We start from the raw sequence: 56,882 nt of genomic DNA on the forward strand, positions 1-56,882 counted from the left end.
CCGATCGAGAACGGCCACATCACCTCCACCCAGCGCCTGGACGCATCCCTGCCCACCATCAAGGCCGCCCGCGATGCCGGCGCCAAGGTGATGGTGCTGTCGCACCTGGGCCGCCCGAAGGAAGGCCAGTTCGATGCCGAGTCCTCGCTGGCGCCGGTCGCCAAGTGGCTGGGCGACAAGCTGGGTCAGCCGGTGCGACTGGTCGCCGACTACCTCGACGGCGTCGAAGTGGCCGACGGCGAAGTGGTGGTGCTCGAGAACTGCCGCATGAACGTCGGCGAAGGCAAGGACGACGAGGCGTTGTCCAAGAAGTACGCCGCGCTGTGCGACATCTTCGTGATGGATGCCTTCGGCACCGCGCACCGCGCACAGGCCTCCACCCATGGCGTGATCAAGTTCGCCCCGATCGCCGCCGCCGGCCCGCTGCTGTCGGCCGAGCTGGACGCACTGGGCAAGGCGCTGGAGCAGCCCGCTCATCCGCTGCTCGCCATCGTGGCCGGCTCCAAGGTCTCCACCAAGCTCACCCTGCTGGAGAACCTGATCGGCAAGGTGGACCAGCTGATCGTGGGCGGCGGCATCGCGAACACCTTCATCGCCGCCATGGGTTACTCGGTCGGCAACTCGCTGTACGAGCCGGACCTCCTCCCGGCCGCCAAGAAGGTCATCGCCGACGCCAAGCGCCGCAATGCTGACGTGCCGATTCCGGTCGACGTGGTGGTGGCGCCGGAGTTCTCCGCGCACGCACCGGCCACGGTGAAGCCGGTGGACCAGGTGAAGGATGGCGAGATGATCCTGGACATCGGTCCCGAGACCGCCCGCCGCTATGCCGAGATGATCGCCAAGGCTGGCACCGTGGTGTGGAACGGCCCGGTCGGCGTGTTCGAGTTCGACGCCTTCGGCCATGGCACCGAGACGCTGGCCCGTGCGGTCGCCGCGTCGCCGGCCTTCTCCATCGCCGGTGGTGGTGACACGCTGGCGGCCGTGGACAAGTACGGTATTGCCGACGAGGTGTCCTATATCTCCACCGGCGGTGGCGCCTTCCTCGAATTCCTCGAAGGCAAGGAACTCCCGGCCGTAGCGGCCCTCAAGGCACGCGCAGGCAAGTAATGCTCTGTCTGTTTGACCTCGATGGCACGCTGATCGATTCGGAAGTCGGCATCCTGGGCTGCGTCCGCCATGCGCTGACGCAGCTGGGCGTGGAACACCCGTCCGAAATGCGTCACTGGATCGGCCCGCCGCTGCGCCACAGCTTCGCGCCACTGCTGGACCATGACCACGACCGCATCGAGCTCGCGGTGGACTACTACCACGAGCGCTTCCACGCGATCGGCTGGCAGGAGCACACGGTGTATCCCGGCATCGAGACGATGATCGGCCGCCTGCAGTCGGCCGGCCATACGCTAGCGGTGGTCACCAGCAAGCCGGAGCGGCATGCACGGCCGATCATCGAGCACCTGCCGTTCGGCGGTGCATTCAGCCGTCTATACGGGCCCGACCCGTCGAGCCCGCATAGTGAAAAGGCATCGATGATCGCTGCCGCACTCGAGGACTTTGGCGCGAAGCCGGAAGAAACGGCCATGATCGGCGACCGCCACTTCGACATCGATGGCGCGGTGGCCAATCGCGTGCGTGGCCTGGGCGTGTTGTGGGGCTTCGGTAGCAAGGAAGAGCTGGAGAAGGCGGGAGCGCATGCGCTGGCGCGCGATCCCGAGCATCTGGCGGCGTTGCTGGCGGCGTAATGCCCGCCTTGCCACTGTAGGAGCGCACCCAGTGCGCGACCGCAGCGTCACGGCGTTACCGCTCCGTAGGCTTTTCGCGCACTGGGTGCGCTCCTACAGTGGAAACTGAGGCATAAAAAAACGCCGCGATGATCGCGGCGTTTTTTTGGGGCGCGAGGCGAGCACCCACCCCTCAGCCTGCCCTCTCCCCGGAGGGGAGAGGGAAAAAGCGCATCAGCCGATCACGCGCTTCACCGCATCGACCACATGGGCGACGGTGAAACCGAAGTGCTCGAACAGCTGCGGCGCCGGCGCCGAGGCACCGAAGGTGGTCATGCCGATCACGTCGCCGTCCAGGCCGACGTACTTGCGCCAGAAGTCGGACGTCGCCGCTTCCACCGCCACGCGTGCACGGCACCAGCCCGGCAGGATCGCTTCGCGGTATTCCAGCGGCTGGGCGTCGAAAACTTCCGTGCACGGCATCGAGACTACGCGCACCGGCACGTTCTGCTGCGCCAGCGTGCGGGCCGCTTCCATCGCCAGTTCCACTTCCGAACCGGTGGCGATCAGGATGGCCTTGAACTTGGTGTCCTGCGGATCGGACAGCACGTACGCGCCGCGGGCGATGTCGGCCACCTGCTGCGCGCTGCGCTGCTGCGGCTTGAGGTTCTGGCGCGAGAACACCAGGCACGCCGGGTTGCCCTTGCGCTCGATGGCGAGCTTCCAGGACATCGCCGATTCCACCGCGTCGCACGGACGCCACACGTGGTTGTTCGGGATGTAGCGCAGCGAGGCCAGGTGCTCCACCGGCTGGTGGGTCGGGCCGTCTTCGCCCAGGCCGATCGAGTCGTGGGTGTAGACGTGGATGGCATGCGCGGGGATCAGCGCGCTCATGCGCACCGCGTTGCGGGCGTAATCGGAGAACACCAGGAAGGTCGCGTCATACGGGATGAAGCCGCCGTGCAGCGCCAGGCCGTTGGCGATCGCGCTCATGCCGAACTCGCGCACGCCGTAGTACACGTAGTTGCCCTTGGCGTCGTGGCCGTTACCGGCGTCGACGCTGCCCTTCCACTTGGTGAGGTTGGAGCCGGCGAGGTCGGCCGAACCGCCGATCAGTTCCGGCAGCAGCGGCGCGAACGCCTCGATGCTCATCTGCGAGGCCTTGCGCGACGCCACGTCCACGCCGTCCGCCTGCAGCTTGTCGACGAAGGCCTGCGACTTGGCCGCCCAATCAACCGGCAACTCACCGGACATGCGGCGGGTGAACTCGGCAGCGAGCTCCGGGAAAGCCGCGGAGTACTTGGCCACGGCATCGTGCCAGGCTTGCTCGCGCTCGGCGCCGGCCTTCTTGTGGTCCCAGCCGGCGTAGATCTCGGCAGGGATTTCGAACGGGCCATAGCGCCAGTCCAGCGCATCGCGCGTCGCGGCGACTTCGTCCTTGCCCAGCGCAGAGCCGTGGCTCTCTTCCTTGCCCTGCTTGTTCGGCGAACCGAAGCCGATGATGGTGCGGGCACAGATCAGGGTCGGCTTCTCGCTCTGCGAGGTCGCCGCGGCGATCGCCTGCTTGATCGCTTCGGGGTCGTGGCCGTCGACGCCGCGGATCACGTTCCAGCCATAGGCCTCGAAACGCTCCGGCGTGTTGTCGGTGAACCAGCCGTGGACTTCGCCGTCGATGGAGATGCCGTTGTCGTCGTAGACCGCGACCAGCTTGCCCAGCTTCCAGGTGCCGGCCAGCGAGGCGACTTCGTGCGAGATGCCTTCCATCAGGCAGCCGTCACCGAGGAACACCCAGGTGTGGTGGTTGATGATCTCGTGGCCCGGGCGGTTGAAGTGGTCGGCGAGCACCTTCTCTGCCAGCGCAAAGCCCACCGCATTGGCGAGACCCTGGCCCAGCGGACCCGTGGTGGTTTCCACGCCTGGGGTTTCGCTGGCTTCCGGATGGCCGGCGGTGCGGGAGTGCAGCTGGCGGAACTTCTTCAGCTGCTCCATCGGCAGGTCGTACCCGGTGAGGTGCAGCAGGGCGTACTGCAGCATCGAGCCGTGACCGTTGGAGAGCACGAAGCGATCACGGTTGAACCACTTCGGGTTGCCCGGGTTGTGCTGGAGGAAATCGTTCCAAAGCACCTCGGCGATATCCGCCATGCCCATCGGCATGCCAGGGTGGCCGGAGTTGGCCTGTTGCACAGCGTCCATGGCGAGGGCGCGCACGGCATTGGCAAGTTCACGGCGGGTGGTCATTGAGAGGGCTCTCCGGGGGGACTGGCGGCTAAAAACGCACATTGTCGCCGATTGGCGGACCGCTGTCCCACGCCCAACACCTTAATTTGTCCTTAATTTTTGGGTAAGGGGTACGGAAACCCTTCAGGCTCCGACCGCTCTAATCCCCTAGCACCCAGGGAACAGGGTGCGACTGCGACCAGCCCTTCCCCCGGCCCGCAGCTCTTTCAGGGATCGATCCTAAAAAGATCATATGGAGTACTCCCATGAAAAAGACGCTACTTGCCATTGCCATGGCCACGACCGGCCTGATCGCCCTCCCCGCGTTCGCACAGGACGCCTCGTCGTCCACCACCGCCAACGGCAACTATCAGCCGTACCAGCCGGTGGGCAGCGGCAACTGGTTCATCAACGGCAGCGTGGGCGAGGGCCATGTGGCTAATGGCCCCTACGACGACCACCCGACCACCTACGGCCTCAACGGCGGCTACCGCTGGAAGGTGGGCCAGGACATGGGTCTGGGCGTTGAGGTCGGCTACAACGACCAGGGCAATTACAAGCTCAAGAACATCTTCAACAGCCAGCCCGTCAACCAGACCAGCGAGAAAAACGACCTTCGCGGCTGGACCGCCGGCGTGAACGGCAAGATCAATGTGTGGGACGGCCTGTATGTGAGTGGCCGCGCCGGCATCTATGGCTGGAAGGGCCATGGCTACGACAACGACTCCCTCAACCGCCACCATCTCGACGACGTGAGCTGGTACGGCGGTGCGGGCCTGGGCTACGACTTCAACCAGCACTTCAGCCTCGGCCTGAGCTACGACTACTTCGACGCCAAGAAGCAGGGCGTGGACCTGTCCACCGACACGGCTTCGCTCACGGCCGAATATCGCTTCTAATCAAGATGTTGCTAAACCACGCGGGCGCCCTCAAGAGGGCGCCCGTTTTGTTGTCCGCGACCTGAAGGCGGCCTCAACCTTAATTTAATCTTAATAATGTACTAACCAGTGTTGAAATTCTCGAGGCAGGCCCTATCTAAGGGTCAGCACCGTCGGCACGAGGTGCCCAGCCGCGAACGACCGAACCCCCGGCGCCGTGGACTGGCCCAAATAAGACGAAGAATCGAGGAGTACCCCCATGAAGAACACCATGCTCGCCCTTGCTTTCGCTGCCGCCGGTTTGGTGGCTGTTCCGGCCGCCTTTGCACAGGACGCCGGCCAGAACGCCCAGCAGGGCTGGTATGTCGGCGCCAACGCCGGCTACGGTCAGGTCCAGAAGGGCCCTTATGACAACGGCGACTTCGCCGGTGCCGTGAAGGGTGGCTACCGTTTCGCGATCAATCCCGAGACGTCGCTCGGCGTCGAGGTGGGTTATGTCTACCTGGGCCGCGTCGATGCGCGCAGCCAGTACACCGCGGGCCTCGACGGCAACGGCAAGTCGAAGCTGCAGGGTGCCACCGCCGGCCTCGACCTGCGCTACAACTTCAGCCCGAAGTGGTACGGCGAAGTGCGTGGCGGTGCCTTCTTCGCCAAGGGCGAGGGCCTGACCAACGACAAGTTCAACCCGCAGTCGGTGCGCTTCAACAGCACCAACTACTACGCCGGCGTGGGCGTGGGCTACAACGTCGCGCAGAACTGGAGCGTGGGCCTGAACTACGACTACTACCAGGCCAGCGACAGCGACAAGAACATCCACCTGCCGACCAACGTGTACACCGTCAGCGCGGAATACCGCTTCTGATCGGGGTCTCCAGGAACAGGGCAACAAAAAACGGGCGCCGCGAGGCGCCCGTTTTCTTTGGAACAAGGGAAACGCGACGCCAACTAGCTAGACCCTTCTCCCTCCGGGAGAAGGTGCCGGTCCCACGGGGACTCCCTGTGGTCGCAACGGATGAGGGTGCGGGCGGAGCGTAATCCTAGAGGTGACGGCAAGACCGCACCCTCACCCCAACCCCTCTCTCCCACGGGGACTTCCTTCGGTCGCCGGTGGGAGAAGGGCTTATCGGCTGCTTACTTCGCGTTCCACTGACCCAGCGCGGCGAGACCATTGTCCTTCGCGCGGGCGAAGACGGTCTTCTGCGCGTCGGCGTAGTTGGCCTTCATGTCCTTGGCCCACAGCTTGAGGGCAGCCTGCTGCATGGCGCGGCCGTAGGAGAACGACAGCGGCCACGGGTGCGGGCCCATGCGGTTCATGGCGTTGAGGTGAGCGGTCGACTGCTCGTCCGACTGGCCGCCCGAGAGGAACACGATACCCGGCAGCGTGGCCGGCACGGTGGTCTTGAGCACGCGCACGGTGGCTTCGGCGACTTCCTCGACCTCGGCCTGCTCGTCCGCATCCTTGCCCGGGATGACCATGCTGACCTTCAGGATGGTGCCTTCCAGCATCACGTTCTGCTCGTACAGCGCGTTGAACAGGCTGCGCAGCACGGCTTCGTGCACTTCGTAGCTGACTTCGATGCTGTGGTCGCCGTCCATGATCACTTCCGGCTCGACCATAGGCACCAGGCCGGCTTCCTGGCACAGCGCGGCGTAGCGGGCCAGCGCATGGCAGTTGGCTTCGATCGCGGTGGAGGACGGGTTGTCCTCGGAGATGTTGATCACCGCGCGCCACTTGGCGAACTGGGCTCCCAGCTTCACGTATTCCTGCAGGCGCTCGCGCAGGCCGTCGAGGCCTTCGGTCACCACGTCGCCCGGATGGCCGGCCAGCGGCACCGGGCCCTTGTCGACCTTGATGCCCGGGATGATGCCGTTCTTCTTCATCAGCGTCGTGAACGGCACGCCGTCCTTGGTCGACTGGCGGATGGTTTCGTCGTACAGGATCGCGCCGGAGATGTGCTCGTTGAGGCCCGGCGTGGTGAGCAGCAGCTCACGGTAGGCACGGCGATTCTCTTCGGTGTTGTCGATGCCGACGGCCTCGAAACGCTTCTTGATGGTGTTGGTCGACTCGTCGATGGCGATGATGCCCTTGCCGGGCGCGACCATAGCGAGGGCAACGCTTTCGAGATCTTCGATGCTCATGACAACTCCGGGTACTTAGGCGGTGTGGGCCGCACAAGGTGGAAGCCGCCCTGGCAGGGGCGGCTAGGCTTAAAGGCCCGCAAGTATATGGCATCTGGCCAAGAGGGGCCGGAGCGCCCCTGAGCGGCCGTGGCGACAAGGCTCAGGCCTGGTCGTATCCCGGCAGCTTGCACGCGTTGATGATGGATTGCCGCTGCGCAGCATCGGCCGGCAGGTTGAACGGCACGATGAAGTAGGTTTCGACCGGCTCGTGCGTCCCGTTCTTCAGCGCGGGGCCGTAGCGGAAGTTGCCTGCCACGCTCTTGGCCACCGCACCGAGATCGCTCTGCGGCACCACCTTGACCACGTTGACGTTACGCGGAATGCCGTCGGAACCGATCAGGTACGTCACCGCCACGCAGCCGGGCTTGTCCATATTGGAGCCGCTGTTGGGGACATCGGCATCGACCTTGGTGTTGAGCATGATCCAGTACGACTGGATGTGCTCCGGTCCCACCTTGCGCGCCTGCGACTGGGCAAGCAGCGGTGCAGCCACACTCATCGCAAGGGCCAGCGAAATCGCCTGGATGCGGCGACGTGACTTCATGTTCATGGAAAACCTCCTGCGCATGGGTTGGGGGACGTCGACCGCGATTCTAGCCTTACGGACCGCAAGTCGACGTCGATCCCACGCTTACAGGTCGCGCAGGCACTCCACCACGCCTTCGGCGCCTACCGAGAGCAGCTTGAGCGTGTTGGTGCCGCCGCCCTGGCCGATGTGGTCGCCGTGCGTCAGCACCACGCGATCGCCTTCGGCAAGCTTGCCTTCCACGAACAGCTGGCGCACCGCGTCGCGCGCGGAACCGGCCGGGGTCTGCGACACGTGGGTGAACTTCACGGCCTGCACGTCGCGCAGGATGGACATGCGGCGGCGTGCATCGTCGAACGGCGACAGCGCGTAGATCGGCACGGCGCTGCGATAACGCGACAGCCACTGCGCGGTGGCGCCCGACTCGGTCAGTGCGACGATTGCGCGCACACCCAGCTGGCTGGCCAGCACCATCGCGGCGAGTGCGATGGCCTGGTCGGTGCGGTCGAGATGGTGACTCTGCGTCGCCGGGTCTTCCTTCGGCTCGAACTGGCGCTCGGCGCCGAGGCAGATGCGGCGCAATGCGGCCACGGCCTTGTCAGGATGCGCGCCGGCCGCCGATTCCTCGGACAGCATCACGGCGTCGGTGCCGTCGATCACGGCGTTGGCCACGTCCATCACTTCGGCGCGGGTCGGGATGGGCGAGCGCACCATCGACTGGAGCATCTGCGTCGCGGTGATCACGGCGCGGTTGCGCTGCACCGACTCGCGGATGATCTTCTTCTGCAGGCCCGGCAGTTCGGCGTCGCCGATCTCCACGCCCAGGTCACCGCGCGCCACCATCACCACGTCCGAGGCGTCGATGATTTCGCCCAACACGGGAATGGCATCGGCACGTTCGATCTTGGACACCAGCGAGGCCTTGCCACCGGCCTCTTCGAGCAGGCGGCGGGCTTCGTGCATATCCGCAGCCGAACGCACGAAGGACACGGCAAGGAAGTCGGCGCCGATCTCGGCGGCCAGCTTGATGTCTGCCCGGTCCTTGTCCGACAGCGCGGACACCGAGAGGCCACCGCCCTGGCGGTTGAGTCCCTTGCGGTCGGAGAGCTTGCCGCCGATCAGCACACGGCAGCGGATCTCCGCACCCACCACCGATTCGACGGTGAGTGCGACGAGGCCGTCGTCGAGCAACAGCACGTCGCCTGCAGATACGTCCTTGGGCAGGTCGTAGTAGCTCACGCCGACGCGGGTGCTATCGCCCAGCGGTGCGCCTGGACTGCAATCCAGTACGAAGCCATCGCCCACACGAAGCTCCACCGGACCGTTGGCAAACCGCTCGACGCGGATCTTGGGACCCTGCAGATCCGCCAGCACGCCGACCTCGCGGCCGAGCTTGATCGCGGCATCGCGCACGGCGACGGCACGCGCACGGTGATCGTCCGGCTGGCCGTGCGAGAGGTTCAGGCGAACCACATCGACGCCTTCCGCGATGATTTTTTCGAGCATGCCAGGAGCGTCGGTCGCGGGACCGAGGGTGGCAACAATCTTTGTGCGTCGCAGCGTAGATTCAGTAGTCATAGATCCAACCTAGCAGATTTGGATCGATCCGCCAGAGGCTTTGAGCCGGCTTTTCAGGTGCGTCTCACAGACATCAAGTGGACTGCTTCTGGCATACCAACCACTCAGCCCTACTGGTATCACGACGTGCCAGAGAAGAACGCGTGCCCGAGGATGACTGGTCTGCAATCTGCAGCACCACATGCCACACGACTGGTGTCATCGCGACACCACTCCGCGCCCACTTTGTCTGCTTGCCGACTTGTGCGTAGTGCCTGCGCAATATCGGCCGCAAAACACATTCCCGGAGCGCAACCGATGATGGTGCGATGCGTCATTACTGGCAGATTCCAAGCAGGCAGCACAGCTTCTTCAAGGACTGCAGCGTCCCCGCTCCACCGTAACTTCTTGCCAGCATACGGCCACCGATCGTTGCGCTAGCATCCGCCCGCACAGGATCGGGGGATCCGTCGTAGCACCGGGGAAATCTCGCGCCTTGCCCGCGCGGCCAAGACGGCCGCGCAGCTCACGCGTGCGTGCGTGTTTGACAGGACACCAGGCACGGACTTCAGCTCGACATCACCATGACGGGAAAGAGATGAACCCTGCCACCGCATCAAGGACGCTTGCCGGACTCCTCGCCGCGCTGACCATCGCCAACGCCCCTGCATTACACGCCGAGGACACGACGTCGCCTGCCGTCGGCAAGGAATCCATCGCCGATTTTGTCCGCGCTCCGGATGTCTCCGACGTCACCTTCTCTCCCGATGGCAAATATCTCGCGGCCATCGTCCCGGACCCCCGCAGCCCCTACGAAAACTACCTGGCCGTCCTGGACGGCAAGACCGGCGCACCGTTGCAGGCGCTTCGCGCCGGCAACCGGACCATGGTGGCCGCCTATACCTGGGGTGAACACGACCGCCTGTTCCTTTCACCGGCCGTCAGGCGCCGCGCGCTGGATACGCCGGAGATGACGGGCGAACTGATCGGGATCGATCCGGATGGAACCCACGGCGCCGTCCTGTTCGGCATGCGCGCCGGCGGCATGCATGCGGCAGGAAAGGTAGGCAGCCTGACCGCAGGCAGTTTGAAGCGCCAGGCCAACGCAATGCCCCTGGCGGTCGAATCGGTCGGCGAGGATGAAATCCTCGTGGCCGTCTTCGATTACACGAGTGGCCACACGGGAACCATCGGCGCCTCCCGCGCTGGCGCCTTCACCGATATAGAAAAGCTCAATGCCCACAGCGGCGCCGCAACGCTTCTTGGCCAGTCCCCCGTACGCAACGCCTGGCTGACCGCCGATCACGCGGCCCAGGTGCGCGTCGCCACGGCCAACGGCGACTTCAAGGGCGAACAGCTGTGGACGCGCGCGAACAATGACGCCACCTGGCAACGGGTCAATGATGCCGCGCAGTCCCACGTGGAAATCCTCCCGATCGGCTTCAATCGCGACAACAACAAGCTCTACGTCCGGGTACGCCAAGGCAGCCAACCGGATTCCATCGAGCTGATGGACATGCAGACCCAACAGCGAACCCGGCTCTACCAGGGTACGTTCGCCGACCCGGGCGAGTTGTTGCGCTCTTCCGACAACCAGGATTTCTATGCCGTCATCACCCATGACGGGCGCGACGGCCTGCACTACTTCAATGAAGAAAGCGACGAGGCGAAGCTCAACAAGCAGATCGCCGCGAGCTTTCCCGGCCAGCTCGTCTATTTCTCCAGCTTCTCCCGCGATGGCCAACATGCCGTGGTTCGCGTCATGAGCGACCGCAATCCCGGCGACTATCTGCTGTTCGACCGGAGCACCCACACGGCCAGCTTCCTGATGCATGCCGAACCCTGGATCCATCCTGGCCAGATGCGTCCGAAGGAACCCATCGAGTTGAAGGCCCGCGATGGGCTCGTGCTGCACGGATTCCTCACCACGCCGGAAGGCAAGCAGCCGTTTCCTCTCGTGCTGCTGCCCCACGGCGGACCCTACGGTGTGTCCGATGGGTGGGATTTCGACCCGGAAGTGCAGCTGCTCGCCAGTCGCGGCTACGCGGTGCTGCAGGTGAACTATCGCGGCTCGGGCGGCTACGGCGCGCAGTTCCAGACCATGGGTTACAAGCAGTGGGGCCTGAGCATGCAGGATGACCTCACCGATGCGACGAGGTGGGCGGTTGCCCAGGGCTACGCCGACGCCCAGCGCATGTGCATCTATGGCGCCAGTTACGGTGGCTACGCTGCACTGGAGGCGGCGGTGCGCACACCGGACATGTACCGCTGCGCCGCGGGGCTGGCCGGTGTCTACGACATGCGGGTGCAGTTGGACGACGGCGATGGGCCGGGCACCGATTTTGGCGACGCCTACCTGGCGGCGGTACTTGGCACGGATCGCGACGATCTGCTGAAGCGATCGCCGCTGAGTGGCGCGGCGCAGATCAAGTCCGACCTGCTGTTGATGCACGGCGAAGAGGACAACCGCGTCCCGTTCAAGAACTTCCAGGAGTTCACCAAGGCGCTCGACCAGCACGGCAAGCACTACGACACACTGGTCGAACCCGAGGAAGGCCATGGCTTCTTCCTGCCGGCGCATCGCGAAGCGGGTTACCAGAAGCTGCTGGACTTCCTCGCTCGCAACATCGGCACACCTACGACACCGGTCGCCGAGGGCACGCCAACGGCCCGCGTCAACCAGGGACCGTAATTACAGAAACATCCCGGTGCCCGTCGAGGCTCGACGGGCACCGGTAGCGTGGCTTCAGCCCCCGGCAAGCGTCAGGTTGAGCACCTCGGCCAGGCGGCGACCCGCTTCGCGAAGGCGCAGCTCGACGACCGGCAGCTCCTTGTCCACATAAGCCTGGTCAAGCTTGTGGCCCTCGGGATAGATGTCACGCGAGATCTGGCACGACTCTTCCGCCCACTGTGCATAGGCGTTGTCGAACGGCGCGATGGGCTTGGGCAAGGTCACGGTGCCGCGCGATTCAAGGTCGTCGGCATATGCCTTGTACTCAAGGCCACGGGTCTTGAGCATGCCCGAGTCCCACACGCTGTGCAGGTTGGTGCCCTTGCCGTTGAATTGCACCTGGTAGGCGTTGCCGCCCTTGTCATCACGCGAGCCGCCGTGCAGCGGCTGGTGTTCGTCGCCGATGAAGTGCACCACGAACTTGAGCGCCTCCAGGCGCGTCGCGTCGGACTGGCGCTTGTCACCCAGCACCTGCACGTAGTGATCGATGCCGGCGACGACGCACTGGCCGTCCTTGCAGTCACGCGGCGGCGTGTAGTTGCAGTCGCCGTGCGTGAAGTCGACATAGTGCAGTTCGCGGGTCTGCTTCCACAGCGCGTCCTTGGCGGGATCGTTGCGGATCTCGTCCGGCCAGCTGGCGATGTCCGCCAGCGACTTGGTGTTCTCCGGCGCCAGCAGTCGCTCCACCTCGGCCTCGGCCGCAGGACTCAGGTGGCGCTGTGCCAGGTCGGCCACGATGCTGTGGCCCAACTGGCCCCACGCGTGGGCGCCGGGGACCAGCGCAAGACAGACGAGGGCGGCAATGGCGGAACGACGCGGAAACAGCATGTGACGACGGCTCTTGGGCATAAGGAACCACGAAGTCTGCCACAGCCAGGTGACAAGCTGACGCGAGGCTGGCTTACACCTCGACGCCCGGCACCTCGAGCGAGCGGCCGTCGCCATCATGGACGCTCACATCCACCTTGATGCCCTGGCGCACGCTCTGGGTCACGATGCAGAAGTCCTCGAACTGGGCCAGCACGCGATCCAGATGCTCCAGCAACTCGGCCTTGTCCGACAGCTGCAGGTCGACGGCAATATGAGTGACGCGCCACCGCCCCTGCTCGTTGCGCGCGAGCGTCGCCTTGGCCTTGGCCCCGAGCTGGCCTGGCGTGTTCTTGTACTTGCGCAGGGCAAACAGCAGGCTGGCGCTGAGGCAGTTGGCCACGGCGGCGGCCAGAAGGCGCGAGGGATTGGGTCCGGCGTCGCGACCCAGCGGCGATGTCTCGTCGGTGGTCAGGTCGGGAATGGCGGTTTCGTCGAAGCGGACCTTGAACTCGTAGTCCGATACCTGCTCCAGCGTGATGCCGAAAGTCTGCTCTGTCTCGCTCATGAAGCTCTCCCTGGCTCGAGCCTCGAGCCAAACTGTTGATTCAAGCGTGTTCGGCCGATCCTGAACAGCCCGGCCGCGATGATCCGGGGCCCGGGATGAGGCGACACCCCGGTTCAGGCTAAAATGACGGTTTTACGGCGGACCCACAGCCGCCAATTCCGTCACCTCACTCCGGAGGACGCTGTCACATGGCCATCAAGGTCGCCATCAACGGTTACGGTCGCATCGGCCGCAACATTCTGCGCGCATTGTACGAAGCCGGTCGCACCAACGAGATCCAGATCGTTGCGATCAACGACCTCGGCAACGCCGAGACCAACGCGCACCTGACCCAGTACGACACCGCGCACGGCAAGTTCCCGGGCACCGTGTCGGTGGACGGCGGCGATCTGATCGTCAACGGCGACCGCATCAAGGTGTGCGCGGAGCGCGACCCGTCGAAGCTGCCCTGGGGCGCCCTGGGCGTGGACGTGGTGCTCGAGTGCACCGGCCTGTTCACCTCCAAGGCCAAGGCCAGCGCCCACCTCGCCGCCGGCGCCAAGAAGGTCATCATCTCGGCTCCTGGCGACAAGGACGTGGACGGCACCTTCGTCATCGGCGTGAACGACGACAAGCTGACCTCCAAGCTGGAAGTGATCTCCAACGCCTCGTGCACCACCAACTGCCTCGCTCCGCTGGCCAAGGTGCTGCATGAGAAGATCGGCATCCAGCGCGGCCTGATGACGACCATCCACGCCTACACCAACGACCAGGTGCTGACGGACGTCTACCACTCCGACCTGCGCCGTGCCCGTTCGGCCACGCACTCGCAGATCCCGACCAAGACCGGCGCCGCCGCCGCGGTGGGCCTGGTGCTGCCGGAACTCAACGGCAAGCTGGACGGCTTCGCCATGCGCGTGCCGACCATCAACGTGTCGGTCGTCGACCTCACCTTCGACGCCTCGCGCCCGACCACCAAGGAAGAGATCGACCAGATCGTCAGCGAAGCCGCCAACGGCCCGTTGAAGGGCATCCTGGCCGTCAACACGCAGCCGCTGGTGTCGATCGACTTCAACCACAACCCGGCCTCTTCCACCTATGACGCGACCCAGACCCGCGTCATGGAAGGCACGCTGGTGAAGGTGCTGTCGTGGTACGACAACGAGTGGGGCTTCTCCAACCGCATGCTCGACATGACCATCGCACTGATGGCTGCCAAGTAAGTCCTGCATCGGGTCATAGAAAAAGGGCCGGCTTGTCCGGCCCTTTTTTGTTGCAGCAAGCCCATGCGGTGCAATGTCGCGATGCGGGTGGTACGCGCATCGAGCTGATCCAGATCAGCGCCTGGCGGATCAACCGCGAATCATTATCGTCACGCCCTTCCTGACCCTAATGACGGAGATGTCCCCATGATCCGCAAGACTTTTGCCCTCGCCCTGCTCGGCCTGTTCGCCGCGCCGCTGTGGGCTGCCGACTGCAGCACCACCATCGAGGGCAACGATGCCATGCAGTTCAACCAGAAGAGCATCGAAATTCCCAAGACCTGCAAGCAGTTCACCGTCACGCTGAAGCACACCGGCAAGCTGCCCAAGGCCTCGATGGGCCACAACTGGGTGCTGGGCCACTCCGCGGACGAGGCCGGCATCATCGCCGACGGCATGAAGGCCGGCGCCGACCAGAACTACGTCAAGGCTGACGACACCCGCGTCATTGCCCACAGCAAGCTGGTAGGCGGCGGCGAGTCCGACACCGTGACCGTGCCGGTGGCCAAGCTCAAGGCCGGCGAAACCTACGCCTACTTCTGCACCTTCCCGGGCCATGCCGCGCTGATGAAGGGCACGCTGGCGCTGGGCAAGTAACAAGCGTGAGCCCCGGTGGATCGGGGAAGCAGCCAGCTTCGGCTGGCTGCTTTTTTTGTGCCTGATGACCTAACAGAAAAGGGCCGGTTCGTGACCGGCCCTTTTCCTGTCTGCGAGCTACAAGCCTCAGCCCAGCGAAGCCAGCGCCGAGTCGTAGTTCGGTTCGTTCGCGATCTCTCCCACCAGCTCGCTGTGCACGACCTGGTCGTTGGCGTCGAGCACCACGACGGCACGCGCAGCCAGGCCGGCCAACGGGCCGGAGGCAAGGGCGACGCCATAGTGCTTCAGGAAATCGTGACCGCGCAGGGTCGACAGGGTGACCACGTTGCTGAGGCCTTCCGCGCCACAGAAGCGGGCTTGAGCGAACGGCAGGTCAGCGGAGATGCAGAGCACAACGGCGTTGTCGAGCTGGCCGGCCTTCTCGTTGAAGCGGCGCACCGACGTGGCGCAGGTCGGCGTATCGATGCTGGGGAAGATGTTGAGCACCTTGCGCTTGCCGGCAAAGCTGGCCAGCGTCACATCGGCAAGATCCTTGCCGACCAGCGAAAACGCCGGTGCGTGCTCGCCCTTGGCGGGAAAATGACCGTCGACCTGGACCGCTTGGCCCTTGAGCGTTACCTGAGACATGGGGGACACCTCGTTGGACAGGGCCTACAAGTAGAACATGGCCTTGGCCAGAAAGACGATGCCCACCATGAGCGCCAGCACGATGTGGTGGGTGCGACGGAAGCTGCAGGGGTCGATCCGGCCGCCGCGTGCCTGCACCGCCCTCACGAAAACCGCCAGTACCGCCAGCGCCAGGGTCACCTTGGTCAGCAGCAGCCAGCCGAAATGGGTGTGCAGGCAGCGCAGCCCGGCGCAACGAACGGTAAACATGGCGACGCCGCTCGCATAGAGCGTCCCGACCACCCACGGCATCACGCGCCGTGCACGCTGCATCACCGCCTGCTCGATGCGCTCCATCGTGGTTCGGTCGAACGTCTGGTGCAGCGCGTCCAGGATCAGCACCTCGAAGGCCACCGCTCCCACGAACACGATGGCGCAGGAAAGGTGCAGCAGCAAAAGAAGTGGGTACCACATGCCGGTGTTGTCTCCGCGCGTCCAACGACATGAGGCCACCGGAACCCACTGGAATTCCCTGACCCGGGTCAAAGCGGACCCCGTCATCGATCGCCCGCCCGAGATCGTCGGACGGCCAAACGACGCGCGGCATTTCGTCGTGGGCCGCATGAAAATGCTTTGACTTGCGTCATCGCCTCAGCCCTGGAGCGCCCAGAGCATCTCCGCAACGTTCAGGGAGATGCGTTATGAGCAGTACACGAAAATTATGGTGTTGGCTCACAGCCTTGTTGCTGGTTTCTTTTGGTGTCCTGCTGTGGATCGGCGGCGAAGTGCACCAGCAGGCACCCCCGCTACCCCAGGCCGTGGTCACCACCGACGGCCAGACCTTGTACTCCGGCGCCGATGTCGACGAAGGCCGCCAGGTATGGCAAAGCATCGGCGGCCAGCAGCTGGGCACCATCTGGGGTCACGGCGCGCTGGTGGCGCCGGACTGGAGTGCCGACTGGCTGCATCGCGAAGCCGACGCCATGCTGGAACTGCTCGCCAAGGATGAAGGCGCCGCTTCGTTCAGCACCCTTGATGTCGAGCGCCAGGCCGCGCTGAAGGCACGCGTGCAGCAGGAGCTTCGCCACAATACCTACGACGCCGACAAGGGCACCATCACCGTCTCGAACCTTCGCGCACAAGCGATGGCAACGGTGGGCGCGCACTACGACAGCCTCTTCAGCAACGATCCGGCGACGGCGCAGCTGCGCAAGGCGTATGCCATGCGCGACAACACCGTGGGCGAGATGGAACATCGCCGCGTGCTCACCGCGTTCTTCTGGTGGACCAGTTGGGCAGCGGCCGCGGAACGCCCCGGCCACACCATCAGCTATACGCAGAACTGGCCGTACGATCCGCTGGTGGGCAACACACCCACGCCAACGGCCTTGATGTGGTCGGTGTTCAGCGTGATCTTCCTGATCTGCGGCATCGGCCTGCTGGGCTGGTACCACACCGTGCAGAGCCACAAGGAAGCACCGGCGCAGCCGCCCGCGAGCGATCCGCTTGCCGCATTCAAGGCGACGCCGTCGATGAAGGCCACCGCCAAGTACTTCTGGGTGGTGATGGCGCTGTTCCTGGTGCAGATCCTGCTGGGTGCCACGACGGCCCACTACCAGGTGGAAGGCCAGGACGTGTACGGCTACGCGCTGGCCAATGTGCTGCCGTACAGCCTCACGCGCACCTGGCATACCGAGCTTGCGGTGCTGTGGATCGCCACCGCCTGGCTGGGTACAGGCCTATACATCGCGCCGATGATCGGCGGCTTTGAACCGAAGTTCCAGCGCATCGGCGTGAACTTCCTGTGGGTGTGCCTCCTGATCATCGTGGTGGGCGCCTTTGCCGGCCAGTGGTTCGCGGTGATGGACAAGATGGGCCTCAAGTACAACTTCTGGTTCGGCCATCAGGGCTGGGAATACGTGGATCTGGGCCGCTTCTGGCAGATCTTCCTGTTCATCGGCCTGATGCTGTGGCTGTTCCTGGTGGGCCGTGGCTTGTGGCCCGCGATCCAGCGAAAGGACGACACGTCCTCCATCGTCGGCTTGCTGTTCCTCTCGACGGTCGCGATCGGCCTGCTCTACGGCGCCGGCCTGATGTGGGGCGAGCACACGCATATCGCGATGGTGGAGTACTGGCGCTGGTGGGTGGTGCACCTGTGGGTGGAAGGCTTCTTCGAAGTGTTCGCCACCGCGGTGATCAGCTACCTGTTTGTCCGCCTCGGCCTGCTGCGCGCACGCAGCGCCACCACCAACGTACTGTTCGCCACCATCGTGTTCATGGCCGGCGGCGTGCTGGGCACGCTGCACCACCTGTACTTCACCGGCACGACCACCGCCGTGCTCGCACTGGGTGCCAGCTTTTCGGCGCTGGAAGTAGTGCCGCTGGCGCTGATCGGCATGGAAGCCTATGACACCTGGCGCAAGCAGCACTCCGCACCGTGGATGGCCCGCTACCGCTGGCCGATCATGTTCTTCGTAGCAGTGAGCTTCTGGAACCTGGTGGGCGCCGGCATGTTCGGCTTCCTGGTGAACACGCCGATCGCGCTGTACTACATGCAGGGCCTCAACCTCACTCCATTGCACGGCCACACGGCACTGTTCGGCGTGTACGGCATGCTGGGCCTGGGACTGATGCTGTTCTGCCTGCGCGGCATCAAACCCGACGCGGAGTGGCGCGAAGGCTGGCTGCGCGCCGCGTTCTGGCTGCTCAATATCGGCCTCACCATGATGGCGCTGTTCACCCTGCTGCCGCTGGGCCTGATCCAGCTCCACGCGGCGCTCGAACACGGCTATTGGTTCGCGCGCTCGGCCGAAGTGATGGATACGCCGCTGGTACACCTGTTGGTGTGGTTGCGCGTACCGGGCGACAGCCTGTTCGCAGTGGGTGCAGCGCTGGTTTCGGTATTCGTCGCCTCGCTGTGGCTGGCTACCGGACGCAAGCCCGCTTTGAATTCCCAGACGGTACGCGACGGTCGATGAAGGCGAAGGGGCGTGCCGGCCGGCACGCCCCTTCGCTTCCCCGGACAACAGACACCCAAGACTCTCATGCTCGAGTTCTATCCCCAGATCAAATGGCTGCACATCGCGTGCATCATCGCCAGCGGCACGCTGTTCGCCCTGCGTGGCCTGCTGGTGCAGGCCGGTCGCGGAGAGCTGGCGCAATGGGCGCCATTGCGCTGGCTCAGCTACGCCATCGACACCACCCTTATCACCGCCGCGATGATGCTGCTCACCATCCTGCCACGCGGCATGTTCGCCAACGGCTGGCTGACCACCAAGCTGGTGCTGGTGGTCACGTACGTAACCCTGGGCGTGCTGGCAATGCGCCGCTCCGGCTCACCCGCCCTACGCCACCTTAGTTACGCCGCGGCCGTGCTGACCTACATCACCATCATCGGTATCGCCCGGGCCCACCATCCGCTGGGTTGGCTCTATCTCTGGTTCGCCTGACCCATGACCTTTTCACACGATCACGTGCTGGACGCCTGTTTTCTCGGGCCTTACGGCGAAAACGACACCCTGCTGGAAAAGCTGATGGTGGAGTTCCTGCGCGACCATGTTTACTGGCGCCGCAACTTCCACCCCGAAGACCCGCCGGCCATCGCCACCGCCGCTGCCCATCATCCGGACTATCTCGCATTCGAGGCACGCATGCGGCGCGAGCTGCACCTGCTCTCCGCGTCGCTGAAGAAATCGGTACCGTTCCATAGCCCGCGCTACATCGGCCACATGGCGTCCGACCTGCTGCTGCCGGGGCTGGCCGCGCACATGCTCACCTTGCCCTACAACCCGAACAACGTCTGCGAAGATGCAGCGCCGGTCACGGTCGAGCTCGAGGTAAAGGTCGGCCTGCAACTGGCGCGCATGCTCGGCTATCCCAGCGATCCGTCCCGCCCCGAGTGCGCCTTCGGCCACCTGACTTCGGGCGGCACGCTGGCGAACTACCAGGCGTTGCGACTCGCGCTCGCGCTGAAGGCATTTCCGGTGGCACTGCGCGCGGCGCGCGTACCCGACCTCGGCCTTCCGGATGATGACTGGCATGCCTTCAACCTCCGACAGGACGAAGTCATCGCCTTGCTGGAGGCGTGGCAACGCTGGCTGGGCGCACAGCGCGCGGATGTGGCGAGGGCGTGGCAGGCGCGGGTGGAGGCCGAACGCATCGAGCAGCGAGGCTTGCCCGCCTTCTTTGCGGCGCACCCACAATTGCAGCCCCCGCTGGTGATGGCGCCGATCACGGCGCATTACTCGTGGAGCAAGGGCCTGAAGTTGCTAGGCCTGGGTCGCGATCAGCTGAGGTTGCTGCCGACCCGGGGCATGCGGCTCGACGCCGACGCCCTGCATGTCGCGCTCGACCATTGCGCCCAGGCTCGACAACCCGTGCTGATGTGCGTGGCCGTGCTGGGCAGCACCGAGTACGGCACGATCGATCCGGTCCACGATGTATTGGCCGCAAGAAAGCAGTCGCGCAAGCAGGGCGTTGATTTCGCCGTGCATGTCGACGCCGCGTGGGGCGGCTATCTCGCCACCCTGTTCCGCAATGCTGACGGCTCGCTGCGTGCCCTCAGGGACGTTGCCGCTGATTTCGTGCATTTCCCCACGCGCGATGTGCACGCTGCCTTTGCGGCGCTGGGCGACACGGATTCGGTTACCGTCGATCCGCACAAGCTCGGCTACCTGCCTTACGGCACCGGCGCCTTCGTGTGCCGCGACCATCGCGCCATGACCCTGCTGGTGGAGCAGGCCGACTACGTGTTCAACGGAAACGCACCGACCGACTACATGACGCGCTACCGCAGCCTCGGCCAGTTCATCCCCGAGGGCTCCAAGCCCGGCGCCTCGGCAGCGGCAGCCTATGTCGCGCACCAGGTCATGCCACTGGAGCATACGCATTTCGGACGTCTCACAGGCGCGACCATTCACGCCGCCGAAGCGTTCCATGCCGCAGCGCAGAAGTTCGCCGCCACCATGGTGGGGCGTGCCCATGTGCTGGTGCCGTTCGAGCCGGACAGCAACCTGGTCTGCCTCGCCATCAACCCGTGGGGCAATACGCGGGTGGCCCAAGCCAATGCATTCGTTCAACGCCTGTACGACTCCTTGCGCTGCGATCCGTCGCGACCGCTGCAGATGAAGGAGTTCTTCGGCTCGATGACCAGCCTGCAGCCCGAGCGGCTGGGTCCACTCGACACGGCGCGCATCCTCGCCGCGCTCGGGCTTGATGCCAGCACCCTGGCGCCGGGCCAGGAGGCTGGTCGCCTGATGATCCTGCGCCATACGTTGATGAATCCCTACCTGCTCGATGCGCAGCACGGCCGCAGCTACATCGAACGTTACTTCGAATTCCTGGGGTCCCAGATACACGCGCTGACGCGTGCGGACGCGGCATAGTAGCGACCTTGTCCAAGCGCACGAGGCTCGCCACATGACCATCGCCCTGCTCGGCTACGGCCGCTTCGGCCAGGCCTTCGCCGATCTTCTGCACGATGCGGGACACACGGTGGCTGTGTTCGACCCGAACGCAGCGGTACCAATAGCACTGCGACGCGCCTCGCTGGCGGAAGCCATCGACGGCGCGGACTGGATCGTGCTGGCCGTATCCGTACCCGCGATCGAAAGCGTGCTGCGTGAACTGAAACCCTTGCTCAGCCAGGGACAGACGGTCATCGATGTGGGCAGCGTGAAAGAGCTGCCCTGCCGCCTGATGGACGAGCTGCTGGGCGCGGACATCGAACACGCCGGCACGCATCCGCTGTTCGGTCCGCTCAGCCTGGCACGCGGCGAACGCCCATTACGCACCGTGCTTTGTGCAAGTGAGCTGCATCCCGAAACAGCCCGCCGTACGCGCAGCCTGCTCGAATCGCTGGGCTGCGAAGTCATCGAACGCGACGCAGCAAGTCACGATCGCGCCATGGCCGAAACACATGCGCTGGCGTTCTTCATCGCCAAGGCACTGGTGGACATGGGTATCGGCGAAGACCTGTCGATGGCGCCACCCTCCTTCCTCGGCCTCGCCAACATGCTGGCCGCCGTGCGCGGCGATGCCGGCCACCTGTTCGCCGCCATCCAGCGCGAGAACCCCTATGCCGCCGAGGCGCGCGCCGCCCTGATCGAACATCTCGGCGCGATCCACCGCCGCCTGTCCGACGCGGAAGGCGCTGCGCTGTCCATTCCGGACATGAACGAACCGCCCTCATGAGCCACCACGATCTCCGCAGCTTTCTCGAACAGCTCGAACGCGAACGTCAGCTCCGGCGAGTCGCCGCGCCTGTCGATCCCTATCTGGAATCCACCTCGCTCAGCCTGCGCGCACTGCGCGAACAGGGTCCCGCCCTGCTGATGGAGCAGCCACACGGCGCGAGCCATGCGTTGCTGGGCAACCTGTTCGGCCATCGACGCCGTATCGAACTGGCGCTGGCCGGACGCCCCCTCGCTTCGCTGCGTGAACTGGGCCGGCTGCTGGCCTCGATCAAGGAGCCGCGCTGGCCGTCCAATCTGCGCCAGGCACTGGATACCTGGCCGGAACTGGCCCAGTTGGCCCACGTGGCGCCGCGACGCACCCCCGAAGCTGCATTCCAGTGCGAAACCCTGCGCGGTACGGACATCGACCTCTCGCGCCTGCCTATCCAGCACTGCTGGCCCGGCGACGCCGGCGAGTTGATCACTTTTGGTCTGGTCGTCACGCGCGGCACGCGTCAGCCACGCCAGAACGTGGCGGTCTATCGCCAGCAGGTGATCGGCGCCAATCGAGTGATCATGCGCTGGCTGCCGCATCGCGGCGGTGCGCTCGACTTCGCGGACTGGCAGGCCGCCCACCCCGGGCAGCCGTTCCCGGTGCTGGTAGCCATCGGTGCCGATCCGGCGACCATGCTGGCCGCCGTGGCACCGGTGCCGGATACGCTTTCCGAATACGAGTTCGCCGGACTGCTGCGTGGCCAGCGCACGCGCACCTGGCACAGCGCACTCACCGACCTGGATGCGCCGGCCGGAGCCGAGATCCTGCTGGAGGGTTTCATCCATCCACGGGATACGGCGCTGGAAGGTCCCTTCGGCGACCACACGGGCTACTACAACGCACAGGATCACTTCCCGGTATTCACCATCGAACGCATGCACCTGCGGCGCGACGCGATCTACCACGGCAGCTACATGGGCCGCGCACCGCATGACGAACCATCGGTGATGGCGATGGCCTTGAACGACGTGTTCGTGCCGATCCTGCAGAAGGTGTTCCCGGAGATCGTGGATTTCTACCTGCCGCCCGAGGCCTGTTCGTACCGCATCGCGGTGGTGAGCATCCGCAAGCAGTACGCGGGCCACGCAAGGCGCGTGATGATGGGCGTGTGGTCCTACCTTCGCCAGTTCACCTATACCAAGTTCGTGATCATCACCGACGAGGACATCGACGTGCGCGACTGGTCACAGGTGTTGTGGGCGCTCTCCACGCGGGTCGATCCGGCACGCGACGCCATGCTGGTGGAGAACACGCCGATCGACTATCTCGACTTTGCGAGTCCGGTGGCGGGAATCGGTTCGAAACTGGGCCTGGACGCCACCAACAAATGGCCTGGGGAGACGTCGCGCAGCTGGAGTCGTCCGATCGTGCCCGATGAAGCGGTGGAACGTCGCGTCGACGCCCTGTGGTCTGCGCTCAAGGCGACGTCCCCGGCAAATGCTGCTGCCCTCTAGCGCGCCGCTTCAGCGGTCCTTCGCTCGCGCTTCCTCAGGCACCTCGAGCACAGCCAATGCCTCGCGCAGCTGCGCCTGCAGCGCTGTCCACGAACGCTCCCATTGCCCATCGTGCGGCTTGGCCAGGCCGAAGCGCTGCAGCATCGCGTGCGCCTTCACCAGCTGGGCGCGCAACGCATCGATCTCGCCTTGTGCACGCTCGTAATCGTCCTTGCCCACCATGAGGACCTTGCGGTCACGGCATACGCCTATACAGGGCTGCGGTGCTTCGATCTTGCCGCAACCGATGCATTGCCAAGCCTGGATATAGTCGATCATCACACGGGTTCCTCGTTGCCGATGCGCCATCCTGTGCCACGCGGCACGTCCGCTCACTGACATCCATCAGATACCTGCCCTGGAACACATCGCGCCGCGACGGCATGCCACATATGCGGTGATCGTTCGCATGGGATGATGCAATCGCTACGCAAGGTTGCGACACCCTACAGGGATTTGAGTGATACGCCCGCGAACACCACGCTGGATAGCTTGGCTGGCCATGACGGCCATCTGGCTTGCCATCGTGGCGCCGGTGGTCTCGCAAACCGTCGCCGTCGCCGATGTACCCGCGATGGCGATGGGCATGGACTGCGATGGTCCCCACGACCATGCCCCTCCCCTCGCGCCGCACCCATCGTCGATGGAAAAGTGCGGCTACTGCGGCCTGCTCAGCCATCATCCGATGCTGCTGGCAGCTCCCTTGCCGGCAACTGTCAACCTGCTTCCGGCAGGCTTACCCCTTTCGTACAGCGCACCACCCAGCGCGGAACCCTCCGTACTGGCGGCTGCACCACGCGGTCCTCCCGTTTTCCCGCAGCGTTGAAACCCCTCACGTCGCTCTCGCGGCCCATGGCTGCCAGGCGTCCTGTTGCCTGCGAAAACGGAACACCTCCATGTCTGAACATTCCCTCCGGGAACGCGCGCCCTTCAATGCGCGGCCACTTCCCTGCCTGATCGCGCTTGCGCTGTATGCGGTGGCATCGCCGTCGCTCGCGTCGACCGACGCCGTACTGACCTTCCCTGCCATCGTGGTTACGGCCCCCATGCAGGAAAGCCCCTTGACCGTGGTGACCGATCCCAAGGCCCCGCGCCAGCCCGTACCCGCCAGCGATGGCGCGGATTTTCTCAAGAGCATTCCGGGCTTCTCGACCATCCGCAAAGGCGGTAGCAACGGTGACCCGATGCTGCGCGGCATGGCCGGCTCGCGCCTCAACCTGCTGGTCGACGGCGGCCAGATCGGTGGCGGCTGCCCCTCGCGCATGGATCCGCCAACGGCCTATATCTCGCCGCAGCTGTATGACCGCGTCACGGTGATCAAGGGTCCGCAGACCGTGCTGTATGGACCAGGCAATTCCGCCGGCACCGTGTTGTTCGAGCGCGACTTCAAGCGCTACACCAAGACGGATGCCTCGCTGGAAGGCAGCCTGCTCGGCGGCTCGGCCGGACGCAACGACCAGATGATCGATGTGCGCGCCGGTACGCCGGACGTCTATATGAATGTCAGCGGGAACCACACGCACGCCCAGGATTACGAGGACGGCGACGGCAACCGCGTGCACTCGTCCTGGGACCGCTGGAATGCCGATGCCGCCGTGGGCTGGACGCCCGACGACAACACGCGCGTCGAACTTTCCGCCGGCAAGGGCGATGGCCAGGCCGCCTACGCTTTCAGCGGCATGGATGGAGCGCAATTCCTGCGCGAGAGCGCGGGCCTGAAGATCGAACACGACCGGCCCGATGCCGTGTTCAGCCATATCGAGGCGCAGCTCTACTACAACTACACCGACCACGTGATGGACAACTACACGCTGCGCCATCCCGATCCGTCGAGCATGATGCCGATGGCGATGGCCAGCGACGTCGATCGCAAGACCGTAGGTGGTCGCGTCGTCGGCACCTTCGACTGGAGCGAGGCATGGAAACTGCAGGCCGGCATCGACGGCTCCTCCAGCGTGCACACCAGCCGCATGGGCGGCCCGCCGGGCGGCATGCTGCCGGACTACCGCACCCAGCCGCGCATGCGTGATGCACGCATGGACATGCTGGGTGCGTTCGGCGAGCTCAACTGGAACGTCGCCGAGCGCGAACGATGGATCGCCGGCGCGCGCCTCGATCGTGCACAGACACGCGGATACGACCTTCCCAACGACACATCGATGTCGGGCATGGGCGGCATGATGAACATGAGTGGCATGGGATCCCCCGCCCCGACCGTCGACGCCAGCCGGTCGCAGACGCTTCCCTCGGGATTCATCCGCTATGAGCGCGACCTGGCCGCGACGCCCGCGACGTTCTACGCAGGCATCGGCCATGTGGAGCGCTTCCCCGACTATTGGGAGCTGTTCGGCGGGCATGCCGACAAGGCACTCGCCAGCTTCGAGCAACTCAAGCCGGAAAAGACCACCCAGCTCGACATCGGCCTGCAGTATCACGACAGCAAGCTCAAGGCCTGGGTCTCCGGTTACGCGGGTGTGGTCAGCGACTTCATCCTGATGGACTACGGCTCGGGCATGAGCGCAGGCAAGGCCAGCAATGTCGATGCCCGCATCGCCGGCGCCGAAGCAGGACTGGTCTACAGCCTCAGCGAACGCTGGAAGGTCGACGCGACGCTGGCCTGGACCTGGGGCGAAAACCGTACCGAACATCGACCCTTGCCGCAGATGCCGCCACTGGAAACGCGCTTCGGCCTCACCTACGACACCGGCGTGTGGTCCGTAGGCGGGCTATGGCGACTGGCGGCCGCGCAGCACCGCGTGGCACTGGGCGAAGGCAATATCGTCGGCCAGGACCTTGGCCCCAGCGCCGGGTTCGGCGTGTTCTCGCTCAATGGAGGCTATCGCATCGACCGCGCAACGACCGTGAGCGCCGGCATCGACAACCTGTTCGACAAGACCTACGCCGAACACGTCAATGCGGCCACGGCGGGCCTGGTGGGTTACGTCAACACGGTGCGGGTGAACGAACCGGGCCGCACGTTCTGGCTGAAGCTGGACGTGAAGTATTGAGTCAAAGCGGAGGGCGGCGCCTGCCGTCCTCCGCGACACCGGCTACTCGTGGTGCGAATGTTCCGCCGGCGCATCCGCCGTCCAGGCCGGATCGTCGAAGTAACGCGGATAGTCGGCCACCGCCTTGCGCATGGCGGCCACTTCGGCCACGTCCTGCGGTCGGTCCTTGAGCTTCTGCGCCGCCGACAACAGCGGCACCAGCATGCTGTGCAGCACGGCATCCTGCTGCGGCTGCAACTTGCAGTGGGCGAAGATATAGGCACCGGCATCGAGAATCAGGCCGGCGCGATCCTGCGCCATCGCATCACTCATATGGCCCATCTCGTGGTGACGGAGCTCATCAAGCGCCTGATGGATGCGACCCATGCCTTCGCGCAGCGGCTCGTCGGCTATCCAGCGCGGCGTAGGCACCGGCACCTGCGTGCCATCGAAGGCGGCGTGTGCCGCATGGTCATGTTGGGGGGCGGCGCACACCGGGGCGGCGAGCGCCAGGGCACTGCACAGCAATAGCGCCAATCGCGATCTGGACATGCGGGTGACTCCTGCATCGTAGTGAAGTCGAGCATAGGCCCGGGTATCGGCATCTCCCCTGACGCATGTCAGCGACGCCTTACCCCGCGACAATCAGGATGCAGCCCGACGTCCTGGGTGTCGAGGTCTGCATGCAACTGGTCTGTCCCGCCGGCAACCTGCCGGCCCTCAAAGCGGCGGTGGATGCCGGCGCGGATGCGGTCTACGTCGGCTTGCGCGACCAGACCAACGCGCGCGCCTTCCCCGGCCTCAACTTCAACGACGAGGAGCTGCGGCAAGGCATCGCCTATGCGCAGACGCGCCAGCGCAAGGTCTACCTCGCGCTCAACACCTATCCGGACAGCGCGCGCCTGTCGCACTGGCATGCGGCGGTAGACAAGGCCGCATCGCTGGGGTGCGACGCCATCATCGCCGCCGAGATGGCTGTGCTCGACTACGCCGCTCACCACCATTCCAAGCTCGCTCGCCATCTGTCGGTGCAAGGCTCAGCCACCACCGCACCGGCACTGCGCTACATGCATGAGCGCTTCGGCATCAGCCGCGCCGTGCTGCCTCGCGTGCTGTCGGTGCAGCAGGTGGAGCGCCTGTGCGAGCAGGCACCGGTACCTCTGGAAGTGTTCGCGTTCGGCAGCCTCTGCATCATGGTGGAGGGACGCTGCCAGCTGTCCAGCTACGTCACCGGTGCCTCACCAAATCGTCACGGCGTGTGCTCGCCGGCGAGCTTCGTGCGCTGGGAGGAACATGGCGACGGCGGGCGCAGCGTGCGCCTCAACCGAGTGTTGATCGATCGCTTCGATCCTTCGGAGCCCGCCGGGTATCCCACCGTGTGCAAGGGTCGCTACGCCGTAGGCAGCGAAACCTTCCACGCGCTGGAAGAACCCACCAGCCTCAATACGCTCGAACTGCTGCCTCGCCTGGCGAGCGCCGGCGTCACTGCATTGAAGATCGAAGGACGCCAGCGCGGCGTGGCCTATGTGACCTCGGTGACACGTACCTGGCGAGAAGCGCTCGATCGCTACAGCGCCGCGCCCGAGCGCTGGCAGACACGACCCGAATGGCAGTCCGCGCTCGCCAGGCACGCGGAAGGTCACCAGACCACGCTTGGTCCCTATCACCGCCATTGGCACTGACACGAAGCACGCCATGAAACTCAGCCTCGGCCCCTTGCAGTACTTCTGGCCGCGCGCGCGCACCTTCGCGTTCTATCGCGAAGCCGCCACGTGGCCGCTGGACATCATCTACCTCGGCGAGACGGTATGCAGCAAGCGCCGCGAATTGCGCACGCTCGACTGGATCATGCTCGCCCACGAGCTGGCGGAAAGCGGCAAGCAGATCGTGCTGTCGTCGCTCGCGCTGATCGAGGCCGAATCCGAGCTGGGCGCACTGCAACGCCTCATCGAGCAGGGCCAGGGATGGATCGAGGCGAACGACCTCTCCGCCATCCAGCTGTGCCGGACACGTGGCGTGCCCTTCGTGGCCGGCCCCACGCTCAACGTGTACAACCATCGCGCGCTGGCCATGCTGATGGAAGACGGGTTGCGCCGCTGGGTGCCTGGCGTCGAACAGGGCGCCGTGCTGATCGACGAACTGCGCAGCGCCTTGATGGAAGAAGGCTCCGACATACCCGAACTCGAGGTCATCGGCTTTGGACGCCTGCCGTTGTCCTATTCCGCGCGATGCTTCACAGCACGCGCGCTGGATGTGGCAAAAGACCAATGCGGCTTCCGCTGCATCGACTATCCGGATGGCCTGCCCCTGGCCACGCGCGAAGGCCGCCCGTTCCTGCGCATCAACGGCATCCAGATCCAGGGCGAAGAGATCACCGATCTCGGCCCCGAGCTACCTACCTTGCGAGCACTCGGCGTGGATGTGCTGCGCCTGTATCCGCAAGCCGAAGGCATGGAAGACATCGTGGCGCACTTCGATCTCGCCCGCCGCTCCGTCACGCCACCGCCGCGCATCGGTGCGCGCAACGGCTACTGGCACGGCACGGCAGGGATGCGATCAGTCGACCTGCCTTGACAGCCAGTGGCGCGCCCCCTTGTCCGCTACGGTAACTAACGGTTAGGCCACGGCTGCAGATCCCCGACCGTGACGTGGCCCTGCCAGCCCTGAAACAGTTCCGCGGCATGGTTGTCCACTTTCCGGGCGACCATCCAGACCGGCTGTGCGGCCTGGCAACCGCCACTGCCTATGTGGTCTACGTTGAGCCCCTCGATACAAATCACGGCGCCATAAACTTCGCCACGCGTCAGCGCATCTCGTTCCCGCCGATAACGTCGTTCCGCGCGGCGTGCAGCCACCTCATCACCGTAGGTCATCTTCATGTCCTGGAGCAGTTGTTCTGCCTTGCGCAGCTCCTCTGGAAGAGCATGCCCCCTGGCCGAGTTCAGGACGGCTAGATACACCACATCACCGCGCTCTGCCGCCAGGGTCAACCAAGCAAGCCCACGCGCCCGATCCAAGGGAACGAAGTCACCCTTGTAGTACCCAACGCCGAGCAGGAACTGGGCTTGCTTGCTGGCCCAACGCGCCGCTTGTTCAAGGGCGTTTGCGCTGGCCGCCGCATGCCCCTTGGCCAGCTCGCGTCTTCCAACGCAGTAGTAATAGCTACCAGGCAGGAAGCGCTCTAGCCCGCGTGCGCAATACGATGCGCCGACCTCTTCAAGACTGCGATCGGGTCGAAACTCAGTGGCGGCCTTCGCAGCATCCGAATCGCCTGGAACCATAACGGCCAGGACCGTCCCCAACGCTGGACGGGACGGGCATGCAGCGGTGGTGGCGATAAGTACCAGCGTGCAGAACATCTCTCTTGCGCCGACCATGGCAACACCTCGATGCCCTCAGTCCAAGGTTGCGGAGGCCTCAGGTCCACGACCGGAGTCCAGGCGACCTGTTCTTGGTAAGCCGTACCTAGAGGCTCAAACTCCCCGTGCCGCTCGTCTGCCCGTTGGCCTCCGGGGTGCCGGTAGTAGTTCCGCGTGCTTCCGAGTGAGGAACTATCGCATCACGCCATTTTGCGAAATAGCCAGGGAGAGTCCACGGCCCACGCAATCGCCCCTCCAGGCCTGATGAAGAAGCAGGCCTGGCTTCGGAGTGAATGGATCGAATGGTCTGCGTTTTCCGGTCAGACGCTCGCAAATACCAGGCTGGCGTTGGTACCACCGAAGCCGAAGCTGTTGGACATCACCGTCCTCAATGCCGCATCGCGCGTCTCACGCAATATCGGGAAACCTTGCGCGCGCTCATCGAGCTGGTCGATATGGGCCGAGCCGGCCATGAAGCCGCCCTTGAGCATCAACAGGCTGAAGATCGCCTCGTGCACGCTGGCAGCCCCCAGCGCATGTCCCGTCAACGCCTTGGTGGAAGACAGTGGCGGCACATCCGGTCCGAAGGCCTCGCGCACCGCGGTGAGTTCAACGATGTCCCCCAGCGGTGTGGCCGTGCCATGCGTATTGAGGTAATCGATCGGACCTTCGCAGTTGGCCATAGCCAGGCGCATGCAGCGCACGGCACCTTCGCCCGAAGGCGCCACCATGTCCGCGCCATCGGACGTCACGCCATAGCCCACCAGTTCGGCGTGGATCGTTGCACCCCGCTTCCTGGCGTGTTCGTAATCCTCCAGCACCAGCATGCCGCCACCGCCGCCGATGACGAAGCCGTCGCGTGAGGCGTCATACGGTTTTGAGGCCAATTCCGGTGTCGCGTTGTACTGGGAGGACAGCGCACCCATCGCGTCGAACTGTGCGGTCATGCCCCAATGCACTTCTTCGCCACCGCCGGCAAAGACGACGTCCTGCGCGCCATGACGGATCAGGTCGGCCGCGGCGCCAATGCAGTGTGCCGACGTGGCGCACGCCGCGGCAATGGAATAGCTCAGACCCAGGATGCCGAATGCCGTCGCCAGGGTGGCGGACACGGTGGAGCACATGGTCTTCGGCACCATGCAGGGGCCCACGCGGCGCACACCCTTTTCGCGTAGCAGATCGGCCGTCTCGATCTGCCACTGCGCCGAGCCGCCGCCCGAACCGGCGATCACGCCAATGCGCGGGTGACGAATCTGTTCGAGCGCGAGACCCGCGTCTTCCACCGCCGAGCGCATGGCGAGATAGGCGTAAGCCGCGGCGTCGCCCATGAATCGCCGCAGCCGGCGGTCGATCAGTGCCTCGAGGTCGATCTTCGGCATGCCGGCCACATGGCTGCGCAAGCCCTTGGCGGCGTATTCGGGCATGGCACAAATGCCGCTCTTGAGATCCTGTAGTGCCTGCGTCACTGCGTCGGATGCATGCCCGAGGCAGGAGACGATACCCATGCCGGTGACGACGACGCGACGCATCAGAAACCCTCCGTCGACTGGAACAGGCCCACGCGCATGTCAGTGGCCACATAGATCTGGCGTCCGTCGACGTGGACGGAGCCGTTGGCGACCACCACGTTCATGCGACCCTTGATCACGCGGCTGATGTCCACCTCGTAGCTGACCAGGCGGGCGCTGGGCAGCACCTGGCCGGTGAACTTCACCTGGCCGACGCCAAGCGCTCGACCGCGACCTTGCAGGCCAAGCCACGGCAGAAAGAAGCCACTGAGCTGCCACAAGGCATCCAGACCCAGGCAGCCGGGCATCACCGGGTCGCCATCAAAGTGGCATTCGAAGAACCACATGTTCGGGCTGATATCCAGCTCCGCGCGCAGCGATCCCTTGCCAAAGGCACCGTCATGCTCATCCACGTGCGTAATGCGGTCGAACATCAGCATGGGCGGCGATGGCAGGCGCGCATTGCCGGGGCCGAACAGTTCGCCGCGGGCGCAGGCGAGTAGCTGCTCGCGATCAAACGAGGAAGCGCGTGTCATGTCATGTCCGCAGAAGAAGAGAATCGCGAGTCTGGTGTACCCCTTCCCTGTCGGCCCTGACGCGGATCAAAGAGGCGCGGCGCGATGCCGGGTGCGGCAAAGCGACATCAACCCCGTCGCTCGCGATGGGCTTCCCGCGCCATCCGCGCCAGGCCCGCACCTCGATGAAGGGCGATGCGCAGGCCCAGCGGCACGTCCTCCCAGGGCAGGCGTTCGAGCAGGTTGCGTGCAGTCAGCCCCAGCTCGGTATCGCCGGTGAGTACGAGTGCGCGCTGGAAGAACAGCGTATCTGCGTCCTCGAGACGGCCAGCCAGAAGCAGAAGATCGGTCGCGCTGCCACGCACGCAGGCTTCCGGTTCGCCTGCTATCACGCGCAGGCGCCCGTGGTCCCAGGTGAGCACCCAGCGCACGCCCAGGTCGCTGACTTCGATGCCGAGGCGGCGCCCCTTCATGAAATCGAGCGAACCGTCGCGCAACGGTGCAACGAGCACGCGGCTCATCGCCTTCTCCAGCAGGGCGTGCTGCCAGCGGCCAGGAATGGCGCGAACCAGCGGTGCCATACGGCGCGGCGGCGGCATCCAGCCCAGTACCTGCGGCGCCAGCGTGGAGGGAGCAATCGATATCGGCATGGCGGGAATCATCGACCTGGGCGGCATCTCCCTGCCCTGACCAACATCAAGGCGGCCACTTTCGCCAACGAGGCCTTGCTGCAGGCAGGCATCGTCAATGGCAAGGTCGAGCAGCGTGCGTGCCGTGGCATCTGGCACGCCAACGCGCGCTGCGAGTGTTTGCGCACGGGCACGCACGCGCTGCTCACGGCTAGTGTCCCGACCAGCCATGCCGGCACGCGACTTCAGCCATGCGACGACTCGCACGAGACGCCGACGTGCCGCCAAAAGAAGGATCAATCCGTCATCGACCCCATCGATGGCGCCACGCGCACGATCAAGGAACCAGCGATCACGCGGAAGCGACAGCACCGGGATGCTCCTCATTGGCGACGATCAAGGCATGCGCAGCGGGCAGCACGGCGCCGGCATACACGCGTGATGCCTCATCCGGCGCGAAGTCCACATGCTGTCGTTTCTTGACGTCGTAGTCCGACAGCACCAGATGAGCGTCGGCGACCACTCCTGCGCGCGCCAGACAGGCAGCCACGCAGCGCATCTCACATCCATCGAGTGCGAGTATCCGTCGCCCGCTTTTTGCCGTCCGCACCAGACCGGGCACACCACCACCCACACCTGCGATGCAGGACATTTCCGCCACCCCCTCGCGATCGAGACGCAACGCAAGGTGATTGGCCATCTGTGCCGCGCTCGAGCATCCCGAGCAGGCGTAGACGAGAGTTCCCTTGGGCATGTTCACCGTCCCGGATTCGCTTGATCACGCAAGAACCGCTGCACGCGGCGGCGCGTGCCGAGGAAAGCGGCCGCCACTCCTCCCCATGCAACGCACTGAAGCAACCCCGCCGCACGGGCAATCCACGCCGCGGGATACAGCGTCGCCAGTACGACCATCGTGCCGGCAACAGCCAGGGCGATAGCCACCGCACCACGCTCTCTTGCGGGCATCAGGCGCTGCACGCCGGGCAACTGAACACCTCGACCAACACGCCGGTGAAGTTCGATCCAGCCCAGGAAGGCGACGATTTCCAGTGCCATGCCGGTCACCAGCAAGGGCAACGCCACACCCAGCGCAAGCGCTGCCGCAAGCAAGGGCGCGTGGCTTTGCCATGGCAGCGCCAGCACCGATGCCATCAACGCGAATGCAGCCCCTCGCCAGCTCCACCACAGGGGGCCGCGACGTGCCTGGGTCGTGCGCATCTGCAGCCAGGCCACCGTGAGTGCGAACGACATGCCGAAGAGCGCCAGCGTCGCCGGCAAGCCCGTTTCGTTCATGCCGGACAGACGCAGGGCTGCGGCAATCGGCAAAAGCACCACCACACTGCCGAGCCAGGCCGCATGCCACTTCACCGGCGGCACGCCGGTGCCCTGAAACATCGGCATGACCACGCGCCCCACGCTGGCCAGCAGCAGCACGACCCAACCGAGCACTCCGAACGATGCATGGACATCCACCCACTTCGGCATGGCCAACGACAACCGGCCGCTGCCGCAAAGTGCCAGAGCGCCGCCAACCAAGGCCGTTGCCAGTCCGTAAACGAGCGATGCGCCGACGCCCATTCGCAGCAGCCGTTGCCCGGCGGAGCGACACACCGCGGGCAGGATGATGCCGGCCATGGCCAGGAATGCCAGCGGCAACAGCAGCCCCCCCAGCGTCAGCAGCACGGACGAGCCGAGATAGAAGCCGCACACGAGTGACAATGCACCCGCGTTCAATGCGACGTGCACCCAGGCGCCCAGCCGCTCACCGCGAAGCGGAACCCCGGCGGCGGCCGGCAGGAACTGCAGCAGGCTGCCGAACATGGCATTGCCGAGCACGCCCAGGGTGATGGTATGCACCAAAGCCAGCGTGCCAGGATGCCAACGCGATCGCAGCAAGCTGTCGCCATCGATCACCAGCAGCAGGCCTGCCAGCACGCCCCAGATCGGCATGGAGCACAGGAACCGACGCGGAAGCGAAACGATCGGCGCCTGGTCAAGCGCCAGCCGGGCCATGACCGGTCGCAGCCCCGTGCGGAATGCAACGAATGATCACTTTCGCGCCGCCCCCGGAAAGCGTGATCGCCTGTGCCTGCAAGCCACGCTCGGCCAACGCTGACAGCAACGGCATCGGCATCAGCGGGGTCAGGACTTCCAGCACCTGACCCGGTGCCAATCGGTCTGCTGCCGCCAATGCCTGCTGCATCGGCTCCGGCGGTTGCAGGGAGCGAAGATCGAGCAAGGCCGTAGCCGCAGCAGTTCCCGAGCCACGGCATACGCAGGTATGAGTAGACGTATTCATGCCGTCATTTCATCGAATCTGCCGCGGCGATGCGCTGACCTGAGTCAGCGCATCGATGAAGCCGTCACCCGGGACGGGCAACTACGGCTTCGTTACAGCGGCTGCTTGCCCTGCCATTCCAGTTGCAGCCAGACCTTGGTGTCATCGTGCGCGTAATGATCGGCATTGTAGCTGGCGACCTTCACCAGTCCGGTCAACCCCGGCACCAGCGGGAACGACAGCGACGCATTCCACTCGTCGCCGTAATGCATGCTGCCCTTGTCGGCGTGGTAATCGTGATAGGCCACGACCCAGCCGAGCTTGCTTGCCCAGCCCTGCTTGCCGAGATTGCCGTTGAGGGATACGTAGTAGTCCTCGAGGCCGTTCACCGGCGTCACGGTGAACTGGTCATCCCAGCCGTTGAAGGCGTGCAGCGTGGCCAGCGGCGTCTGCAGTGCGGTGTGGCCATCGCCACCCAGATGTTCCCAGGCCAGCTTGCCCGTGACACCCCACTGCGTCCACGCAGGCTCCAGCAGCCAGTAGCTGTGGCTGAAGTTCTGCGGATTGTTCGCGTAGTCGTACTGGCGTGCGCCTTCCACTGCCCAGCTGAATCCGCCCTCCGGTGACGGCTTGCCGACCCAGCGCGCACCGTAAGTCGCGGTGGAGGCCGTGGCGACGTCCTTGTCCTTGTGCAGATACGCGTAACCCGACACCTGCTGGCTGCCATGGGACCAGGCGGCGTTGAACAGATGCGTGTTGAGCAAACGGTTGCGGGCCAGTGGATTGAGCGCATCCGGCCCGGCCACGCGGTTCACGCGATCGAGCCAGTCGTAGCGCAAAGTCCAATTCGCAGCCGGCTTCCATTGCATGCTGACGGCGTCGAAGGTCTGCTCGAACTGCCGCCAGGCCACGTTGCCTACCCAGCGCTGGTTGTCGAGCACGATCTCCTGTCGACCGACCTTGGCACCGAAGTCGCTGCCCTGCCACGCCAGCCAGGCCTGGTTGAGTTCGGTGCCATGCGGATCGGTGATGCCCGGATACTGCGTCTGACCATTCGCCCCGCTGTTGTAATGATCGTTGGCGCTCGCTACGCCCGCACCCTCGATGAAACCACTCCAGCCGCTACCAAAATTGGCGTGCAGACCCAGGCGAAGCCGCAAGGTATTCGCCTGTGCATCGTGGTGGAATGCGTCATCGTCAACCTGCTCATGACGAAGTCGCGCATTCCATTCCACTTGCAGCGGCGTTGATGCGTCCGTGCCCGACTGGGCATTCGCTGCGAAAGAAACACCAAGCATGGCCAAACCACATGCTGCCAATGAACGACGATGGCATGCCCTTTTCATCCAACTACTCCTGTCGAGCTACTCCCCATTGAGTGAAGCTAGTCTCGACAGGTATGCGGCGATCCGGCCTGACCGTCGTCAATTCGATGGCGCATGGAGAGTTAATGTGACAACGCGCCGCGTCAAAAGCAGAAGCACGGATGACTCTTCGCGCTGAAAGCGCGCTAGTCGCACATTCACTATCGCCATAGGGACGAAAACGACTGCAGCGAACGACACTACGTTGGTGCCTGAGATGATGTATCCCACGCATGCTTCTTAGGAGCGATGGACGAGCACCACCCGCCCCTTCGCACCAAGGCAAAAAGTGATTCGTGCGTGACCGGCCAGCGAAGGCTAAGGTGCGCTAAGCGTCTTCTTCACCACCTGCACGAACTCGGGATCGAGGCGCCCGATGACGGTGGTACGCGCCACGATGCGCCCTTCTTCGTCCAGCAACAGGAGTTCGCTGGAGTGATTGAAGTCGCCGTCCGGCAGAGGGCGATATTGGACGCCAAGCAATGCCGCGAGTTGACGGGTAGGCGCCGGTTCGGCGCGGGCCAGCGTCCAGCGTGGCGCTTCAAGCTTGCGCCGCTCGGCGTATTGGTTGAGCACCGCCACGCTGTCGCGCGCGGGATCGAAACTGATCAGCAGGAGATCCACCCGGTCGCGGTCAGGCTCGTCCACCGCCTTCTGGGTCAGCTTCAGCGTGTCCACGATCATCGGGCATACCATCGTGCACGACGAATAGAACATCGATACCAGCTGCACGTGGCCACGACGCGACGCCAACGGCCACGTCTTGCCGGCCTGGTCGGTCAGCTTGACGTCCAGCTGGTAGATCGAATCCCTGGGCAACGGTGTCGTTGCCTGAGCCGCACTGCATAACACCAGGCATAGCAACACGAGCAGCCGCTTCATCGATCATTCCTCAGTCGGACTTCGCACAACGAAAGCCAAGATTGGTGGTGGTATTGGATGCCTTGAGCGAGGACAACATGGCCACGCGCATCAGCGTGGCGTAGTTTTCCTTCTCCTGCATGTTGAGCGCACCGGCGCCACAGAACTTGAATTTGTCCGCGCCATCCTGGTCACGGCTGTCGCTGCCCACCAGCAGCGCATTGAAGTCGTCGACCCATTCCCATACGACGCCATTGAGGTCGCGCACGCCATGCACGTCGGCGGGTCCGCCGATCTCCGGCAGCGGCGCATTCGATGGACGGCTGTACCAGACCAGCACACGCTCGCGCCAGGCGGGATCTTTGCGGGCATCGGCGCGCTGGCCATCGGCTGCGGCCGCGTACTCCCACTCGTACCAGGTGGGAAGGCGTGCCTGCTCGCTCTCGCAATACGCCTCCGCCGCAAACCAGCTGACGCGTGTAACGGGCTGCGAAGGCGATATCGCCGCTCCCAGCGCATCATTGCCGGCCCACTGAGATAGATATCCTGCGTCGGCAAACAATGCCGGCACACGATCACGTTGCCACTCGGGACGCTTCTGCGTGAACGCCAGGAACTCGGCATTGGTCACCGGCTCGATGCGCAAACGGAACGGCGCAATACGCGCCGGCGCCACCTTGCCATCCGCCGGGAGCACGCTGGAAAAGCTGCCTCCCGGCAAGGCGACATAGTCTGCCGCCGCTGCCGGGAGGGCTAGCAGCAGGCCGGAAAGGATCACGGCCAGCTGTTTCATCTCAGTGCCCCGTGGCTGCCGGTGCCGGCGTGGCACGTACCTTGGACACTTCCTCCTTGCTCACCTGTCCACCCGGGTTGTCCCAGCTGTTCAGCACATAGGTGAGGATGTTCGCCACTTCGTCGTCCGTCAGCTGGCTCATCGGCGGCATCACGGAGTCGTATTCCTTGCCGTTGACGGTGACCTTGCCGGTCAGGCCGTGCAGCGGGATGCCGATCAGATGGTCCTTGTCCTGCTTTGCCAGATAGTCCGACTTGGCAAGCGGCGGGAACACGCCCGAAAGACCTTCACCATTGGCCTGGTGACAGACCGAGCAGGTGCCGGTGAACAGCTGCTTGCCCGCGGCGATCTGGTCGTCCTTGCTCAGCGTGCCGGAGGCATTGGCCTTGGCGGCCGCGGCCACAGCGTGCAGGTTGGGATTGGCGCGATCACCCAGGTACACCGAGTCCACCTCCTTGCCGGAGTAGATCGCCTTGTTCTCGGGACCGTCCACCTTGAGGATGCCCAGTGCGCCCTTGTTGAAGGCACGGAAGATCGAATGGTCGACCAGCACGTAGCTGCCCGGCACGTCGACATGGAACTCCGCCATCATCGCGCCACCGGCGGGAATCAGCGTGGTCTGCACGTTTTCCTGTGCGTGCGTGCCGCCTTCGTAATAGACCTTGTCGAAGATCTCGCCGATCACGTGGAAGCTCGACACCAGGTTCGGGCCGCCGTTGCCCACGAACAGGCGCACCGAGTCACCCACCTTGGCGGTCAGCGCATGGTCGCCGGTGAGCGAACCCTCGTGACCGTTGAACAGCACGTAGGTCGGACGCTCCTCGATGGCCTTGTCCATGTCGAACGGCTGGTGACCCTTCTCGCGGTACTTACCCGTGGTGTAGAAGTCACCCTGCATGACGTAGTACTCATGATCCACCTTCGGCAGACCTGCCGGTGGCTCGACCAGGATCAGGCCATACATGCCATTCGCGACGTGCATGCCCACCGGTGCGGTGGCGCAGTGGTACACGTAGAGGCCGGCGTTGAGCGCCTTGAAGGTGAACTGGCTTTCATGACCCGGCGCGGTAAAGCTCGACGCCGCACCGCCGCCCGGACCGGTGACGCCGTGCAGGTCGATGTTGTGCGGCATCTTGTTGTCGGGCGAGTTCTTCAGATGGAACTCCACCGTGTCGCCCTGGCGTACGCGGATGAAGCTGCCTGGCACGGTGCCGCCGAAGGTCCAGTAGGTGTAGGTGACACCCTCGGAAATCTGCATTTCCTTCTCGATCACTTCGAGATCGACGATTACCTTGGCAGGGGTCTTGCGATTGATCGGCGGTGGCACATTCGGCGGAATGCCGAGCACCGCGTGAATAGGTTCACCTTGTGGCGGTCCGAAATCTATCGGCGCCGCAAGAGGCGCCGGACTGGCCGCGGCAACTACGGCCAGTGGTGCCTTGCCGGCGAGTACGGCCCCGGGCAGCAAGCCAGCGGCGATGAGTACAGTGGCTAACAATCGTGACATGGGTTTCTCCCTTGATTCCCAACTCAAGCCTAGGCAGCGTCATGAATCTCCGCTTGACTGATGTCAGAGACGGCGAAGCGCATGACCAAATGCGTCAACCTGCCACGGCGTTTCCTTTAGTTCGCACACTCGTCGCGAGCCATATCGCGAAGCGCTTTTCGATCGAGCAACGTGACGGATCGCCCGTTGATGTCGATGAGTTTCTGACTGCGAAAGCGCCCCAGCACGCGACTCACCGTTTCGGCGGCAAGGCGCAGGTAGTTCGCAATGTCGCCGCGTGCCATGCTCAGTCGAAACTGCGTTCCCGAAAAACCTCGCGCCTGATAGCGATCGCCCAGGTCCAGCAGAAATGCGGCCATGCGTTCGTCCGCGGTGTGGTCGGCAGCGAGCAGCGTCGCTGTGCCAAGCTCCTTGCTCAGCAGGCGGAACAGGTGCTGTTGCAAGGCTGGCATGCGCGACGCCAGCGCACTCATGGCGGGGAACGAGAAGCGACAGAATTGGGCCGCTTCCAAGGCCACCGCGTCGCAGGGAAACTGGTCCGGATAGATCGCGTTGAGGCCAATCACTTCGCCCGGCAGGTAAAAACCCAGCACCTGTTCGCGGCCATCCTTGTCGACCACACAGGTCTTCACCGTGCCGGCGCGCACCGCATAGATCGCGCGGAACGGGTCACCCGTTCGAAATACATGCGCCCCCGTGCGATACGGCCCCACGTGTTCGACCAGGCAATGGAGTGCGGACAGCTCAGGCTTGCCGTAACCCACCGACAGGCAGGCATCGGAGAAGGCACAGGTACTGCAGAAATGGACCTCGTCACCATCATCCGCAATGGGATTGCACGGATGGAGCGTGCAGTCGATGGACTTCCCGGAAAGCATGTTCAGCCCCCTAGCTGGGTCTCATCCGTCAGATCGTGCGCGAGTAGCGGGACGTTTCTGCCGGGTTATTGAGGTACGCGTCGAAGTTCATCGCGATGTTGCGCAAGAGCAGACGTCCGCGCGCAGTGATTCGGATCGTCGCGTCATCCACTTCCACCAGGCCGTCGGACGCTTGCTCGCGCAGTCGATCCAGCTCCATGGTGAAGCGGTCGGAAAAATCCAGTTGATGGTGCTCGCCGAAGCCGCGCATATCGAGTTCACCGTGGCACATCAGCTCACTGATCACGGCGCGGCGGATGAGATCGTCGCCACTTAGCGAAATGCCACGTGCCACCGGCAGGCGCCCCGCCTTGATGGCGGCTTCGTAACCGATGAGGTCGCGCGCACTCTGGCTGTAACTGTCACCAATGCGACTGATGGCGCTGACGCCGAGTCCGATGATGTCGCAGTCGCCGTGGGTTGAATAACCCTGGAAGTTGCGCTGCAACGTGCGACTGCGTTGTGCACGCACCAGTTCGTCGTTGGCGCGCGCGAAATGATCCATGCCCACGTAGACATAACCCGCATCGCACAGGCGCTTGAAGGCGCGGCCGAACAGCGCCAGTCGCGTGGCGGGATCGGGCAGTTCATTGGCGTCGATCTGCTGCTGCGCCTTGAACAGCTTGGGCAGATGGGCGTAGCCATAGACGGCGATACGATCCGGAGCGAGACCGAGCACTTCGTCCAGGGTGCGGTCGAAGCCATCGAGGGTCTGACGCGGGAGCCCGTAGATGAGATCCACGCTCACTGAGCCATAGCCCGAGGCGCGCGCCGCATCCAGCACTTCGCGTGTCTGTTCCACGCTCTGGATGCGGTTGACGGCTTTCTGCACGGCCGGATCGAAATCCTGAATACCCACCGAGATGCGGTTGAAGCCCAGCGTGGCCAGTTCCGTGATGTAGCGGCCGTCGGCGAAGCGCGGGTCGATCTCGATGCCGTACTCCCGCTCCCCTTGGCGGCGATAGTCGAAATGCCGCTCCAGCGTTTCGATCACCGCTGTCATGCGCGGCAGGTCGAGGTAGTTCGGCGTGCCGCCACCGAAATGGAGCTGCTTCAGCGGCCGGTCGCGATCGAACATCGGCCCCGCCATGGCGATCTCCTGGAACAGCAGCTCCAGGTAGTGGTCCGCCTTGGCGATATCGCGCGTGATGACGCGCATGCAGCCGCAGTAGAAGCAAGGGCTGAAGCAGAAGGGCACGTGTACGTAGACCGACAACGGCCGTGGCACGAGGTCTTCGTTGGAGGCCTGCGCCGCCGCCCGCAGGGCGGCTTCATCGAACCCGGTATGGAACTGCGGTGCCGTCGGATAGCTGGTGTAACGCGGTCCGGCGACGTCGTACCGGGCGATGAGGGTGGCGTCGAATTCGGGAACGATGGTATCGGTGCGCATGGGCGGCAGTATCGAACCGCCCCTGCGAGACTCATCTGACGCCAGTCAGGCGCCTGCGACATTTAGTGTAGGTTTCCGGCGCAAATCCCTGTGGTAAAGCGCCGCAGGTCACACCCATGTCGCTTAGCGCTTCTGCGGCGCGATCACCTGTTCGATGGAGCCGAAGATCGAGGCGCCGGACGCGTCGGTGACATCGATGCGCAGGCTGTCGCCAAACTTCAGGAACGGCGTGCTGGGCTTGCCGTCACGCAGGGTTTCCACCGTGCGCTGCTCAGCCAGGCACGACGCCCCCTTGCCGGTGTCTTCGTTGGCGATGGTGCCCGAGCCGACGATGGTGCCGGCGGTCAGCGGACGGGTCTTGGCGGCATGCGCCACCAGCTGTGCGAAGTTGAACTGCATGTCCACGCCGCACTCGGCCTCGCCGAACCACTGGCCGTTGAGCCAGGTGCGCATGGGCAGGTGCAGCTTCTCGTCCTGCCAGTCGTCGCCCAGTTCGTCCGGCGTCACGAACACCGGCGACAGCGCCGAGCGCGGCTTGGACTGCAGGAAGCCGAAGCCCTTGGCGAGTTCGGCGGGAATCAGGCCACGCAGCGACACGTCGTTGACCAGGCCCACCAGCTGGATATGGCCCGCCGCCTGCGCCGGCGTCACCGCCATCGGCACGTCGTCGGTGACCACCACCACTTCGGCTTCGAGGTCGATGCCGTAGTCCTCGCTGGGCACCACCACCGGGTCGCGGGGGCCCAGGAAGCCGGCGCTGGTGGCCTGGTACATCAGCGGATCGACGTAGAAGGATTCCGGCACCTCGGCGCCGCGGGCGCGACGCACGCGCTCCACGTGAGGCAGATAGGCGCTGCCGTCGACGAACTCGTAGGCACGCGGCAGCGGCGACGCCATCGCGGTGACGTCCAGCGCGAACGCATCGGCGGCCTTGCCTGCGTTGAGATCGTCCGACAGCGCATTCAGGCGCGGCGCCACGTTGGACCAGTCGTCCAGGGCGGCCTGCAGGGTGGCGGCAATGCCCGTGGCCTTCACGGCCTTGGCCAGGTCGCGGCTGACAACGATGAGCGTACCGTCGCGGCCGCCTTCCTTCAGGGAACCCAGTTTCATGTTTTGCTCCGGTGGCCGCGCCGGGGCGCGGCCCTGTCGTTCTTGGTGGATACGGTGACCCGGCCTTACTTGCCGGTGAAATGCTTCTGGATGCCCTGCCAGCACTCGTAGTAGCTGCCCTGCAGCTGCTTCGATTCCAGCGCCTGCCGGGTCGGATGGATCACCCGGCGCGTCTCGAACATGAAGGCCATGGTGCCTGTGATCACGTCCGGCTGGGACAGGTCACGGGTCGACGCCTTCTCGTACGTCGCCGCGTCCGGCCCGTGGCCGCTCATGCAATTGTGCAACGAGGAGCCGCCCGGCACGAAACCCTCGGCCTTGGCATCGTAGGCGCCGGTGATCAGGCCCATGAACTCGCTGGCGATGTTGCGGTGGAACCACGGCGGGCGGAACGTGTTCTGCGCCACCAGCCAGCGCGGCGGGAAGATCACGAAGTCCATGTTGCTCACGCCCGCGGTGTCGCTGGGCGAATGCAGCACGAGGAAGATGCTCGGGTCCGGATGGTCGTAGCTGATCGAGCCGATCGTGTTGAAGCGGCGCAGGTCGTACTTGTATGGCGCGTAGTTGCCATGCCAGCCGACCACGTCGAGCGGCGAGTGATCGATCTGCGCACGCCACAGGTTGCCTTGGAACTTCGCGACCAGTTCGAACTTGCCTTCCACGTCTTCATACGCGGCCACCGGCGTGAGGAAGTCACGCGGGTTGGCCAGGCCGTTGCTGCCGATGGGACCGAGGTCCGGCAGGCGCAGCAGCGCGCCAAAGTTCTCGGCGATATAGCCTCGCGCGGTCTCGTCCAGCAGCTCCACGCGGAAACGCACGCCACGCGGAATCACCGCCATTTCCAGCGGCTCCAGCTCGATCACGCCGAACTCGGTAGCCAGGCGCAGGCGCCCCTGCTGCGGCACGATCAGCAGCTCGCCGTCGGCGTTGTAGAAGAAGCGACCCTGCATCGAGCGATTGGCCACGTACAGGTGGATGCCGACGCCCGACTGCTCGGCCGGACCTCCGTTGCCCGCCATGGTGACGATGCCGTCGATGAAATCGGTGGGCTCGCCAGGCAGCGGCAGCGGGTCCCAGCGCAGCTGGTTTGGATTCGCCGGCACTTCGTTGAAGCGGTTGTGGAAGCGGCCTTCCGGCACCGCATCGAACGGGTGATGCATCGCCGCCGGGCGAATCCGGTACAGCCAGCTGCGGCGGTTGCTGTGGCGCGGCGCCGTGAAGGCGGTTCCGGACAGCTGCTCGGCATACAGGCCGTGCGCGACCTGCTGTGGCGAATTCTGCCCTTCAGGCAGCACGCCGGGCATGGCCTCGGTGGCGAATTCGTTGGCGAAACCGGATTGGTAACCCTTGCTGGCCTTATCAGACATGCATCCGCCTTGTGCTTTTTCTAAAGCCCCTCTCCCTCCGGGAGAGGGGTTGGGGTGAGGGTTCGGTCTTGCGCAGCGCCAAGAATAGCCTCGAGCACCGCAGCCGTTTGTTGCAGAACCTCGTTGTCCCAATAGCGCAGGACCTTGAGGCCAAGCGATTCAAGAAAACGAGTGCGCGTTTCGTCTGCGCCCTCGTTGTGTTGCGAACCGTCAAGCTCGATCACCAGCCTGGCCGAGTCGCAGTAAAAATCCGCTACGTAGGGAGGGATGGGATGCTGCCTGCGGAATTTAAGCCCGTTCAAGCGCCCTGCCCGAAGGTGGAGCCAGAGGCGCTGTTCGGCTTCCGTACTTGAATGCCGAAGTTCGCGCGCATGACCGCGCGTTCTGGTTGGCAACGGTGGCTTCCTGCCTCCGCGCATTTCCGCACCCTCTCCCCAACCCCTCTCCCGCAGGGAGAGGGGCTTTAGAGCAAAAGCGTTTACAGGAAGCCGCGCTTCATCTGGTCGCGTTCGATCGACTCGAACAGCGCCTGGAAGTTGCCTTCACCGAAGCCTTCATTGCCCTTGCGCTGGATGATCTCGAAGAAGATCGGGCCGATGTTGTTCTGCGTGAAGATCTGCAGCAGCTTGCGCTGCTTGGTCTCCGGATCGGCGTCGATCAGGATCTTGTTCTTCGCCAGGCGCGGCACGTCCTCGCCGTGGTTCGGAATACGCATGTCGATCACGTCGAAGTAGGTGTCCGGCGTATCGAGGAATTCCACGCCCTGCGCGCGCATCGCTTCCACCGTGTCATAGATGTTGTCGGTGAACAGCGCAATGTGCTGGATGCCTTCGCCGTGATAGGCGTCGAGGTACTCGTTGATCTGCGACTTCGGATCGCTCGATTCGTTGAGCGGGATGCGCACGATGCCGTCCGGCGCGGTCATCGCCTTGGACACCAGGCCGGTCTTGGCGCCCTTGATGTCGAAGTAGCGGATCTCGCGGAAGTTGAACAGGCGCTCGTAGTAGTCCGACCACTTCTGCATGTTGCCGAAGTAGAGGTTGTGCGTGAGGTGGTCGATGAAGGTGAGGCCAAAACCCTTCGGATGCTGCTCGGCACCCGGGATCGGCGCGTAGTCGTCGCCGTAGATGCTGCCCGTGTCGCCGTAACGATCCACCAGGTACAGCATGCAGTCGCCGATGCCCTTCACCACCGGCGCGTTGATCGCCTTGGTGGCTTCGCCAAGTTCGCCCAGCGACTCACCGCCGTTACCGAGCACGGTGGCACGCACCTCGTCGGCCGGCTTCTTGAAGCGGATGGCGAAGCCTGCGGCGCAAGGACCATGCGCCTTGGCGAATTCGGCGGCGAAGGAGTCCGGATCCTCGTTGACCAGCAGGCTCACGTCACCCTGGCGGTAGACCGTGATCGGACGGCTCTTGTGCTTGAGCACGGCGCTGAAGCCCATGCTCTTGAACAGGTCGTGCAGCTCCTGCTCGCGACCGGCCGGGGCGGCAAACTCAACGAACTCGAAGCCGTTGATGCCCATGGGGTTTTCGAAGGTGGTGACCTGCATGCCAAGATTGGGCTGCGCGCTCATGGGAATCTCCTGGTGGATCGATGCTCAATGGCCCTACGCCAAGCGTGCGACCATCCTCATAATCCCAGCGTTATAGTTACATATGAAACCAATTGCAAGGAGCATCGCATCAGTGTCCGCTGAACGCCATCCCGACCATGCCCCGCTGGAGCTGGAGCATTTCCTGCCCTACAGGCTCTCCATCCTGTCCAATGCGGTCAGCCAGGCCATCGCCGACGACTACCAGCGGCGTTTCGACCTCAGCATGACGGAGTGGCGCGTGATGGCCGTGCTGGCGCGATTTGACGGCCTGTCGGCACGTGAAGTGGCCGAACGCACCCTGATGGACAAGGTGGCGGTGAGCCGGGCCCTGGCCAAGCTGGTCGAGGCCGGCTGGGTGACCCGGGCCACCCACGATGGCGACAAGCGCCGCTCGGTGCTGGGCCTGAGCGAGGCCGGCTGGGCGATCCACGAGGTGGTGGCGCCGATGGCGCGGGCGCACGAGCGCAACCTTCTGGAAAAGCTCGACGAAGAGGAGCGCACCTGGCTGCTGCGCATCCTCGACAAGCTGCAGGCGATCGAGCCGAAGTAGGCAGTAAGCGCCACCTTTTGATCGTCATTCCCGCGAGGTGCTCTTCAACAGCTGAAAAGCTGGTCAAGCGGGAGGCGCTTCAAAACAGCGAAGCTGGTCATCCAGTGCCTTGGCTCTTATTGCACCGAAAAGTCGCTGGATGACTCGCTACGCTCACCCCTTCGGGGCCGCCCTACGGGCGTTCTGCGCGCTTCGCGCTTGTCCCGCTTGACCAGCCTGCGGCTGTTGAAAGGCACCTCGCTGGAATGACGGAGTTGAGGGCTTCCTTACTTCACCCCGTGCATCAACCGGTTGATCAGCGGCGCGATCAGGAACAACAGCACACCCGCCCCGGCCAGCAGCCAGAAGCTGAAGGTGAAGCCGCTCAGCGCGGAGGCGACGGTCATGCCGGTTTCGCCGCTGACGTGGCCGGCGAAGATGCCCGAAAGGTTGTTGCCGATCCCGGTGGAGAGGAACCAGCCGCCCATGGCGAAGCCCACCAGGCGCACCGGCGCCAGCTTGGTCACCATCGACAGGCCGATCGGCGACAGACACAGCTCGCCAAGGGTCTGCAGTACGTAGACCAGTACCAGCGGCCAGAACGGGATCAGGTTGCGGCTATCGACCAGGCTGGACAGCGCGTACATCAGCACCACGAAGGCCAGCGCATTGCCGAGCAGGCCCAGGCCGAACTTTCGCGGGATCGAAGGCTCCATGTTGCGCTTGTCCAGCCAGCCCCAGGCGATGGACACGAACGGCGCCAGCAGCACCAGCGCCAACGGCGCGACCGACTGGAACCAGCCCACCGGGAATTCCCAGCCGCCGAACATCTTGCGGTCGACGATGTTCTGCGCGAGGAAGTTGAACGAGCTGCCCGCCTGTTCGTAGAACATCCAGAACAGCACGTTGAACACGAAGATGATCAGCATCGCGATCACGCGGTTGCGCTGCACCTTGCCCTCGCGGATGCCTTCCACCAGCAGCAGCGCGGACAGACCCACGAACAGCACGCTGAGCATCCACTGCAGCACCACGGCGCCGGCCTTCGCCATCACCAGGTAGACCAGCGGGATGGCAAGCACGCAACCGATGAACACGTAGAGCACGCGCATGCGGTTGGCCTGGTCCGCCGTCGGGCGACCCACGCCCTTGAGCTGGCGACGGCCGACCCAGAACCAGAACAGGCTGATCAGCATGCCGATGCCCGATGCCAGGAACACCAGCTTGTAGTTCTGCTGCATCGGCGTGTCGGTGAAATAGCTCGCCATCCAGCCGGTGATCAGCGGCGAGAACAGTGCACCCGCGTTGATGCCCATGTAGAACAGGGTGAAGCCGCGGTCGCGGCGCGCGTCACTCACGCCGTAGAGCTGGCCCACCATCGAAGAGATGTTCGGCTTGAACAGGCCATTGCCGACGATCACGGTGGACAGGCCGAGCAGGAAGATGTCCTGGTTCGGCACCATGATCAGGAACAGGCCGGCCGACATCACGATGGCGCCGACCAGGATCGAGCGCTGGTAGCCAATGATGCGGTCGGCGACATAGCCGCCGAACACCGCCGCCGCATAGACCAGCGCCAGATAGGCGCCATAGGTGCGGCTGGCGAAGCCCTGCCCCGACGGATCGTTGTTGAAGAACTCCGCCACGATGTACAGCGTGAGCGCCCAGCGCATGCCGTAGAAGGCGAAGCGCTCCCAGAACTCCGTCATGAACAGCATCCACAACGGACGCGGATGCCCCATGGTCTGCGGGTAATCGGGTACCGACGGCGCGGTGGTCGTGGTGGCGTGGGTCATGCGTTCCCCTGTTGGGTGTGGTCGGCACGTCGCGTGCGGACCGGTTGAAGCGGACGGGGAGATGTAACCGGCCAGCGCCGAATCCGTCAAATGCACCGCAGCATATTGCGAATCTGATAAGGCGCCACGGAAACCTGCCGTGGCGCCCCTTCATTCAACGCACGCCGTGCATCAAGCGATTGATCAACGGCGAGATCAGCAACAACAGCACGCCTGCGCCCGCCAGCAGCCAGAAGCTGAAGGTGAAACCAGCCAGTGCCGAGGCGGCGGTCATGCCACTCTCGCCGCTGATCTGGCCCGCCAGCAGGCCGGAAAGATTGCCGCCCACCGCCATCGACAGGAACCAGCCGCCCATCGCCACGCCCACCAGGCGCGGCGGCGCCAGCTTGGTCACCATCGACAGGCCGATCGGCGACAGACAGAGCTCGCCGACAGTCTGCAGCACGTAGCAGGCGGTCAGCGGCCAGAACGGGATCAGGCCGCGGCTGTCGATCGAATAGGTCAGCGCATACATCAGCGCGGTGAAGCCCAGGCCGTTGAAGACCAGGCCGAAACCGAACTTGCGCGGAATCGACGGTTCCTTGTGGCGACGCGCGAGGAACGACCACACCTGAGTCACCACCGGTGCCAGCACGATGATCGCCACCGGGCTCACCGACTGGAACCAGCCCACCGGGAACTCCCAGCCGCCGAACATCTGGCGATCGACCATGTTGGCCGCCAGGAAGTTGAACGAGGTGCCGAGCTGGAAGTACATCATCCAGAACAGGACGTTGAAGGCGAAGATGATCAGCATCGCGATCACGCGTTCCAGCTGCACGCGGTCGTGGCGAATCGCCTCCACGATCAGCATGGCGGCCACGCCGACGAACAGCAGGCTCAACAGCCACTGCAGGCCGTTCGCGCCGATGAAAGCCAGCAGCAGGTAGACCAGCGGCACCGCCACCGCCACGCCCACCAGCACCCACACCACGCGCATGCGGCTGGCTGCTTCCGGCGCGGGACGGCCCACGTTCTTCAGGCCGCGACGACCGAACCAGAACCAGAACAGGCTCAGCGCCATGCCCACGCCCGCGGCGCCGAACACGATGCGGTAGTTCTCCTGCGTCGGCGTGTCGGTGAAGTGGCTGGCGAGCCAGCCGGTCAGCAGCGGCGCCAGCAGCGCTCCGCCATTGATGCCCATGTAGAACAACGTGAAGCCGCGATCCCGACGTTCGTCCTTGGAACCATAGAGCTGGCCGACCATCGAGGAGATGTTCGGTTTGAACAGGCCATTGCCGACCACGACCATCGCCAGGCCGAACAGGAAGATCTCCTTGCCTGGCAGCATCACCACGAACAGGCCCACGGCCATCACCAGCGCACCGATCAGGATCGAGCGCTGGTAACCGATCACCTTGTCGGCCACGTAGCCGCCGAAGATGCTGGTGGCGTAGATCAGCGCAGTGTACGCGCCGTAGATCTTGCTGGCCCAGGCCTCACCGGCCGGGTCGCCGTTGAAGAAGTGCGCCACGATGTACAGCGCCAGCGCCCAGCTCACGCTGTAGAACGCGAAACGCTCCCAGAACTCCGTCATGAACAGCATCCACAGCGGACGCGGATGCCCCATCGTCTGCGGGAAATCAGGCGCGGACGCGGGTGCGGTCTCGGCTGTGTGGCTCATGCATGCCCCTTAGATTGCTAACAAATGGCGCGAAGTGCGCCGACAGAAATTACGAAAGGACCCGAACGCGTCCGCGCCCCAAACCCGCCCCGCCGTCATCCCCGCGCAAGCGGGGATCCAGTGACTTTCACGCCAAAGCCAAGGCGCTGGATGACCAGCTTCGCTGTTGTAAAGCGCCTCCCGCTTGCGCGGGAATGACAGTGGGGGATAGTGACCATAAAAGGGCGCGTGAGCGGTCTTGATGTTCGAGAGGCGTGGCAACGCCTCAGGTGCCCAGCTCCGTGCGCACGTCGAGCAGTTCCGGGAAGAATTCCAGGTCCAGCGCCTTCTTGAGGAAAGCCACGCCGGAGGAGCCGCCCGTGCCGCGCCGGTGTCCGATGATGCGTTCCACGGTTTTCATATGGCGGAAACGCCAAAGCTGGAAACTCCCCTCCATGTCCACCAGCTGCTCGCACATGTGGTACTCGGGCCAATACGCCGAACGGTTTTCATAGATGCGCTTCAGCACCGGAAGCAGGTCCGCGTGCCGCTGGTAAGGCTGCGACCAGTCGCGTTGGGTGAGTTCCGGCGGCACCGCATGGCCACGGCGCGCCAGGTAGCACAGGAACTCGTCGTACAGGCTCGGCGCTTCCAGTACCGCGCGCAGGTCGGCTTGCGCCACCGGGTCATACGCAAACACCTGCAGCATCTGCGCGTTCTTGTTGCCGAGCAGGAATTCGATGGTGCGGTACTGCAGCGACTGGAAGCCGGACGAGGAGCCCAGCACGCCGCGAAATTCCAGGTATTCCGAGGGGGTCAGCGTTTCCAGCACGCCCCACTGTTCGAACAGCTGTCGCTGAACTTGCTTTACGCGCGCCAGGATCTTCAGGCACGGGTCGAGGTCGTCGCGGCGCAGGCTGGCGATGGCGGCCTTGAGCTCGTGGATGATCAGCTTCATCCACAGCTCCGACACCTGGTGCTGCACGATGAACAGCATCTCGTCGTGGTGCGGCGGGTCGCTCAGGGGGTGCTGCGCGGTGAGCAGCTGGTCCAGCCGCAGATAGCCGCCATAGGTCAGTCGCCCGTTCAGGTCGAGTTCGATACCGGCCTCAAGGTCGCGCTGGTTCTCGGTCATGTCGATCCGGAGTGCGGAAAAGTCCGCATGGTAACCGGTGTGGCGGCCGGCCCCGTACGAGGGCGCATGCTGCACCGTGCCTTGCAGCGCAACAAGGCCCCCTGTAACAATTTCGCTCTTGCTCAGGGCTTTAGAGCCTGTTCAAGGTCTCGGCGTGGCCCATGCCGAGACCTTGAACAGGCTCTTGTCCGCTGCTGGCCCCACTGGATGGGCCGCCGCTTCCCAGCATCCAAGATCTCCATTAACTCTCTCCGGGAGCGAGTTGTGTCCATCGCCGCCAAGTTTGAAATCGAATACCTCCAGTATCTCGATGCGGAAGGCAAGCAGGTCCGTGACGATCTGCCTGCGTTCGCCAACGACCTCGACCACATGGTCGAGCTGTACAAGTTGATGATGTCGACCCGCGTGTTCGACGCGAAGTCGGTCGCCTTGCAGCGCACCGGCAAGCTCGGCACCTATGCCAGCTGCCTCGGCCATGAAGCCGCGCACGTGGGCATCGGCAGCGCCATGAAGCCCGAAGACGTGTTTGCGCCGAGCTACCGCGAATACGGTGCCCAGCTGTACCGCGGCGTGCAGCCGCGCGAGGTGTACATGTACTGGGGCGGCGACGAGCGCGGCAACGACTATCAGAACGAGCCGGCCCGCCACGACTTTGCCTGGTCGGTGCCGATTGCCACGCAGTGCCTGCATGCCGCCGGCTCCGCGCTGGCCTTCAAGATCCGCAACGAAAAGCGCGTGGCCGTGTGCACCATCGGTGACGGTGGTTCGTCCAAGGGCGACTTCTACGGCGCCATCAACATCGCCGGCGCGCAGAACCTGCCGATGGTGGCGGTGATCGTCAACAACCAGTGGGCCATCTCGGTGCCGCGCAAGATCCAGTCGGGTGCACCGACGCTCGCGCAGAAGGGCATCGCGGCCGGCCTGTACTGCATCCAGGTCGACGGCAACGACATCATCGCCGTGCGCAAGGCCATGGGCGACGCCCTGGACCGCGCGCGCAACGGCGAAGGCGGCAGCGTGCTCGAGCTGGTGACCTATCGCCTCGGCGACCACACCACCGCCGACGACGCCCGCCGCTACCGTGGCGAGCAGGAAGTGAAGGACGCCTGGGCGAAAGAGCCGATGAAGCGCCTGCGCGCGTGGCTGGTGGCCAAGGGCGTGTGGGATGACGCCAAGGAAGAAGCCTGGAAGGTGGAGTGCGACGACTGGATGGACAACGAGGTGAATGCCTACCTCGAGACCAAGACCCAGCCGGTCACGGCGATGTTCGATTACACCTTCGCCGAAGTCCCCGCTGATCTCGCCAAGCAGCGCGATCTCGCACTCCAGCTCGACAAGAAGGCCCACTAAGCCATGGCACAGATCACTCTTATCGAAGCCGTCACCCAGGCGCTCGCCTATGAGATGGCGCACGACGACAGCGTCGTGGTGCTGGGTGAGGACGTGGGCGTCAACGGCGGCGTGTTCCGCGCCACCCAGGGCCTGCAGGAAAAGTTCGGCGAACTGCGCGTGCTCGACACGCCGCTGGACGAAACCACCATTGCCGGCGTCACCGTGGGCCTTGCCGCCCAGGGCATGAAGCCGGTGGCCGAAGCGCAGTTCGAAGGCTTCATCTACCCGATGATGGAGCAGATCGCCTGCCACGCCGCGCGCCTGCGCAACCGCACCCGCGGCCGCATCACCGTGCCGGCCGTGTGGCGCGCCCCGTGGGGCGGCGGCATCCGTGCGCCGGAGCATCACTCCGAAGCGAACGAGCACCTGTTCACCAACATCCCGGGCCTGCGCGTGGTGATGCCGTCGTCGCCGGCGCGTGCCTACGGCCTGCTGCTCGCCGCCATCCGCGATCCGGATCCGGTGATGTTCTTCGAGCCCAAGCGCATCTACCGCCAGTACAAGGAAGAAGTGCCCGATGACGGCGAGGCGCTGCCGCTGGACGTGTGCTTCGTGCTGCGCGACGGCACCGACGTCACCATCGTCACCTGGGGTGCCCAGGTGAAGGAAGCGCTGGAAGCCGCCGACGAGCTCGCCGCCGACGGCATCAGCGCCGAAGTGATCGACGTGGCCACGCTGACCCCGCTGGACTTCGACACCATCGCCGAGTCGGTGCAGAAGACCGGCCGCTGCGTGATCGTGCACGAAGCCCCGAAGACCGCCGGCTTCGGCGCGGAAATCGCCGCCCGCATCGCCGAGGAATGCCTGTACGACCTGCTGGCTCCGGTCGAGCGCGTCACCGGCTTCGACACGCACATCCCGCTGTTCCGCCTGGAAATGAAGTACCTGCCGAGCACCGAGCGCGTGGTGGAAGCCGCCAAGCGCACGCTGGCCGCCAGCTAAAATCTTTCCGCGCTCGTCGTCCCTGCGAAGGCAGGGACCCAGCGCCACGAACCAAGACACTGGATCCCCGCTTGACCAGCTTTTCAGCTGTTGAAGAGCACCTCGCGGGGATGACGACCAAACAAATTCGCGAGAATCAACATGGCCGACATCAAGACGTTCTACCTCCCCGACCTCGGCGAAGGCCTTCCCGACGCAACCATCGTCGAGTGGCACGTGAAGGAAGGCGACACCATCAAGCTCGACGCACCGCTGTGCTCGATGGAAACCGCCAAGGCCGTCGTTGACGTGCCCTCCCCGTACACCGGCAAGGTCACCAAGCTGCACGGCGCTGCCGGCGACATCATCGAGACCGGCGCCGCGCTGGCCGAGTTCGAGCCCGACCCGAACGCCAAGCAGCGCGCCGAGGCCGAGTCCACTGGCCACCACCACGGCCCGAAGAAGGGTGCCGGCAGCGCCGCTGCCGAGCCGAAGAAGGTCGTCGCCTCCGATGAAGGCGGCGAGATCGAAAGCAACGGCACCACCCAAGGTGGCCCGGCCGCCGACCGCGAAGACGAAGGCACCGTGGTCGGCGCCATGATCTCCGGCAGCCACGTGCACGTGGAGCAGGCCAGCAGCGTCGGCGGCGTGAAGGCCGTGCCGGCCGTGCGCGCCCTCGCCAAGAAGCTCAAGGTCGACCTGTCCCGCGTGAAGCCGACCGGCGCCGACGGTGTGGTCACACTGGGCGACGTGAAGAACGCCGCCGCCAACGGCACGGCACAGCTCGGTGCTGCGCCTGCCCGCGCCGTGCACGAAGACGCCGGCCGTCACCTTGCCCCGCGTCTGCCCGAACCGGAGCCGTCCCGCACGGCCACTTCGCTTGCCGGCAAGCCGGTGCGCACGGCCCCGCCGAGCGTGCAGGCCAGCGGCCAGCCGGAACAGCTCAAGGGCGTCCGCCGCAACATGGCCCGCGTGATGGCCGAAGCCCACGCCAACGTGGTGCCGACCACCCTGGTCGATGACGCCGACCTGCACGCCTGGATCGGCAAGCAGGACATCACCGCCCGCCTGATCCGCTCCATCGTGGTGGCGTGCAAGACCGTGCCGGCGCTCAATGCCTGGTTCGACGGCAAGAACCTCACCCGCACGCTGCATCCGCACGTGGACATCGGCATCGCCGTGGACACCGAGGAAGGCCTGTTCGTGCCGGCCCTGCGTAACGCCGACGTGCTCGACGGCGCCGGCATCCGCGCCGCGATCAAGCGCCTGCGTACGTCGGTGGAAGATCGCACCATCCCGGCGTCGGAGCTCTCGGGCTACACCATCAGCCTGTCCAACTTCGGCATGTTCGCCGGTCGCTACGCCACGCCGGTCGTGGTGCCGCCGTGCGTCGCCATCATTGGCGCGGGCAAGTTGAGCCATGACGTGGTGGCGGTGATGGGCGGCATCGAAGTGCATCGCCGCATGCCGATCTCGCTGACGTTCGACCATCGCGCTGCCACCGGTGGCGAAGCCGCGCGCTTCCTCAAGGCGCTGCTGGACGATCTGTCGCTGCCGAACTGAGGTTCGACGTTCCACGAAGAGCCCCGGCATGTCCGGGGCTTTTTTTATGCATCCGCCGAGTCAGTAGTGCTCGATGAAGTACGACGTGGTGTGATCGAGCGCCTTGCGCCAGCGCTGCTCCAGCGCGAAGTCGTATTCCGGATCGTGCTCGGCGATGGCGCGCAGCAGGCTGTCCGACCAGTAGAGATACAGCTCGGGCCGCACCGGCGCCCTGCCCTTGCGGCCATGAACCTGCGCCGTCTCGGTCATGGTCCGTCGCGTCAACCTGCTGCCGCCCGCATGGGCAATGGCCGCGCTGATGCCACGACGCAGGGCGAGGTGCTGCACGCTGAAATCGGTGTGGCTGAACATGCCCGGGATGTCCGGGTGGCTCGCCATGAAGATCTCGTAGAAGCGGGCGATGAAGCCGCCATGGCGCAGGCAGCGCCCGTAGCTGGTTTGCAGGTCATCGAATGTGTCGGTCATGCCAGCCTCCTGCACTGACATCGGCTATCCGTAGGCAGCGCAAGCTAGCACGCGATTTTGCACGCGCCGTAGAGGCGCATGGTCGCAACGCCGGCATCTTCCCGTGTTGACGACTTCTCGACCCGCGCGCGGCTATACGAACGGCATCGTCGCATCACGGGGACCGCACCATGCATCACAGCCGGCTCTGCACTGTCGTCATCGATTGCCAGACGGACGACCTCACCCAGGCAGCCACTTTCTGGAGTCATGCGCTCGGCAAGTCCGTCGTCACCGTCGACCAGGATGGCGATGGCCGTTACGCAGAACTGGCGACCGAAGAGGACGAACCGATCATTCTCCTGCAACGCGTGCAACACGAAGGCCGCGTGCACCTGGATATCGAAACTGATGACCTCGACGCGGAAGTGGCGCGGCTGGAAAAGCTGGGTGCCACGCGTGTGGCCTTCGTGCGCGATCGCTGGTGGGTGATGCAGGCGCCGAGCGGGCATCGATTCTGCGTGGTACGGCCGCAGCGGGAAAAATTCGGCCCGCATCTGAATCGCTGGGAGTGAGGCGGAACAGTCCTCCCCTGTAGGAGCGCACCCCGTGCGCGATAAACCTATCGCGCGCAGGTGACGCCGGGTTGCGGTAACCCTGCAACGCCGCGATCGCGCACTGGGTGCGCTCCTACAAGAGAAGGAGCAGGCACGCCTTGCTCAGACCGCGCGCTTCGAAAAGATCAGATGCAGGCCGAAGGCCACGAACACGGCGCCGGCCAGGCCGTCGATCCAGCGCGAGAGGCGCAGGTAGCCGCGACGCATGGCGGGCAAGGCAAACACGCCGGCCACCACGGTGAACCAAAGCAAGGTTTCCACCACCACCATGCTCCATAGGCCCCAGCGGGCACCCGCGCTGACGCCATCGCCAAGGAAGGCGGAAAACACGCTGCCGAAGTAGATGACCACCTTCGGATTGGACAGATTGGTGAGCAGCCCCGCGCGCAGCGTGGCCCAGTCGCTCTGCTGCAGCACCTGCTGCGGCTCGCCGGCAAGCGTCGCGGGAGCGCGAATGGCTCCGCGCAGCATCTTCACGCCCATCCAGGCGAGGTAGAGGCCACCGGCAATGCTGATCAGCCGTTCCAGCCAGGCCAGCCGCTGCAGTACCAGTTGCAGGCCCGCCAGCGCCAGCGCCGACCACACCACCACGCCCAGGGTGATGCCGATGACACCGAACATCGCCTGCCGGCGGGTGCGGCTCACCGCGGTCTGCGACACGAAGAAGAAGTCCGGGCCGGGGCTCAGCAGGGCCACCAGGTGCACGACGGCGATGGTCAGAAACAGGTTCACGGCGCTCTCCACAGTGGCGGAACCGCACTTTCTCGCGGCGACGCAACTTGTCGCCACTGCGGTGGTTCCTCTAGGCTGCTATTTTTACACGTCCTCGGGACGCCCTAGGCCGTGCAGGGGATCTCCGCCTCACCTGGACAGACCCGGCCTAGGCCCGGCCTGCCGCTTGGCGCGTGCCTCCCGGACTGACTTCCATCGCTTTTTTGAACCAACGACGACACTGATGAGCCTTCGACTCCGCCTCATTGCAATGAACTTCCTGCAATTTTTTGTATGGGGGTCGTGGCTGCTCACCATCGGTGCCTACTGGTTCCAGGACAAGCACTGGTCAGGCGCGCAGTTCGGCGCGATCTTCTCGACGATGGGCATCGCCTCGCTGTTCATGCCGTCCATTGCCGGCGTGATCGCGGACAAGTACATCAATGCGGAGAAGCTCTACGGCATCTTCCACCTGTGCGGCGCCGCCGTCCTGTTCTGCGTGCCGATGGTGCAGTCGCCCAGCCTGATGTTCTGGGTGATGCTGCTCAACATGATGTTCTACATGCCGACCATCTCGCTCTCCATCGCGGTGGCGTACAACG

General features: G+C 64.7%; 54 protein-coding genes (2 of these 54 cut by a window edge). 22 read left to right on the plus strand and 32 right to left on the minus strand.

Features of this window, described 5'->3' with window-relative positions:
• Positions 1–1,107, plus strand: partial view of a phosphoglycerate kinase gene (locus EPB08_RS13600; RefSeq protein ID WP_130619644.1) — the 3' portion only. It extends 72 nt beyond the left edge of the window; 1,107 of the gene's 1,179 nt are visible here — the last part of the coding sequence; its start codon lies beyond the left edge, outside the window; it ends in the stop codon at positions 1,105–1,107.
• Positions 1,107–1,739: an HAD hydrolase-like protein gene (locus EPB08_RS13605; protein WP_130619645.1), complete on the plus strand. Its 633-nt coding sequence runs from the start codon at positions 1,107–1,109 to the stop codon at positions 1,737–1,739. Before EPB08_RS13600 ends, EPB08_RS13605 begins: the two co-directional genes overlap by 1 nt.
• A 213-nt stretch (positions 1,740–1,952) precedes the next feature.
• Here the strand turns inward: EPB08_RS13605 and tkt are convergent, their stop codons facing one another.
• The gene (gene tkt, locus EPB08_RS13610) at positions 1,953–3,956 is read right to left on the minus strand and encodes a transketolase (RefSeq protein WP_130619646.1); all 2,004 of its coding nucleotides are present in this window, start codon (positions 3,954–3,956) and stop codon (positions 1,953–1,955) included.
• A 245-nt stretch (positions 3,957–4,201) separates the two neighbouring features.
• Between tkt and EPB08_RS13615 the strand changes: the two genes are divergently transcribed.
• The gene (locus EPB08_RS13615) at positions 4,202–4,834 is read left to right on the plus strand and encodes a porin family protein (protein ID WP_130619647.1); all 633 of its coding nucleotides are present in this window, start codon (positions 4,202–4,204) and stop codon (positions 4,832–4,834) included.
• A gap of 238 nt (positions 4,835–5,072) precedes the next feature.
• Complete coding sequence (locus tag EPB08_RS13620; protein WP_130619648.1) at positions 5,073–5,675, plus strand: outer membrane protein; 603 nt, start codon at positions 5,073–5,075, stop codon at positions 5,673–5,675.
• 269 nt (positions 5,676–5,944) lie between these two features.
• On the opposite strand, the gene EPB08_RS13625 is transcribed toward EPB08_RS13620, so the two are convergent.
• The 3 genes from EPB08_RS13625 to pyk all read right to left on the minus strand — a co-directional run bounded on the left by EPB08_RS13625 (position 5,945) and on the right by pyk (position 9,098).
• Positions 5,945–6,952 (minus strand): class I fructose-bisphosphate aldolase, encoded by a 1,008-nt coding sequence (locus EPB08_RS13625; protein WP_130619649.1) that lies wholly within the window; start codon positions 6,950–6,952, stop codon positions 5,945–5,947.
• A gap of 142 nt (positions 6,953–7,094) precedes the next feature.
• A complete protein-coding gene (locus tag EPB08_RS13630) occupies positions 7,095–7,544 on the minus strand; it encodes an energy transducer TonB (RefSeq protein WP_205746354.1) in 450 nt (149 codons plus the stop codon).
• Between the two features lie 81 nt (positions 7,545–7,625).
• On the minus strand, positions 7,626–9,098 hold the full coding sequence (gene pyk, locus EPB08_RS13635; protein ID WP_130619650.1) for a pyruvate kinase: 1,473 nt from the start codon (positions 9,096–9,098) through the stop codon (positions 7,626–7,628).
• Positions 9,099–9,675: 577 nt separating this feature from the next.
• Here pyk and EPB08_RS13640 point away from each other — a divergent pair.
• Complete coding sequence (locus EPB08_RS13640) at positions 9,676–11,769, plus strand: alpha/beta hydrolase family protein (protein WP_130619651.1); 2,094 nt, start codon at positions 9,676–9,678, stop codon at positions 11,767–11,769.
• Positions 11,770–11,823: 54 nt separating this feature from the next.
• Here the strand turns inward: EPB08_RS13640 and EPB08_RS13645 are convergent, their stop codons facing one another.
• On the minus strand, positions 11,824–12,636 hold the full coding sequence (locus tag EPB08_RS13645) for a S1/P1 nuclease (protein ID WP_130619652.1): 813 nt from the start codon (positions 12,634–12,636) through the stop codon (positions 11,824–11,826).
• A 73-nt stretch (positions 12,637–12,709) separates the two neighbouring features.
• Positions 12,710–13,183, minus strand: coding sequence for an OsmC family protein (locus EPB08_RS13650; RefSeq protein ID WP_130619653.1), 474 nt, complete (start codon positions 13,181–13,183; stop codon positions 12,710–12,712).
• Between the two features lie 188 nt (positions 13,184–13,371).
• Here EPB08_RS13650 and gap point away from each other — a divergent pair, with 188 nt between their 5' ends.
• The gene (gene gap / locus EPB08_RS13655; RefSeq protein WP_130619654.1) at positions 13,372–14,385 is read left to right on the plus strand and encodes a type I glyceraldehyde-3-phosphate dehydrogenase; all 1,014 of its coding nucleotides are present in this window, start codon (positions 13,372–13,374) and stop codon (positions 14,383–14,385) included.
• A gap of 189 nt (positions 14,386–14,574) precedes the next feature.
• Positions 14,575–15,021 carry an azurin gene (azu, locus tag EPB08_RS13660; protein ID WP_130619902.1) on the plus strand — a complete coding sequence of 149 codons (447 nt, stop codon included), beginning with the start codon at positions 14,575–14,577 and terminating at the stop codon, positions 15,019–15,021.
• Positions 15,022–15,147: 126 nt separating this feature from the next.
• On the opposite strand, the gene tpx is transcribed toward azu, so the two are convergent.
• Both tpx and EPB08_RS13670 read right to left on the minus strand, forming a co-directional pair.
• Positions 15,148–15,648 (minus strand): thiol peroxidase, encoded by a 501-nt coding sequence (tpx, locus tag EPB08_RS13665; protein WP_130619655.1) that lies wholly within the window; start codon positions 15,646–15,648, stop codon positions 15,148–15,150.
• A gap of 24 nt (positions 15,649–15,672) precedes the next feature.
• Positions 15,673–16,083, minus strand: a complete 411-nt coding sequence (locus tag EPB08_RS13670) for a hypothetical protein (RefSeq protein WP_229238339.1) — start codon at positions 16,081–16,083, stop codon at positions 15,673–15,675.
• Between the two features lie 245 nt (positions 16,084–16,328).
• Here EPB08_RS13670 and EPB08_RS13675 point away from each other — a divergent pair, with 245 nt between their 5' ends.
• The 5 genes from EPB08_RS13675 (at position 16,329) to EPB08_RS13695 (ending at position 23,309) form a co-directional block, all read left to right on the plus strand.
• Entirely contained in the window at positions 16,329–18,605 is a 2,277-nt protein-coding gene (locus tag EPB08_RS13675; protein WP_130619656.1) for a nitric-oxide reductase large subunit, read from the plus strand.
• Between the two features lie 66 nt (positions 18,606–18,671).
• Positions 18,672–19,076: a SirB2 family protein gene (locus EPB08_RS13680; protein ID WP_130619657.1), complete on the plus strand. Its 405-nt coding sequence runs from the start codon at positions 18,672–18,674 to the stop codon at positions 19,074–19,076.
• Positions 19,077–19,079: 3 nt separating this feature from the next.
• On the plus strand, positions 19,080–21,011 hold the full coding sequence (locus EPB08_RS13685; protein ID WP_130619658.1) for a pyridoxal phosphate-dependent decarboxylase family protein: 1,932 nt from the start codon (positions 19,080–19,082) through the stop codon (positions 21,009–21,011).
• Positions 20,995–21,819: a prephenate dehydrogenase gene (locus EPB08_RS13690; protein ID WP_267873354.1), complete on the plus strand. Its 825-nt coding sequence runs from the start codon at positions 20,995–20,997 to the stop codon at positions 21,817–21,819. The genes EPB08_RS13685 and EPB08_RS13690 overlap by 17 nt, the downstream gene beginning before the upstream one ends.
• The gene (locus EPB08_RS13695) at positions 21,816–23,309 is read left to right on the plus strand and encodes a UbiD family decarboxylase (protein ID WP_130619660.1); all 1,494 of its coding nucleotides are present in this window, start codon (positions 21,816–21,818) and stop codon (positions 23,307–23,309) included. Before EPB08_RS13690 ends, EPB08_RS13695 begins: the two co-directional genes overlap by 4 nt.
• 9 nt (positions 23,310–23,318) lie before the next feature.
• Here EPB08_RS13695 and EPB08_RS13700 read toward each other — a convergent pair whose 3' ends face one another.
• Positions 23,319–23,627 (minus strand): hypothetical protein, encoded by a 309-nt coding sequence (locus EPB08_RS13700; RefSeq protein ID WP_130619661.1) that lies wholly within the window; start codon positions 23,625–23,627, stop codon positions 23,319–23,321.
• A gap of 223 nt (positions 23,628–23,850) precedes the next feature.
• On the opposite strand from EPB08_RS13700, the gene EPB08_RS13705 reads away from it, so the two are divergent.
• Together EPB08_RS13705 and EPB08_RS13710 are read left to right on the plus strand one after the other, a co-directional pair.
• Positions 23,851–24,174, plus strand: a complete 324-nt coding sequence (locus EPB08_RS13705; protein WP_130619662.1) for a DUF2946 domain-containing protein — start codon at positions 23,851–23,853, stop codon at positions 24,172–24,174.
• Between the two features lie 70 nt (positions 24,175–24,244).
• Positions 24,245–26,356: a TonB-dependent copper receptor gene (locus EPB08_RS13710; protein ID WP_130619663.1), complete on the plus strand. Its 2,112-nt coding sequence runs from the start codon at positions 24,245–24,247 to the stop codon at positions 26,354–26,356.
• 42 nt (positions 26,357–26,398) lie between these two features.
• On the opposite strand, the gene EPB08_RS13715 is transcribed toward EPB08_RS13710, so the two are convergent.
• A complete protein-coding gene (locus tag EPB08_RS13715; RefSeq protein WP_130619664.1) occupies positions 26,399–26,887 on the minus strand; it encodes a DnrO protein in 489 nt (162 codons plus the stop codon).
• Between the two features lie 98 nt (positions 26,888–26,985).
• Between EPB08_RS13715 and ubiU the strand changes: the two genes are divergently transcribed.
• Positions 26,986–28,017, plus strand: a complete 1,032-nt coding sequence (gene ubiU, locus EPB08_RS13720; RefSeq protein WP_229238340.1) for a ubiquinone anaerobic biosynthesis protein UbiU — start codon at positions 26,986–26,988, stop codon at positions 28,015–28,017.
• A gap of 13 nt (positions 28,018–28,030) precedes the next feature.
• A complete protein-coding gene (locus EPB08_RS13725; RefSeq protein WP_130619665.1) occupies positions 28,031–28,909 on the plus strand; it encodes a U32 family peptidase in 879 nt (292 codons plus the stop codon).
• 35 nt (positions 28,910–28,944) lie between these two features.
• Here EPB08_RS13725 and EPB08_RS13730 read toward each other — a convergent pair whose 3' ends face one another.
• From EPB08_RS13730 to hppD, 17 genes are all read right to left on the minus strand, one after another.
• A complete protein-coding gene (locus tag EPB08_RS13730) occupies positions 28,945–29,712 on the minus strand; it encodes an SEL1-like repeat protein (protein ID WP_130619666.1) in 768 nt (255 codons plus the stop codon).
• 302 nt (positions 29,713–30,014) lie between these two features.
• Entirely contained in the window at positions 30,015–31,223 is a 1,209-nt protein-coding gene (locus EPB08_RS13735; RefSeq protein ID WP_130619667.1) for a beta-ketoacyl synthase N-terminal-like domain-containing protein, read from the minus strand.
• The gene (fabA, locus tag EPB08_RS13740; protein WP_130619668.1) at positions 31,223–31,738 is read right to left on the minus strand and encodes a bifunctional 3-hydroxydecanoyl-ACP dehydratase/trans-2-decenoyl-ACP isomerase; all 516 of its coding nucleotides are present in this window, start codon (positions 31,736–31,738) and stop codon (positions 31,223–31,225) included. The genes EPB08_RS13735 and fabA overlap by 1 nt, the downstream gene beginning before the upstream one ends.
• 107 nt (positions 31,739–31,845) lie before the next feature.
• Positions 31,846–32,718: a ubiquinone anaerobic biosynthesis accessory factor UbiT gene (gene ubiT, locus EPB08_RS13745; protein WP_229238341.1), complete on the minus strand. Its 873-nt coding sequence runs from the start codon at positions 32,716–32,718 to the stop codon at positions 31,846–31,848.
• Positions 32,699–33,100, minus strand: a complete 402-nt coding sequence (locus tag EPB08_RS13750) for a putative zinc-binding protein (protein ID WP_130619670.1) — start codon at positions 33,098–33,100, stop codon at positions 32,699–32,701. The genes ubiT and EPB08_RS13750 overlap by 20 nt, the downstream gene beginning before the upstream one ends.
• 2 nt (positions 33,101–33,102) lie before the next feature.
• Positions 33,103–34,359, minus strand: coding sequence for a hypothetical protein (locus tag EPB08_RS13755; protein WP_130619671.1), 1,257 nt, complete (start codon positions 34,357–34,359; stop codon positions 33,103–33,105).
• Positions 34,340–34,645 (minus strand): DUF2249 domain-containing protein, encoded by a 306-nt coding sequence (locus EPB08_RS13760; RefSeq protein ID WP_130619672.1) that lies wholly within the window; start codon positions 34,643–34,645, stop codon positions 34,340–34,342. The genes EPB08_RS13755 and EPB08_RS13760 overlap by 20 nt, the downstream gene beginning before the upstream one ends.
• Before the next feature lie 92 nt (positions 34,646–34,737).
• The gene (locus EPB08_RS13765; protein WP_229238342.1) at positions 34,738–35,922 is read right to left on the minus strand and encodes an alginate export family protein; all 1,185 of its coding nucleotides are present in this window, start codon (positions 35,920–35,922) and stop codon (positions 34,738–34,740) included.
• 384 nt (positions 35,923–36,306) lie between these two features.
• Positions 36,307–36,870 (minus strand): SCO family protein, encoded by a 564-nt coding sequence (locus EPB08_RS13770; RefSeq protein ID WP_130619674.1) that lies wholly within the window; start codon positions 36,868–36,870, stop codon positions 36,307–36,309.
• Positions 36,871–36,880: 10 nt separating this feature from the next.
• The gene (locus tag EPB08_RS13775) at positions 36,881–37,642 is read right to left on the minus strand and encodes a formylglycine-generating enzyme family protein (RefSeq protein WP_130619675.1); all 762 of its coding nucleotides are present in this window, start codon (positions 37,640–37,642) and stop codon (positions 36,881–36,883) included.
• A gap of 1 nt (position 37,643) precedes the next feature.
• Positions 37,644–39,149 carry a copper-containing nitrite reductase gene (gene nirK / locus EPB08_RS13780; protein WP_130619676.1) on the minus strand — a complete coding sequence of 502 codons (1,506 nt, stop codon included), beginning with the start codon at positions 39,147–39,149 and terminating at the stop codon, positions 37,644–37,646.
• 116 nt (positions 39,150–39,265) lie between these two features.
• Positions 39,266–40,027 carry a helix-turn-helix domain-containing protein gene (locus EPB08_RS13785; RefSeq protein WP_130619677.1) on the minus strand — a complete coding sequence of 254 codons (762 nt, stop codon included), beginning with the start codon at positions 40,025–40,027 and terminating at the stop codon, positions 39,266–39,268.
• A gap of 28 nt (positions 40,028–40,055) precedes the next feature.
• The gene (hemN, locus tag EPB08_RS13790; RefSeq protein WP_130619678.1) at positions 40,056–41,456 is read right to left on the minus strand and encodes an oxygen-independent coproporphyrinogen III oxidase; all 1,401 of its coding nucleotides are present in this window, start codon (positions 41,454–41,456) and stop codon (positions 40,056–40,058) included.
• A gap of 123 nt (positions 41,457–41,579) precedes the next feature.
• On the minus strand, positions 41,580–42,566 hold the full coding sequence (locus EPB08_RS13795; RefSeq protein ID WP_130619679.1) for a fumarylacetoacetate hydrolase family protein: 987 nt from the start codon (positions 42,564–42,566) through the stop codon (positions 41,580–41,582).
• A gap of 65 nt (positions 42,567–42,631) precedes the next feature.
• The gene (gene hmgA, locus EPB08_RS13800) at positions 42,632–43,933 is read right to left on the minus strand and encodes a homogentisate 1,2-dioxygenase (RefSeq protein WP_130619680.1); all 1,302 of its coding nucleotides are present in this window, start codon (positions 43,931–43,933) and stop codon (positions 42,632–42,634) included.
• 20 nt (positions 43,934–43,953) lie between these two features.
• Positions 43,954–44,352, minus strand: a complete 399-nt coding sequence (locus tag EPB08_RS13805; protein ID WP_130619681.1) for an endonuclease domain-containing protein — start codon at positions 44,350–44,352, stop codon at positions 43,954–43,956.
• A 59-nt stretch (positions 44,353–44,411) separates the two neighbouring features.
• Positions 44,412–45,509 carry a 4-hydroxyphenylpyruvate dioxygenase gene (hppD, locus tag EPB08_RS13810; RefSeq protein WP_130619682.1) on the minus strand — a complete coding sequence of 366 codons (1,098 nt, stop codon included), beginning with the start codon at positions 45,507–45,509 and terminating at the stop codon, positions 44,412–44,414.
• Between the two features lie 82 nt (positions 45,510–45,591).
• On the opposite strand from hppD, the gene EPB08_RS13815 reads away from it, so the two are divergent.
• The gene (locus tag EPB08_RS13815; RefSeq protein WP_130619683.1) at positions 45,592–46,080 is read left to right on the plus strand and encodes a MarR family winged helix-turn-helix transcriptional regulator; all 489 of its coding nucleotides are present in this window, start codon (positions 45,592–45,594) and stop codon (positions 46,078–46,080) included.
• A 266-nt stretch (positions 46,081–46,346) separates the two neighbouring features.
• Here EPB08_RS13815 and EPB08_RS13820 read toward each other — a convergent pair whose 3' ends face one another.
• The 3 genes from EPB08_RS13820 to EPB08_RS13830 all read right to left on the minus strand — a co-directional run bounded on the left by EPB08_RS13820 (position 46,347) and on the right by EPB08_RS13830 (position 50,632).
• Positions 46,347–47,855, minus strand: a complete 1,509-nt coding sequence (locus EPB08_RS13820) for a peptide MFS transporter (RefSeq protein ID WP_130619684.1) — start codon at positions 47,853–47,855, stop codon at positions 46,347–46,349.
• A 154-nt stretch (positions 47,856–48,009) separates the two neighbouring features.
• Entirely contained in the window at positions 48,010–49,518 is a 1,509-nt protein-coding gene (locus EPB08_RS13825) for a peptide MFS transporter (protein WP_130619685.1), read from the minus strand.
• A gap of 265 nt (positions 49,519–49,783) precedes the next feature.
• The gene (locus tag EPB08_RS13830) at positions 49,784–50,632 is read right to left on the minus strand and encodes a tryptophan 2,3-dioxygenase (protein ID WP_130619686.1); all 849 of its coding nucleotides are present in this window, start codon (positions 50,630–50,632) and stop codon (positions 49,784–49,786) included.
• Positions 50,633–50,896: 264 nt separating this feature from the next.
• Here EPB08_RS13830 and pdhA point away from each other — a divergent pair, with 264 nt between their 5' ends.
• The 3 genes from pdhA (at position 50,897) to EPB08_RS13845 (ending at position 54,508) form a co-directional block, all read left to right on the plus strand.
• Positions 50,897–51,982 (plus strand): pyruvate dehydrogenase (acetyl-transferring) E1 component subunit alpha, encoded by a 1,086-nt coding sequence (gene pdhA, locus EPB08_RS13835; protein ID WP_130619687.1) that lies wholly within the window; start codon positions 50,897–50,899, stop codon positions 51,980–51,982.
• 3 nt (positions 51,983–51,985) lie between these two features.
• Entirely contained in the window at positions 51,986–52,966 is a 981-nt protein-coding gene (locus EPB08_RS13840) for an alpha-ketoacid dehydrogenase subunit beta (RefSeq protein WP_038615039.1), read from the plus strand.
• 141 nt (positions 52,967–53,107) lie between these two features.
• Entirely contained in the window at positions 53,108–54,508 is a 1,401-nt protein-coding gene (locus EPB08_RS13845; RefSeq protein ID WP_130619688.1) for a dihydrolipoamide acetyltransferase family protein, read from the plus strand.
• Between the two features lie 60 nt (positions 54,509–54,568).
• On the opposite strand, the gene EPB08_RS13850 is transcribed toward EPB08_RS13845, so the two are convergent.
• Positions 54,569–54,973 carry a globin gene (locus tag EPB08_RS13850; protein WP_130619689.1) on the minus strand — a complete coding sequence of 135 codons (405 nt, stop codon included), beginning with the start codon at positions 54,971–54,973 and terminating at the stop codon, positions 54,569–54,571.
• 170 nt (positions 54,974–55,143) lie between these two features.
• On the opposite strand from EPB08_RS13850, the gene EPB08_RS13855 reads away from it, so the two are divergent.
• The gene (locus tag EPB08_RS13855; RefSeq protein WP_130619690.1) at positions 55,144–55,527 is read left to right on the plus strand and encodes a VOC family protein; all 384 of its coding nucleotides are present in this window, start codon (positions 55,144–55,146) and stop codon (positions 55,525–55,527) included.
• Positions 55,528–55,671: 144 nt separating this feature from the next.
• Here EPB08_RS13855 and rhtC read toward each other — a convergent pair whose 3' ends face one another.
• On the minus strand, positions 55,672–56,301 hold the full coding sequence (rhtC, locus tag EPB08_RS13860; protein WP_130619691.1) for a threonine export protein RhtC: 630 nt from the start codon (positions 56,299–56,301) through the stop codon (positions 55,672–55,674).
• 223 nt (positions 56,302–56,524) lie between these two features.
• Between rhtC and EPB08_RS13865 the strand changes: the two genes are divergently transcribed.
• Positions 56,525–56,882: the beginning of a nucleoside permease gene (locus EPB08_RS13865; protein WP_130619692.1), read on the plus strand. It continues 902 nt past the right edge of the window; 358 of the gene's 1,260 nt are visible here — the first part of the coding sequence; it begins with the start codon at positions 56,525–56,527; its stop codon lies beyond the right edge, outside the window.

This window comes from Dyella amyloliquefaciens (genome assembly GCF_004296575.1).
Classification (GTDB): domain Bacteria; phylum Pseudomonadota; class Gammaproteobacteria; order Xanthomonadales; family Rhodanobacteraceae; genus Dyella; species Dyella amyloliquefaciens.

Bases quoted from the DNA above. Each gene is read 5' to 3' on its own strand.
- hppD (WP_130619682.1), bottom strand. From the start codon at position 45,509: ATGAGCGCGCAGCCCAATCTTGGCATGCAGGTCACCACCTTCGAAAAC.
- EPB08_RS13735 (WP_130619667.1), bottom strand. From the start codon at position 31,223: ATGCGTCGCGTCGTCGTCACCGGCATGGGTATCGTCTCCTGCCTCGGG.
- EPB08_RS13755 (WP_130619671.1), bottom strand. From the start codon at position 34,359: ATGGCCCGGCTGGCGCTTGACCAGGCGCCGATCGTTTCGCTTCCGCGT.
- tkt (WP_130619646.1), bottom strand. From the start codon at position 3,956: ATGACCACCCGCCGTGAACTTGCCAATGCCGTGCGCGCCCTCGCCATG.
- EPB08_RS13620 (WP_130619648.1), top strand. From the start codon at position 5,073: ATGAAGAACACCATGCTCGCCCTTGCTTTCGCTGCCGCCGGTTTGGTG.
- tpx (WP_130619655.1), bottom strand. From the start codon at position 15,648: ATGTCTCAGGTAACGCTCAAGGGCCAAGCGGTCCAGGTCGACGGTCAT.
- fabA (WP_130619668.1), bottom strand. From the start codon at position 31,738: ATGACACGCGCTTCCTCGTTTGATCGCGAGCAGCTACTCGCCTGCGCC.
- EPB08_RS13705 (WP_130619662.1), top strand. From the start codon at position 23,851: ATGACGGCCATCTGGCTTGCCATCGTGGCGCCGGTGGTCTCGCAAACC.
- EPB08_RS13765 (WP_229238342.1), bottom strand. From the start codon at position 35,922: ATGCTTGGTGTTTCTTTCGCAGCGAATGCCCAGTCGGGCACGGACGCA.
- EPB08_RS13795 (WP_130619679.1), bottom strand. From the start codon at position 42,566: ATGAAACTGGGTTCCCTGAAGGAAGGCGGCCGCGACGGTACGCTCATC.
- EPB08_RS13845 (WP_130619688.1), top strand. From the start codon at position 53,108: ATGGCCGACATCAAGACGTTCTACCTCCCCGACCTCGGCGAAGGCCTT.
- EPB08_RS13725 (WP_130619665.1), top strand. From the start codon at position 28,031: ATGAAACTCAGCCTCGGCCCCTTGCAGTACTTCTGGCCGCGCGCGCGC.
- EPB08_RS13710 (WP_130619663.1), top strand. From the start codon at position 24,245: ATGTCTGAACATTCCCTCCGGGAACGCGCGCCCTTCAATGCGCGGCCA.
- EPB08_RS13820 (WP_130619684.1), bottom strand. From the start codon at position 47,855: ATGACCCACGCCACCACGACCACCGCGCCGTCGGTACCCGATTACCCG.
- EPB08_RS13855 (WP_130619690.1), top strand. From the start codon at position 55,144: ATGCATCACAGCCGGCTCTGCACTGTCGTCATCGATTGCCAGACGGAC.
- EPB08_RS13645 (WP_130619652.1), bottom strand. From the start codon at position 12,636: ATGCTGTTTCCGCGTCGTTCCGCCATTGCCGCCCTCGTCTGTCTTGCG.
- EPB08_RS13840 (WP_038615039.1), top strand. From the start codon at position 51,986: ATGGCACAGATCACTCTTATCGAAGCCGTCACCCAGGCGCTCGCCTAT.
- EPB08_RS13685 (WP_130619658.1), top strand. From the start codon at position 19,080: ATGACCTTTTCACACGATCACGTGCTGGACGCCTGTTTTCTCGGGCCT.
- pyk (WP_130619650.1), bottom strand. From the start codon at position 9,098: ATGACTACTGAATCTACGCTGCGACGCACAAAGATTGTTGCCACCCTC.
- EPB08_RS13760 (WP_130619672.1), bottom strand. From the start codon at position 34,645: ATGAATACGTCTACTCATACCTGCGTATGCCGTGGCTCGGGAACTGCT.
- gap (WP_130619654.1), top strand. From the start codon at position 13,372: ATGGCCATCAAGGTCGCCATCAACGGTTACGGTCGCATCGGCCGCAAC.
- EPB08_RS13700 (WP_130619661.1), bottom strand. From the start codon at position 23,627: ATGATCGACTATATCCAGGCTTGGCAATGCATCGGTTGCGGCAAGATC.
- EPB08_RS13630 (WP_205746354.1), bottom strand. From the start codon at position 7,544: ATGAACATGAAGTCACGTCGCCGCATCCAGGCGATTTCGCTGGCCCTT.
- hemN (WP_130619678.1), bottom strand. From the start codon at position 41,456: ATGCGCACCGATACCATCGTTCCCGAATTCGACGCCACCCTCATCGCC.
- EPB08_RS13615 (WP_130619647.1), top strand. From the start codon at position 4,202: ATGAAAAAGACGCTACTTGCCATTGCCATGGCCACGACCGGCCTGATC.
- EPB08_RS13785 (WP_130619677.1), bottom strand. From the start codon at position 40,027: ATGCTTTCCGGGAAGTCCATCGACTGCACGCTCCATCCGTGCAATCCC.
- EPB08_RS13650 (WP_130619653.1), bottom strand. From the start codon at position 13,183: ATGAGCGAGACAGAGCAGACTTTCGGCATCACGCTGGAGCAGGTATCG.
- EPB08_RS13675 (WP_130619656.1), top strand. From the start codon at position 16,329: ATGAGCAGTACACGAAAATTATGGTGTTGGCTCACAGCCTTGTTGCTG.
- hmgA (WP_130619680.1), bottom strand. From the start codon at position 43,933: ATGTCTGATAAGGCCAGCAAGGGTTACCAATCCGGTTTCGCCAACGAA.
- EPB08_RS13625 (WP_130619649.1), bottom strand. From the start codon at position 6,952: ATGAGCATCGAAGATCTCGAAAGCGTTGCCCTCGCTATGGTCGCGCCC.
- EPB08_RS13805 (WP_130619681.1), bottom strand. From the start codon at position 44,352: ATGCGCGGAGGCAGGAAGCCACCGTTGCCAACCAGAACGCGCGGTCAT.
- EPB08_RS13715 (WP_130619664.1), bottom strand. From the start codon at position 26,887: ATGTCCAGATCGCGATTGGCGCTATTGCTGTGCAGTGCCCTGGCGCTC.
- EPB08_RS13640 (WP_130619651.1), top strand. From the start codon at position 9,676: ATGAACCCTGCCACCGCATCAAGGACGCTTGCCGGACTCCTCGCCGCG.
- EPB08_RS13605 (WP_130619645.1), top strand. From the start codon at position 1,107: ATGCTCTGTCTGTTTGACCTCGATGGCACGCTGATCGATTCGGAAGTC.
- EPB08_RS13680 (WP_130619657.1), top strand. From the start codon at position 18,672: ATGCTCGAGTTCTATCCCCAGATCAAATGGCTGCACATCGCGTGCATC.
- EPB08_RS13825 (WP_130619685.1), bottom strand. From the start codon at position 49,518: ATGAGCCACACAGCCGAGACCGCACCCGCGTCCGCGCCTGATTTCCCG.
- EPB08_RS13695 (WP_130619660.1), top strand. From the start codon at position 21,816: ATGAGCCACCACGATCTCCGCAGCTTTCTCGAACAGCTCGAACGCGAA.
- EPB08_RS13775 (WP_130619675.1), bottom strand. From the start codon at position 37,642: ATGAAACAGCTGGCCGTGATCCTTTCCGGCCTGCTGCTAGCCCTCCCG.
- EPB08_RS13770 (WP_130619674.1), bottom strand. From the start codon at position 36,870: ATGAAGCGGCTGCTCGTGTTGCTATGCCTGGTGTTATGCAGTGCGGCT.
- ubiU (WP_229238340.1), top strand. From the start codon at position 26,986: ATGCAGCCCGACGTCCTGGGTGTCGAGGTCTGCATGCAACTGGTCTGT.
- EPB08_RS13730 (WP_130619666.1), bottom strand. From the start codon at position 29,712: ATGGTCGGCGCAAGAGAGATGTTCTGCACGCTGGTACTTATCGCCACC.
- EPB08_RS13750 (WP_130619670.1), bottom strand. From the start codon at position 33,100: ATGCCCAAGGGAACTCTCGTCTACGCCTGCTCGGGATGCTCGAGCGCG.
- EPB08_RS13830 (WP_130619686.1), bottom strand. From the start codon at position 50,632: ATGACCGAGAACCAGCGCGACCTTGAGGCCGGTATCGAACTCGACCTG.
- nirK (WP_130619676.1), bottom strand. From the start codon at position 39,149: ATGTCACGATTGTTAGCCACTGTACTCATCGCCGCTGGCTTGCTGCCC.
- EPB08_RS13815 (WP_130619683.1), top strand. From the start codon at position 45,592: ATGAAACCAATTGCAAGGAGCATCGCATCAGTGTCCGCTGAACGCCAT.
- EPB08_RS13850 (WP_130619689.1), bottom strand. From the start codon at position 54,973: ATGACCGACACATTCGATGACCTGCAAACCAGCTACGGGCGCTGCCTG.